At 53.3% G+C, this 57,671-nt stretch carries 52 protein-coding genes (2 of these 52 only partly in view); 27 read left to right on the top strand and 25 right to left on the bottom strand.

Translation table 11 applies throughout. From position 1 onward, the window contains the following. The 15 genes from atpH to ACI2J2_RS19400 form a co-directional block, all read left to right on the top strand. Positions 1-315 carry the 3' portion of a F0F1 ATP synthase subunit delta gene (atpH, locus tag ACI2J2_RS19470; RefSeq protein WP_209638095.1) on the top strand. 219 nt of this gene lie to the left of the window's left edge, so 315 of the gene's 534 nt are visible here — the last part of the coding sequence; its start codon lies beyond the left edge, outside the window; the stop codon is at positions 313-315. A gap of 12 nt (positions 316-327) precedes the next feature. Then, the gene (gene atpA, locus ACI2J2_RS19465; protein ID WP_209638093.1) at positions 328-1,869 is read left to right on the top strand and encodes a F0F1 ATP synthase subunit alpha; all 1,542 of its coding nucleotides are present in this window, start codon (positions 328-330) and stop codon (positions 1,867-1,869) included. Between the two features lie 58 nt (positions 1,870-1,927). Next, positions 1,928-2,791 (top strand): F0F1 ATP synthase subunit gamma, encoded by an 864-nt coding sequence (atpG, locus tag ACI2J2_RS19460; RefSeq protein WP_209638091.1) that lies wholly within the window; start codon positions 1,928-1,930, stop codon positions 2,789-2,791. Positions 2,792-2,946: 155 nt separating this feature from the next. Beyond that, positions 2,947-4,329, top strand: a complete 1,383-nt coding sequence (gene atpD, locus ACI2J2_RS19455) for a F0F1 ATP synthase subunit beta (protein ID WP_020837712.1) — start codon at positions 2,947-2,949, stop codon at positions 4,327-4,329. Positions 4,330-4,349: 20 nt separating this feature from the next. After that, positions 4,350-4,769 carry a F0F1 ATP synthase subunit epsilon gene (locus tag ACI2J2_RS19450; RefSeq protein ID WP_209638090.1) on the top strand — a complete coding sequence of 140 codons (420 nt, stop codon included), beginning with the start codon at positions 4,350-4,352 and terminating at the stop codon, positions 4,767-4,769. A gap of 297 nt (positions 4,770-5,066) precedes the next feature. Then, positions 5,067-6,437 (top strand): bifunctional UDP-N-acetylglucosamine diphosphorylase/glucosamine-1-phosphate N-acetyltransferase GlmU, encoded by a 1,371-nt coding sequence (gene glmU, locus ACI2J2_RS19445; protein ID WP_404760652.1) that lies wholly within the window; start codon positions 5,067-5,069, stop codon positions 6,435-6,437. Between the two features lie 280 nt (positions 6,438-6,717). After that, positions 6,718-8,547 carry a glutamine--fructose-6-phosphate transaminase (isomerizing) gene (gene glmS / locus ACI2J2_RS19440; RefSeq protein ID WP_404760651.1) on the top strand — a complete coding sequence of 610 codons (1,830 nt, stop codon included), beginning with the start codon at positions 6,718-6,720 and terminating at the stop codon, positions 8,545-8,547. A gap of 336 nt (positions 8,548-8,883) precedes the next feature. Then, positions 8,884-9,924 (top strand): phosphate ABC transporter substrate-binding protein PstS, encoded by a 1,041-nt coding sequence (pstS, locus tag ACI2J2_RS19435; protein WP_265556633.1) that lies wholly within the window; start codon positions 8,884-8,886, stop codon positions 9,922-9,924. Between the two features lie 91 nt (positions 9,925-10,015). Continuing rightward, positions 10,016-10,972 carry a phosphate ABC transporter permease PstC gene (gene pstC, locus ACI2J2_RS19430; protein WP_037421236.1) on the top strand — a complete coding sequence of 319 codons (957 nt, stop codon included), beginning with the start codon at positions 10,016-10,018 and terminating at the stop codon, positions 10,970-10,972. Between the two features lie 10 nt (positions 10,973-10,982). Continuing rightward, positions 10,983-11,864: a phosphate ABC transporter permease PstA gene (gene pstA / locus ACI2J2_RS19425; protein WP_404760662.1), complete on the top strand. Its 882-nt coding sequence runs from the start codon at positions 10,983-10,985 to the stop codon at positions 11,862-11,864. Between the two features lie 54 nt (positions 11,865-11,918). Then, positions 11,919-12,689, top strand: coding sequence for a phosphate ABC transporter ATP-binding protein PstB (gene pstB / locus ACI2J2_RS19420; RefSeq protein ID WP_369804765.1), 771 nt, complete (start codon positions 11,919-11,921; stop codon positions 12,687-12,689). Between the two features lie 11 nt (positions 12,690-12,700). Continuing rightward, positions 12,701-13,435 carry a phosphate signaling complex protein PhoU gene (phoU, locus tag ACI2J2_RS19415; protein WP_209638080.1) on the top strand — a complete coding sequence of 245 codons (735 nt, stop codon included), beginning with the start codon at positions 12,701-12,703 and terminating at the stop codon, positions 13,433-13,435. A 168-nt stretch (positions 13,436-13,603) separates the two neighbouring features. Next, the gene (locus ACI2J2_RS19410) at positions 13,604-14,443 is read left to right on the top strand and encodes an ABC transporter substrate-binding protein (protein ID WP_209638078.1); all 840 of its coding nucleotides are present in this window, start codon (positions 13,604-13,606) and stop codon (positions 14,441-14,443) included. A gap of 79 nt (positions 14,444-14,522) precedes the next feature. Beyond that, complete coding sequence (locus ACI2J2_RS19405; protein WP_209638076.1) at positions 14,523-15,236, top strand: amino acid ABC transporter permease; 714 nt, start codon at positions 14,523-14,525, stop codon at positions 15,234-15,236. A gap of 1 nt (position 15,237) precedes the next feature. Beyond that, positions 15,238-15,978 (top strand): amino acid ABC transporter permease, encoded by a 741-nt coding sequence (locus ACI2J2_RS19400; RefSeq protein WP_404760650.1) that lies wholly within the window; start codon positions 15,238-15,240, stop codon positions 15,976-15,978. Here ACI2J2_RS19400 and yieH read toward each other — a convergent pair. Then, entirely contained in the window at positions 15,975-16,643 is a 669-nt protein-coding gene (gene yieH, locus ACI2J2_RS19395) for a 6-phosphogluconate phosphatase (RefSeq protein ID WP_265556639.1), read from the bottom strand. The two genes, ACI2J2_RS19400 and yieH, sit on opposite strands and share 4 nt — an antisense overlap. 223 nt (positions 16,644-16,866) lie before the next feature. On the opposite strand from yieH, the gene ACI2J2_RS19390 reads away from it, so the two are divergent. Continuing rightward, positions 16,867-18,204 carry an NCS2 family permease gene (locus ACI2J2_RS19390; RefSeq protein WP_037421216.1) on the top strand — a complete coding sequence of 446 codons (1,338 nt, stop codon included), beginning with the start codon at positions 16,867-16,869 and terminating at the stop codon, positions 18,202-18,204. A 35-nt stretch (positions 18,205-18,239) separates the two neighbouring features. Here the strand turns inward: ACI2J2_RS19390 and ACI2J2_RS19385 are convergent, their stop codons facing one another. From ACI2J2_RS19385 to rpmH, 9 genes are all read right to left on the bottom strand, one after another. Next, positions 18,240-19,292 carry a hypothetical protein gene (locus ACI2J2_RS19385; protein WP_404760649.1) on the bottom strand — a complete coding sequence of 351 codons (1,053 nt, stop codon included), beginning with the start codon at positions 19,290-19,292 and terminating at the stop codon, positions 18,240-18,242. 93 nt (positions 19,293-19,385) lie between these two features. Next, complete coding sequence (locus ACI2J2_RS19380) at positions 19,386-19,952, bottom strand: NADPH-dependent FMN reductase (protein ID WP_404760648.1); 567 nt, start codon at positions 19,950-19,952, stop codon at positions 19,386-19,388. Between the two features lie 174 nt (positions 19,953-20,126). After that, positions 20,127-20,852: a 4'-phosphopantetheinyl transferase superfamily protein gene (locus ACI2J2_RS19375; RefSeq protein WP_209638066.1), complete on the bottom strand. Its 726-nt coding sequence runs from the start codon at positions 20,850-20,852 to the stop codon at positions 20,127-20,129. Positions 20,853-21,028: 176 nt separating this feature from the next. Continuing rightward, positions 21,029-21,829, bottom strand: coding sequence for an MBL fold metallo-hydrolase (locus tag ACI2J2_RS19370; protein WP_404760647.1), 801 nt, complete (start codon positions 21,827-21,829; stop codon positions 21,029-21,031). 154 nt (positions 21,830-21,983) lie between these two features. Continuing rightward, positions 21,984-23,348 (bottom strand): tRNA uridine-5-carboxymethylaminomethyl(34) synthesis GTPase MnmE, encoded by a 1,365-nt coding sequence (gene mnmE, locus ACI2J2_RS19365; protein ID WP_265556642.1) that lies wholly within the window; start codon positions 23,346-23,348, stop codon positions 21,984-21,986. Between the two features lie 222 nt (positions 23,349-23,570). Beyond that, positions 23,571-25,208 carry a membrane protein insertase YidC gene (gene yidC / locus ACI2J2_RS19360; protein ID WP_037421197.1) on the bottom strand — a complete coding sequence of 546 codons (1,638 nt, stop codon included), beginning with the start codon at positions 25,206-25,208 and terminating at the stop codon, positions 23,571-23,573. Between the two features lie 2 nt (positions 25,209-25,210). After that, positions 25,211-25,468: a membrane protein insertion efficiency factor YidD gene (gene yidD / locus ACI2J2_RS19355; protein ID WP_012004505.1), complete on the bottom strand. Its 258-nt coding sequence runs from the start codon at positions 25,466-25,468 to the stop codon at positions 25,211-25,213. Continuing rightward, a complete protein-coding gene (rnpA, locus tag ACI2J2_RS19350) occupies positions 25,432-25,791 on the bottom strand; it encodes a ribonuclease P protein component (protein WP_004950547.1) in 360 nt (119 codons plus the stop codon). Before rnpA ends, yidD begins: the two co-directional genes overlap by 37 nt. An 18-nt stretch (positions 25,792-25,809) precedes the next feature. Next, positions 25,810-25,950: a 50S ribosomal protein L34 gene (gene rpmH, locus ACI2J2_RS19345; protein WP_003849659.1), complete on the bottom strand. Its 141-nt coding sequence runs from the start codon at positions 25,948-25,950 to the stop codon at positions 25,810-25,812. Positions 25,951-26,632: 682 nt separating this feature from the next. Here rpmH and dnaA point away from each other — a divergent pair. The 5 genes from dnaA (at position 26,633) to yidA (ending at position 33,867) form a co-directional block, all read left to right on the top strand. Continuing rightward, positions 26,633-28,024 carry a chromosomal replication initiator protein DnaA gene (dnaA, locus tag ACI2J2_RS19340; RefSeq protein ID WP_037421193.1) on the top strand — a complete coding sequence of 464 codons (1,392 nt, stop codon included), beginning with the start codon at positions 26,633-26,635 and terminating at the stop codon, positions 28,022-28,024. 4 nt (positions 28,025-28,028) lie between these two features. Beyond that, positions 28,029-29,129: a DNA polymerase III subunit beta gene (dnaN, locus tag ACI2J2_RS19335; protein WP_012004507.1), complete on the top strand. Its 1,101-nt coding sequence runs from the start codon at positions 28,029-28,031 to the stop codon at positions 29,127-29,129. Between the two features lie 161 nt (positions 29,130-29,290). Next, complete coding sequence (recF, locus tag ACI2J2_RS19330; RefSeq protein WP_209638060.1) at positions 29,291-30,376, top strand: DNA replication/repair protein RecF; 1,086 nt, start codon at positions 29,291-29,293, stop codon at positions 30,374-30,376. An 18-nt stretch (positions 30,377-30,394) separates the two neighbouring features. Continuing rightward, positions 30,395-32,809: a DNA topoisomerase (ATP-hydrolyzing) subunit B gene (gene gyrB / locus ACI2J2_RS19325; RefSeq protein WP_209638058.1), complete on the top strand. Its 2,415-nt coding sequence runs from the start codon at positions 30,395-30,397 to the stop codon at positions 32,807-32,809. A gap of 242 nt (positions 32,810-33,051) precedes the next feature. Continuing rightward, positions 33,052-33,867, top strand: a complete 816-nt coding sequence (gene yidA, locus ACI2J2_RS19320; protein WP_209638056.1) for a sugar-phosphatase — start codon at positions 33,052-33,054, stop codon at positions 33,865-33,867. 41 nt (positions 33,868-33,908) lie between these two features. Here yidA and ACI2J2_RS19315 read toward each other — a convergent pair whose 3' ends face one another. Beyond that, the gene (locus ACI2J2_RS19315) at positions 33,909-34,850 is read right to left on the bottom strand and encodes an ornithine cyclodeaminase family protein (RefSeq protein ID WP_404760646.1); all 942 of its coding nucleotides are present in this window, start codon (positions 34,848-34,850) and stop codon (positions 33,909-33,911) included. Then, the gene (locus tag ACI2J2_RS19310; protein WP_404760645.1) at positions 34,837-35,805 is read right to left on the bottom strand and encodes a threonine/serine dehydratase; all 969 of its coding nucleotides are present in this window, start codon (positions 35,803-35,805) and stop codon (positions 34,837-34,839) included. The genes ACI2J2_RS19315 and ACI2J2_RS19310 overlap by 14 nt, the downstream gene beginning before the upstream one ends. Before the next feature lie 172 nt (positions 35,806-35,977). On the opposite strand from ACI2J2_RS19310, the gene ACI2J2_RS19305 reads away from it, so the two are divergent. After that, positions 35,978-37,258 carry a DUF3748 domain-containing protein gene (locus ACI2J2_RS19305; RefSeq protein WP_404760644.1) on the top strand — a complete coding sequence of 427 codons (1,281 nt, stop codon included), beginning with the start codon at positions 35,978-35,980 and terminating at the stop codon, positions 37,256-37,258. Positions 37,259-37,291: 33 nt separating this feature from the next. Here ACI2J2_RS19305 and ACI2J2_RS19300 read toward each other — a convergent pair whose 3' ends face one another. Beyond that, entirely contained in the window at positions 37,292-37,636 is a 345-nt protein-coding gene (locus tag ACI2J2_RS19300) for a YceK/YidQ family lipoprotein (RefSeq protein WP_209638047.1), read from the bottom strand. Positions 37,637-37,943: 307 nt separating this feature from the next. Between ACI2J2_RS19300 and ibpA the strand changes: the two genes are divergently transcribed. The 3 genes from ibpA to ACI2J2_RS19285 all read left to right on the top strand — a co-directional run bounded on the left by ibpA (position 37,944) and on the right by ACI2J2_RS19285 (position 40,718). After that, complete coding sequence (gene ibpA, locus ACI2J2_RS19295) at positions 37,944-38,357, top strand: small heat shock chaperone IbpA (RefSeq protein WP_209638045.1); 414 nt, start codon at positions 37,944-37,946, stop codon at positions 38,355-38,357. A 106-nt stretch (positions 38,358-38,463) separates the two neighbouring features. Next, positions 38,464-38,892 (top strand): small heat shock chaperone IbpB, encoded by a 429-nt coding sequence (gene ibpB, locus ACI2J2_RS19290; protein WP_037421171.1) that lies wholly within the window; start codon positions 38,464-38,466, stop codon positions 38,890-38,892. Positions 38,893-39,059: 167 nt separating this feature from the next. Next, on the top strand, positions 39,060-40,718 hold the full coding sequence (locus ACI2J2_RS19285; protein WP_209638043.1) for a putative transporter: 1,659 nt from the start codon (positions 39,060-39,062) through the stop codon (positions 40,716-40,718). Positions 40,719-40,760: 42 nt separating this feature from the next. On the opposite strand, the gene ACI2J2_RS19280 is transcribed toward ACI2J2_RS19285, so the two are convergent. The 10 genes from ACI2J2_RS19280 to ACI2J2_RS19235 form a co-directional block, all read right to left on the bottom strand. Next, entirely contained in the window at positions 40,761-42,014 is a 1,254-nt protein-coding gene (locus tag ACI2J2_RS19280) for a valine--pyruvate transaminase (RefSeq protein ID WP_209638041.1), read from the bottom strand. Between the two features lie 134 nt (positions 42,015-42,148). Next, positions 42,149-44,215: an alpha-amylase gene (locus ACI2J2_RS19275; protein ID WP_404760643.1), complete on the bottom strand. Its 2,067-nt coding sequence runs from the start codon at positions 44,213-44,215 to the stop codon at positions 42,149-42,151. 160 nt (positions 44,216-44,375) lie between these two features. Beyond that, entirely contained in the window at positions 44,376-45,353 is a 978-nt protein-coding gene (ghrB, locus tag ACI2J2_RS19270) for a glyoxylate/hydroxypyruvate reductase GhrB (RefSeq protein WP_209638038.1), read from the bottom strand. 114 nt (positions 45,354-45,467) lie between these two features. Further along, positions 45,468-46,736 carry an MFS transporter gene (locus ACI2J2_RS19265; protein WP_209638036.1) on the bottom strand — a complete coding sequence of 423 codons (1,269 nt, stop codon included), beginning with the start codon at positions 46,734-46,736 and terminating at the stop codon, positions 45,468-45,470. Positions 46,737-47,025: 289 nt separating this feature from the next. After that, positions 47,026-47,985 (bottom strand): sugar kinase, encoded by a 960-nt coding sequence (locus tag ACI2J2_RS19260; protein ID WP_404760642.1) that lies wholly within the window; start codon positions 47,983-47,985, stop codon positions 47,026-47,028. Between the two features lie 5 nt (positions 47,986-47,990). Continuing rightward, complete coding sequence (locus tag ACI2J2_RS19255) at positions 47,991-48,743, bottom strand: sugar phosphate isomerase/epimerase (protein ID WP_209638032.1); 753 nt, start codon at positions 48,741-48,743, stop codon at positions 47,991-47,993. Between the two features lie 183 nt (positions 48,744-48,926). Next, positions 48,927-49,943, bottom strand: coding sequence for a LacI family DNA-binding transcriptional regulator (locus ACI2J2_RS19250; RefSeq protein WP_404760661.1), 1,017 nt, complete (start codon positions 49,941-49,943; stop codon positions 48,927-48,929). Between the two features lie 145 nt (positions 49,944-50,088). Further along, on the bottom strand, positions 50,089-50,751 hold the full coding sequence (locus ACI2J2_RS19245; RefSeq protein WP_209638030.1) for an OmpA family lipoprotein: 663 nt from the start codon (positions 50,749-50,751) through the stop codon (positions 50,089-50,091). Between the two features lie 267 nt (positions 50,752-51,018). Then, the gene (locus ACI2J2_RS19240; protein ID WP_209638136.1) at positions 51,019-51,453 is read right to left on the bottom strand and encodes an N-acetyltransferase; all 435 of its coding nucleotides are present in this window, start codon (positions 51,451-51,453) and stop codon (positions 51,019-51,021) included. Further along, the gene (locus ACI2J2_RS19235) at positions 51,450-52,016 is read right to left on the bottom strand and encodes a DNA-3-methyladenine glycosylase I (protein WP_209638028.1); all 567 of its coding nucleotides are present in this window, start codon (positions 52,014-52,016) and stop codon (positions 51,450-51,452) included. Before ACI2J2_RS19235 ends, ACI2J2_RS19240 begins: the two co-directional genes overlap by 4 nt. Before the next feature lie 197 nt (positions 52,017-52,213). Here ACI2J2_RS19235 and ACI2J2_RS19230 point away from each other — a divergent pair, with 197 nt between their 5' ends. After that, entirely contained in the window at positions 52,214-54,205 is a 1,992-nt protein-coding gene (locus tag ACI2J2_RS19230; RefSeq protein ID WP_209638026.1) for an autotransporter outer membrane beta-barrel domain-containing protein, read from the top strand. A 1,038-nt stretch (positions 54,206-55,243) separates the two neighbouring features. Beyond that, positions 55,244-55,990, top strand: coding sequence for an autoinducer binding domain-containing protein (locus tag ACI2J2_RS19225; protein ID WP_404760641.1), 747 nt, complete (start codon positions 55,244-55,246; stop codon positions 55,988-55,990). Here the strand turns inward: ACI2J2_RS19225 and ACI2J2_RS19220 are convergent. Together ACI2J2_RS19220 and ACI2J2_RS19215 are read right to left on the bottom strand one after the other, a co-directional pair. Beyond that, positions 55,904-56,608 (bottom strand): acyl-homoserine-lactone synthase, encoded by a 705-nt coding sequence (locus ACI2J2_RS19220; protein ID WP_404760640.1) that lies wholly within the window; start codon positions 56,606-56,608, stop codon positions 55,904-55,906. The two genes, ACI2J2_RS19225 and ACI2J2_RS19220, sit on opposite strands and share 87 nt — an antisense overlap. Positions 56,609-56,944: 336 nt before the next feature. Continuing rightward, positions 56,945-57,671, bottom strand: the 3' portion of a protein-coding gene (locus ACI2J2_RS19215) for an MFS transporter (protein ID WP_404760639.1). The gene runs 608 nt beyond the window's last position; the window shows 727 of its 1,335 coding nt (coding positions 609-1,335); its start codon lies off the right edge, out of view; the stop codon is at positions 56,945-56,947.

The raw sequence follows: 57,671 nt of genomic DNA, 5'->3' as shown, positions 1-57,671 counted from the left end.
CAGAACTTTATCCGTGTAATGGCCGAAAATGGACGTTTACTGGTTCTTCCTGCCGTGCTGCAGCAGTTCACCGAACTGCGCGCCTTGCTGGAATCCACCGTCGAAGTCGACGTGCTCTCTGCGAGCGCACTGAGCGACAAACAGCAGGCAAATATTGTCGCTGCGATGGAAAAACGTCTGTCACGCAAAGTTAAGCTGAATTGCAAAATTGACAAGTCTGTACTGGCCGGCGTAATTATCCGTGCTGGCGATATGGTGATTGATGGCAGCGTTCGCGGTCGTCTTGAACGCCTGACAGACGTCTTGCAGTCTTAAGGGGACTGGAGCATGCAACTGAATTCCACCGAAATCAGCGAACTGATCAAGCAGCGCATTGCTCAGTTCAATGTGGTGAGCGAAGCTCACAATGAAGGTACTATTGTTTCCGTCAGTGACGGGATCATCCGCGTACACGGTCTGGCCGAAGTTATGCAGGGCGAAATGATCGCACTGCCAGGTAACCGTTACGCAATCGCATTGAACCTGGAGCGCGACTCCGTAGGTGCCGTGGTTATGGGTCCGTACGCGGATCTGGCCGAGGGCATGAAGGTAAAATGTACTGGCCGTATTCTGGAAGTTCCGGTTGGCCGTGGCCTGCTGGGCCGTGTAGTTAACACCCTGGGCGCACCTATTGACGGTAAAGGCCCGGTTGATAACGACGGTTTCTCCCCGGTTGAAGCTATTGCCCCTGGTGTTATCGAGCGTCAGTCTGTAGATCAACCAGTTCAAACTGGCTACAAATCTGTTGACGCCATGATCCCAATCGGCCGTGGCCAGCGTGAGCTGGTGATCGGTGACCGTCAGACAGGTAAAACTGCTCTGGCAATCGATGCGATCATCAACCAGCGCGATTCAGGCATCAAATGTGTCTACGTGGCTATCGGCCAGAAAGCGTCTACCATCGCTAACGTGGTGCGCAAACTGGAAGAGCACGGTGCACTGGCAAACACCATCGTTGTGGTTGCTACCGCGTCTGAATCTGCTGCATTGCAATACCTGGCACCGTATGCCGGTTGTGCGATGGGCGAATACTTCCGTGACCGCGGTGAAGACGCGCTGATCGTTTATGATGACCTGTCCAAACAGGCCGTTGCTTACCGTCAGATTTCCCTGCTGCTTCGTCGTCCACCAGGTCGTGAAGCTTACCCAGGCGACGTATTCTACCTCCACTCCCGTTTGCTGGAGCGTGCTGCGCGTGTTAACGCCGAGTATGTTGAAGCCTTCACTAAAGGTGAAGTCAAAGGCCAAACCGGTTCACTGACTGCTCTGCCAATCATTGAAACCCAGGCGGGTGACGTTTCCGCGTTCGTTCCGACCAACGTAATCTCGATTACCGATGGTCAGATCTTCCTGGAATCCAACCTGTTTAACTCCGGTATTCGTCCGGCAGTTAACCCGGGTATCTCTGTATCCCGTGTGGGCGGTGCAGCGCAAACCAAGATCATGAAAAAACTGTCCGGTGGTATTCGTACCGCATTGGCACAGTATCGTGAACTGGCTGCGTTCTCTCAGTTCGCTTCCGATCTGGATGATGCGACCCGCAAACAGCTGAGCCACGGTCAGAAAGTGACCGAGCTGCTGAAACAGAAACAGTATGCGCCGATGTCCGTCGCACAACAGTCTCTGGTCCTGTTTGCCGCAGAACGTGGCTACCTAAACGACGTTGAAGTCGCGAAAGTCGTGAGCTTCGAAGCCGCGCTGGTTGCTTACGCAGACCGCGAGCATGCCGAGTTGCTGAACCACATCAACCAAACTGGCAATTTCAATGATGAGATCGAGGGCAAGCTGAAAGGCATCCTCGAGACCTTCAAGAAAACCCAGTCCTGGTAACGCTCAGCGGCCTGCAGTTGAAAGACAGCAGGCCGTCTGGCAATGAGGAGAAGCAGAGATGGCCGGCGCAAAAGAGATACGTAGTAAGATCGCGAGCGTGCAAAACACGCAAAAGATCACTAAAGCGATGGAAATGGTCGCCGCCTCCAAAATGCGTAAATCGCAGGAACGCATGGCGGCCAGCCGTCCTTATGCAGAGACCATGCGCAAAGTGATTGGTCACCTTGCTCTGGGTAATCTGGAATATAAGCACCCGTACCTGGATGAGCGTGACGTTAAGCGCGTCGGGTATCTGGTGGTGTCGACTGACCGTGGTCTCTGTGGCGGCTTGAACATCAACCTGTTCAAGCGTCTGTTGGCAGAGATGAAAGGCTGGTCCGAAAAAGGCGTTGAAGTTGATTTGGCGCTGATTGGCTCTAAAGCGGCCTCTTTCTTTGGTTCCGTTGGCGGTAACGTTGTTGCCCAGGTCACCGGCATGGGGGATAAACCTTCCCTGTCAGACCTGATCGGACCGGTGAAAGTGATGCTGCAAGCCTACGACGAAGGTCGTTTGGACAAGCTGTACATTGTCAGCAACAAATTTATCAATACGATGTCCCAGGAACCGCAGATCGTTCAGCTGCTGCCGTTGCCGCCTTCCGATGACGGTGAGCTGAAGAAAAAATCTTGGGATTACCTGTATGAACCCGATCCAAAAGTGCTGCTTGATACCTTGCTGCGCCGCTATGTGGAATCGCAGGTTTATCAGGGCGTCGTGGAAAACCTGGCCAGCGAGCAGGCCGCACGAATGGTAGCGATGAAAGCCGCAACCGATAACGGCGGTAGCCTGATCAAAGAGCTGCAGTTGGTATACAACAAGGCTCGTCAGGCCAGCATCACTCAGGAACTCACCGAGATCGTTTCGGGAGCCTCCGCGGTTTAACCAGGTTATTACCCTAAATCGTTCAGATTGCGGGAAGGCGACAACTGGCACGTCCCTAGGCGCTTACTAAAGTAAGCCACTGGGGTGAGATAAGACAGTCAACGCACCAGCAGTTTGAACTAGGCCGGGTAAACGAATTACGTAGAGGATTCAAGATGGCTACTGGAAAGATTATCCAGGTAATCGGCGCCGTAGTGGACGTCGAGTTCCCTCAGGATGCCGTACCAAAAGTGTACAATGCTCTTGAGGTAGAAAACGGTACCGAGAAGTTGGTGCTGGAAGTTCAGCAGCAGTTGGGCGGTGGCGTAGTTCGCTGTATCGCGATGGGGACCTCAGATGGTCTGCGCCGCGGTCTGAAAGTGAACGATCTGGAACACCCAATTGAAGTACCGGTAGGTAAAGCTACCCTGGGCCGTATCATGAACGTATTGGGTGAACCAATCGACATGAAAGGCGACATCGGCGAAGAAGAACGTTGGGCGATTCACCGTCCGGCGCCAAGCTACGAAGATCTGTCCAACTCCCAGGACCTGCTGGAAACCGGTATCAAGGTTATGGACCTGATTTGTCCGTTCGCTAAGGGCGGTAAAGTCGGTCTGTTCGGTGGTGCGGGTGTGGGTAAAACTGTAAACATGATGGAGCTGATCCGTAACATCGCGATCGAGCACTCCGGTTATTCCGTGTTTGCAGGCGTGGGTGAGCGTACTCGTGAGGGTAACGACTTCTACCACGAAATGAACGACTCCAACGTACTGGACAAAGTATCCCTGGTTTACGGCCAAATGAACGAGCCACCGGGTAACCGTCTGCGCGTTGCTCTGACCGGTCTGACCATGGCGGAGAAATTCCGTGATGAAGGCCGCGACGTTCTGCTGTTCGTTGACAACATTTACCGTTATACCCTGGCCGGTACCGAAGTGTCCGCACTTCTGGGCCGTATGCCATCTGCGGTAGGTTATCAGCCAACGCTGGCGGAAGAGATGGGCGTTCTGCAAGAACGTATCACCTCTACCAAGACCGGTTCTATCACCTCCGTACAGGCCGTTTATGTTCCTGCGGATGACTTGACTGACCCGTCACCAGCCACCACCTTTGCTCACTTGGATGCAACCGTGGTACTGAGCCGTAATATCGCTTCTCTGGGTATCTACCCGGCCGTTGACCCGCTGGATTCCACCAGCCGTCAGTTGGATCCGCTGGTAGTTGGCCAGGAGCACTACGATGTAGCGCGTGGCGTGCAGTCCATTCTGCAACGCTACCAGGAACTGAAAGATATCATCGCAATCCTGGGTATGGACGAGCTGTCAGAAGATGACAAACTGGTCGTATCCCGTGCGCGTAAAATCCAACGCTTCCTGTCTCAGCCGTTCTTCGTGGCAGAAGTCTTCACCGGTTCTCCGGGCAAGTTCGTATCGCTGAAAGACACCATCCGTGGTTTCAAAGGCATTATGGACGGCGACTATGACCACCTGCCTGAACAAGCGTTCTACATGGTTGGCGCCATTGAAGAAGCGGTGGAAAAAGCCAAGAAACTGTAACGCCTTGAGAGGAGGGTGATATGGCTATGACTTACCATCTGGATGTAGTCAGCGCGGAAAAACATATGTTTTCCGGCCTGGTACAAAAGATCCAGGTGACAGGTAGCGAAGGCGAACTGGGGATTTTCCCTGGCCATGCGCCGCTGCTGACTGCCATCAAGCCTGGCATGGTGCGTATTGTTAAACAACACGGTGAAGAAGAGTTCATCTACCTGTCCGGCGGTATCCTTGAGGTACAACCGAGCGTGGTCACCGTGCTGGCTGACACTGCTATCCGTGGAACGGACCTCGACGAAGCGAGAGCGTTGGAAGCTAAGCGTAAAGCTGAAGAACATATCAACAGCTCTCATGGCGATGTCGACTATGCTCAGGCATCTGCAGAACTGGCGAAAGCGATCGCAAAATTGCGCGTTATCGAGCTCACCAGAAGAACGATGTAATATTTTGGCTCGTTTATAACGCAGTCAAAATTAAGAAAGCGGCCTATTTGGTCGCTTTTTTTTTGCTTTAAAATAAGCATTTCAGCCAGGTTGGCACAGTGGTGTTATAACCGGTTATAGAGGCTAAAAATGTCTCCGATCGCCGACAGTTCTGCCAATCTCTGGGCTGTGAGCGTCTTAGCGGCGGCGTGCTTAGTGCCCCATGGTCTGGGCCGGGTTCGTGAAGAGAAATATGTAGTAATATCGTCACTAAAAGGTTCTACTTTCGTCTATTAAAATGGAGTTATCAGGTTGCTTATGTCTAACAGCACAATGAGTGTGGTGATCCTCGCCGCGGGCAAGGGAACACGCATGTATTCCGATCTTCCCAAGGTGTTACATCCATTAGCGGGTAAGCCCATGGTGCAGCACGTCATTGATGCCGCAATGAAATTGGGCGCGAAAAATGTCCATCTGGTATATGGCCACGGCGGCGATCTGCTGAAAAGTACGTTGACTGACGGCGCACTGAACTGGGTGTTACAGGCCGAGCAATTGGGTACGGGTCATGCCATGCAACAGGCTGCACCACATTTTGCCGATGACGAAGACGTGCTGATGTTGTACGGCGACGTCCCGCTGATTTCTGTCGATACCTTGCAACGCTTGATGGCCGCGAAGCCACAAGGTGGCATTGGCTTGCTGACGGTGAAACTGGCTGACCCAAGCGGCTACGGCCGTATCGTGCGTGAGAATGATGCAGTGGTGGGGATTGTCGAGCATAAGGACGCCAGCGAAACCCAGCGTCAAATTAATGAAATCAACACCGGTATCCTGGTGGCTAATGGCGGCGATCTAAAACGCTGGCTGGGGATGCTGAACAACGACAACGCGCAGGGTGAGTTTTACATCACCGATATTATTGCGCTGGCTCATGCTGACGGTAAGAAAATTGAAGCGGTGCACCCATCGCGCCTGAGCGAAGTAGAAGGCGTGAATAACCGCCTGCAGTTGTCGCGGCTTGAACGTATTTATCAGGCAGAACAGTCTGAAAAGTTGTTGTTGGCGGGCGTAATGCTGCTGGATCCGGCGCGTTTTGACCTCCGCGGGGAACTTGTGCACGGTCGTGATATCTCTATTGATGCCAACGTTATTATTGAAGGGTCGGTTAAGCTCGGGGATCGCGTGAAAATCGGTGCCGGCTGCGTGTTGAAAAACTGCGTGATCGGCGATGATTGCGAGATAAGTCCGTACAGCGTGTTGGAAGACGCGGTGTTGGCCGCTGAATGTACCGTGGGTCCTTTTGCTCGCCTGCGTCCTGGGGCTGAGCTGGCTGTCGGTGCTCATGTCGGTAACTTCGTAGAAATGAAAAAGGCGCGCTTGGGCAAAGGCTCAAAAGCAGGTCATTTGAGTTACCTTGGCGACGCCGAGATTGGCGATGATGTAAATATCGGTGCTGGAACCATCACCTGTAACTACGATGGCGCCAACAAGCATAAAACCCTTATTGGCGACGGTGTGTTTGTCGGTTCTGACACCCAACTGGTGGCACCGGTCTCTGTGGGTAAAGGCGCAACGATTGCTGCCGGTACTACAGTAACCCGTGATATCGCTGATGACGAACTGGTGCTGAGCCGCGTCAAGCAGGTGCATATTCAGGGCTGGCAGCGCCCGGTGAAGAAGAAATAACGAGTGTGTTTTGCGTTGGGCTCTGCTTACGAGCCCAATACAAAACATAAAAGTCCTCAATAGATTTTGCGTTGCTGCTAGGTGGCAAGAGTGTGAATTCCCTGGAGCTTAGTTCGCTAAGTGACTGGGATGAGCACTCGTAGCCAATAACGCAGCAGCGCGAAAGATGAAGAGGATAATCCCCACCATCTACAGGCTCGGGGAAGCACGGTAAAAACCGGCAAAATCAGGTCAAGACATCGAAAGCGCCCCGAAAGGCGTTTAATTAGGAATACAACTGATGTGTGGAATTGTAGGCGCAGTAGCGCAACGTGATATTGCAGAGATTCTGTTGGAAGGGTTACGCCGCCTTGAATACCGTGGCTACGACTCAGCGGGTTTGGCTGTGGTGGATGCTGAAGGGAACGTCAACCGCTTACGCCGTGTAGGCAAAGTGAATAAACTGGCCGAAGCCGCAGAACAACATGAATTGCATGGGGGCACCGGTATTGCTCACACCCGCTGGGCAACGCACGGTGAACCTACCGAAGCTAACGCGCACCCGCATGTTTCTGATTACATTACGGTAGTGCATAACGGCATTATCGAAAACCACGAACCGCTGCGTGAACTGCTGATCGAACGCGGTTATCACTTTAGCTCCGAGACCGACACCGAGGTTATTGCTCACCTGGTGCATTGGGAGCAGCGCCAGGGTGGCACTTTGCTGGAAGTCGTTCAGCGTGTGATCCCTCAGCTGCGCGGCGCTTATGGTACCGTGGTGATGGACAGCCGTGACCCAAGCGTGCTGGTGGCCGCACGTTCCGGAAGCCCGTTGGTTATCGGTCGTGGCGTGGGTGAAAACTTCCTGGCATCCGATCAGTTGGCACTGTTGCCGGTTACCCGCCGCTTTATCTTCCTTGAGGAAGGTGACGTGGTAGAAATGACCCGCCGCAGCGTGAGCATTTTCGATAAGCAGGGCAACGCCGTTGAGCGTCCTGAGATTGAATCCCAGGTGCAGTACGATGCGGGTGATAAAGGCGCTTACCGCCATTACATGCAAAAAGAGATCTATGAACAGCCGCTGGCGTTGAAGAATACCCTTGAAGGGCGTTTCAGCCATGGCCAAATCAACCTGAGCGAGCTGGGCCCGCGTGCCGACGAACTGCTGTCGAAGGTTCAGCACGTGCAAATTATCGCCTGTGGGACGTCTTATCACTCCGGGATGGTTGCGCGTTATTGGTTCGAATCCCTGGCTGGCGTCCCTTGCGACGTCGAAATTGCATCCGAATTCCGTTACCGCAAGTCTGCCGTGCGTCCAGGTAGCCTGATCATTACGCTGTCGCAGTCCGGTGAAACCGCCGATACGCTGGCGGCGCTACGCCTGTCGAAAGAACTGGGGTATCTGGGGTCGCTGGCGGTGTGCAACGTGGCCGGTTCTTCACTGGTGCGTGAGTCCGATTTGGCGCTGATGACCAAAGCCGGTACAGAGATCGGCGTTGCTTCGACCAAAGCCTTCACCACCCAGCTTGCGGTATTGCTGATGTTGGTGGCGCGTTTGGGCCGTCTGAAAGGCATGGCAGAAAGCGTTGAGCATGACATTGTGCATGGCCTGCAGGCGTTGCCGGCACGTATCGAACAGATGCTGTCAATGGATAAGAGCATCGAGGCGCTGGCGGAAGGTTTCTCCGACAAGCATCACGCATTGTTCCTGGGCCGTGGCGATCAGTACCCGATCGCGATGGAAGGGGCGCTGAAGCTGAAAGAGATCTCCTATATTCACGCGGAAGCCTATGCTGCCGGTGAATTGAAACACGGTCCGCTGGCGTTGATCGACGCCGATATGCCGGTGATCGTGGTTGCGCCAAACAACGAACTGCTGGAAAAGCTGAAGTCCAACATTGAAGAAGTGCGCGCGCGCGGCGGCCAGCTGTATGTGTTTGCCGATCAGGACGCCGGTTTCGTCAGCAGCGAAGGCATGACCATCATCCCGTTGCCGCATGTCGAAGAGATCGTGGCTCCTATCTTCTACACCGTGCCGTTGCAGTTGCTCTCTTACCACGTTGCGCTGATCAAAGGCACCGACGTTGACCAGCCGCGTAACCTGGCGAAGTCTGTCACAGTAGAGTAATCCCTCTTTGTTAGACTCTGGAAGCCGGCCACTGCGCCGGCTTTTTTCATGGCCTAATCAAATATGACAATGATGCGACAGCCGGGATAAAAGTTGTCATATTCAAGCGGATAGATGAGATGTAATGTGTTTTTTTATTGATTAATTATTGCGTGTTTTTGTCTTTAACTGCATGATTTTTATTTGATTACTGTGTTTCTTTTTGCGTTGTAATATAACTGTCATATTTCGTACATTTTACTGTCACCAAACTGTCCTATTTTCCCTCCTGCAGCAATACTTACTCTGATGAAAACGACTCGAAGTCGATTTTTAAATATCCCATTAGGAGGGATTATGAAACTGATGCGTACCACCGTCGCCAGTATTGTGGCAGCGACTTTCTCCCTGACCGCCGTGTCCGCGTTCGCTGCTGCTAGCCTGACCGGTGCAGGTGCGACATTCCCCGCTCCGGTATATGCCAAGTGGGCAGATTCTTATCAGAAAGAAACCGGCAACAAAGTTAACTATCAGGGCATCGGCTCTTCTGGCGGCGTGAAGCAAATCGTTGCCAACACCGTTGACTTTGGTGCTTCTGATGCGCCTTTGACTGACGAAAAACTGGCTGCTGATGGCCTGTTCCAGTTCCCTACCGTGATCGGTGGCGTCGTACTGGCGGTGAATATCCCGGGTATCAAATCCGGCGAACTGATCCTGGACGGCAAAACCCTGGGCGATATCTACCTGGGTAACGTGAAGAAATGGAACGACCCGGCGATCACCAAACTGAACCCAGGCGTTAAGCTGCCGGATCAGAACATTGCCGTTGTCCGCCGCGCTGACGGTTCAGGCACTTCGTTCGTGTTCACCAGCTACCTGTCAAAAGCCAACGCACAGTGGAAAGAGAAAATCGGTGCAGGCTCTACCGTTAACTGGCCAACCGGTCTGGGCGGCAAGGGTAACGACGGCATCGCAGCCTTCGTACAACGTCTGCCAGGCTCTATCGGTTACGTTGAATACGCTTACGCCAAGCAAAATAACCTGGCTTACACCAAGCTGATTTCTGCCGACGGCAAAGCCGTTAGCCCAACAGAAGAGAGCTTCAGCGCTGCCGCCAAAGGCGTGGATTGGAGCAAAACCTTCGCTCAGGATCTGACTGACCAGAAAGGCGACAATGTGTGGCCAATCACGTCCACCACCTTCATTCTGGTGCACAAAGAGCAGAAAAATCCAGCTCAGGGCACTGAAGTCCTGAAGTTCTTTGACTGGGCATACAAAACGGGTGCCAAACAGGCTAATGACCTGGATTACGCCACTCTGCCGAACGAAGTTATCGAGCAGGTGCGTGCAGCATGGAAATCCAACGTAAAAGACAGTTCAGGTAAAGCGCTGTACTAACAACGCAGGGGCGCGTGTTTCAGCGCGCCCCACTCAGTTTTCAGGGTCTAACCCATGTTGGGCCTGCCAGGGTTAAAATAGAGAGTGATCTATGGCTGAGTACAAGCCGACCATTAAAGCACCGAGTAAAAATGGTGACGTTATCTTCAGCGCGCTGGTAAAACTGGCAGCGCTGATTACCCTATTGTTGCTGGGCGGCATTATTGTTTCACTGATCTTTGCCTCCTGGCCGAGCATGCAGAAATTCGGCTTCTCCTTCCTGTGGACAAAAGAGTGGGACGCACCTGCTGAGCAATTCGGCGCATTGGTACCCATCTACGGCACCGTTGTCACCTCGCTGATTGCTCTGATTATCGCCGTGCCTGTCAGCTTTGGTATTGCGTTGTTCCTGACCGAGCTGGCACCTAACTGGTTGAGACGCCCGCTGGGTATCGCCATTGAATTGCTGGCAGCAATCCCGAGTATTGTGTACGGCATGTGGGGCCTATTCGTGTTTGCCCCGCTGTTTGCCAAATATTTCCAGACCCCGGTCGGCGACGTTTTGTCGGGTATCCCTATTGTCGGTGAGCTGTTCTCTGGCCCGGCATTCGGTATCGGTATTCTGGCTGCTGGGGTGATCCTGGCGATTATGATTATTCCTTACATCGCCGCGGTAATGCGCGACGTGTTCGAACAAACCCCAGTGATGATGAAAGAGTCGGCCTACGGCATCGGCTGCACCACCTGGGAAGTGATTTGGCGTATCGTGCTGCCATTTACCAAGAATGGTGTGATCGGGGGCGTGATGCTCGGCTTGGGCCGCGCGCTGGGCGAAACGATGGCCGTGACCTTCATCATCGGTAACACCTATCAGCTCGACAGTGCTTCACTGTATATGCCGGGTAACAGCATCACATCGGCACTGGCCAACGAATTCGCTGAAGCAGAATCAGGGGTGCACACCGCAGCGCTGATGGAGCTGGGGCTGATTCTGTTTGTTATCACCTTTATCGTCCTGGCGCTGTCGAAGTTGATGGTTATGCGTCTGGCCAAGAATGAGGGACGCTAACGTGGCGACTATGGAAATGCAAAACGACCTGGCGCTGTTAGAAAGCCGCCGCAAAATGCAGGCATGGCGCCGTCAGAAGAACCGATTGGCGCTGTTTTTGTCGATGGCGACCATGGTCTTTGGCCTGTTCTGGCTGGTGTGGATCCTGTTCTCTACCGTGACCAAAGGCATTGATGGCATGTCGCTGGCGTTGTTCACCGAAATGACGCCACCACCGAACACCGCAGGCGGCGGTCTGGCGAACGCCATCGCCGGCAGCGGTCTGCTGATCCTGTGGGCTACCGTGTTCGGTACGCCGCTGGGCATCATGGCTGGCATTTACCTGGCGGAATATGGCCGTAAATCCTGGCTGGCAGAGGTGATCCGTTTTATTAACGACATTCTGCTATCAGCCCCGTCGATCGTCGTGGGCCTGTTCGTGTACACCATCGTGGTGGCGAAGATGCAGCACTTCTCCGGCTGGGCTGGGATCATCGCGCTGGCGCTGTTGCAGGTGCCGATCGTTATCCGAACTACCGAGAATATGCTGAAGCTGGTACCGGATACGCTGCGTGAGGCCGCCTACGCGCTGGGTACGCCGAAATGGCGCATGATTTCTGCCATCACGTTGAAAGCGTCGGTTTCCGGCATTATCACCGGTGTGTTGCTGGCGATTGCGCGTATTGCAGGGGAAACAGCACCGCTGCTGTTTACCTCGCTGTCGAATCAGTTCTGGAGCACAGACCTGATGCAGCCGATCGCCAACTTACCGGTGACTATTTTCAAATTCGCCATGAGCCCGTTTGCCGAATGGCAAGAGCTGGCCTGGGCAGGGGTGCTGTTGATTACCCTGTGCGTACTGCTACTGAATATCTTGGCGCGTGTGGTTTTCGCCAAGCAAAAGCATTCATAAAATTTTGAGCGCTGCCATGGCGGCGCTGATGAAAAGAGAGAAGTCTTGATGAGTATGGTTACTGACGCTTCCAGCAGCAAAATTCAGGTACGCGATCTGAACTTCTACTATGGCAAATTCCATGCGCTGAAAAACATCACGCTGGATATCGCCAAAAACAAGGTCACCGCGTTTATCGGTCCGTCCGGCTGCGGCAAATCTACACTGCTGCGCACCTTCAACAAGATGTATCAGTTATACCCCGAGCAGCGTGCTGAAGGCGGCATCTTGCTGGATGGGCAAAATATTCTGACGGACAACTCGGATATCGCCCTGCTACGTGCCAAGGTTGGCATGGTGTTCCAGAAACCGACACCGTTCCCAATGTCGATTTACGACAATATCGCCTTCGGTGTACGTCTGTTTGAAAAGCTCTCGCGTGCCGATATGGATGAGCGCGTGCAATGGGCTCTGACCAAGGCAGCGCTGTGGAACGAGACCAAAGACAAGCTGCACCAGAGCGGTTATAGCCTGTCTGGTGGCCAGCAACAGCGTTTGTGCATCGCCCGCGGGATTGCTATTCGCCCTGACGTCTTATTGCTGGACGAACCCTGCTCGGCGCTGGATCCGATTTCCACCGGTAAAATTGAAGAGCTGATCAGCGAGCTGAAGTCTGACTACACCGTGGTGATCGTCACTCACAACATGCAGCAGGCCGCGCGTTGTTCTGATTCCACGGCATTTATGTATCTGGGCGAACTGATCGAGTTCAGTGATACTGATACCCTGTTCACCGCGCCACAGAAAAAACAGACCGAAGACTACATCACTGGCCGTTATGGTTGATAGGATGCATCATGGATAACCTGAATTTAAATAAACACATTTCCGGCCAGTTCAACGCAGAACTTGAGCACATCCGTACCCAGGTGTTGACCATGGGTGGGCTGGTGGAACAGCAACTGACTGACGCCATTACCGCGATGCATAACCAGGACGGTGAGTTGGCCAAGCGGGTGATCGAAGGCGATGCCAAGGTCAATATGATGGAAGTGGCAATCGATGAGGCCTGTGTGCGCATCATTGCCAAACGCCAGCCGACTGCCAGCGACCTGCGTTTGGTGATGGCGATCATCAAAACTATCTCTGAGCTGGAGCGTATCGGCGATGTGGCAGACAAAATCTGTCGCACGGCACTGGAGAAATTCTCGCACCAGCACCAGCCTCTGCTGGTCAGTCTGGAGTCTCTTGGCCGCCATACCGTGCAGATGTTGCATGATGTGCTGGATGCCTTTGCGCGTATGGATCTGGACGAAGCGATCCGAATTTATCGCGAAGACAGAAAAGTCGATCAGGAATATGAAGGCATTGTACGCCAGTTAATGACTTATATGATGGAAGACACACGCACCATTCCAAGCGTGCTGACTGCATTGTTCTGCGCACGTTCTATTGAGCGTATCGGTGACCGTTGCCAGAATATTTGCGAATTCATCTTCTACTTCGTGAAAGGCCAGGACTTCCGCCATATTGGTGGTGATGCCTTGGAAAAACTGTTGTCTTCCGACGGTACAGACGAGAAAAAAGAGTAATTCTCTTCGCGAGTTACCCTATAAAGGCGCAGAAAACTGCGCCTTTATGCCGTTTAAAACCCTTAAATACAAAATGGTTATAAATATAGCTTTTTATATTATTTCCTGACCTAAGTGGGTCTTGCTAGCGTAGCAGCCAGCAGGACATCAACCCCTTAGGAGCTTCCCATGAAACATCGCGTTTTGGCCTTAACGCTATTAGCCAGCTTGACCAGCCTCGCTACCGGTGCCGCGCATGCGGACAAACTCGACGACATCAAGAAAGCTGGCGTAGTGCGTATCGCGGTATTCGACAGTAACCCGCCGTTCGGTTATATCGATCCGCAAACTAAAAAGCTGGTGGGTTATGACGTTGATGTGGCCGATGCGATTGGTAAAGCGCTGGGTGTAAAGGTGGAGTTGCGTGCCACCAATCCAGCTAACCGTATTCCTTTATTGGTCTCGAAAAAGGTCGATCTGATCGCCGCCAACTTCACCATTACCGATGAGCGCGCCAAGGAAGTGAACTTCAGCGTGCCCTATTTTGCTACCGGCCAGAAATTTATTGCCCATAAAGGCGTGCTGAAATCCCCGGAAGATATCAAAAAGCTGCGTATCGGTGCGGACAAGGGGACAGTGCAGGAAATCACGCTGCGTGAGCATTATCCAACGGCGAAAGTGATCTCCTACGATGACACCCCGCTGGCGTTCGTTGCGTTGCGTAACGGCAACGTGCAGGCAATCACCCAGGATGACGCCAAGCTGGTGGGCCTGTTAGGCAACCTGCCGGCCGCGCAGAAAGCGGACTTCGAAATCTCCCCGTTCAGCATTACCAAAGAGTACCAGGGCGTCGGTATTCCAAAAGGGGAAGATCGCCTGACGGCCACGGTTAACGACACGCTGATCGCGCTGGAAAAAGACGGCGAAGCGGTGAAGATCTACGATCGCTGGTTCGGCCCGGAAACCAAAACCGCACAGCCGCGCGGCGATTTCAAAATCGCGCCGTTGGATCAACAGCCGAAGGCCTGATTTTTTGCGGGGCTGAGATCTGTTTGTAGGGGCGCAGCTTGCTGCGCCCCTGACGCATTTTGTAAGACAAGGATTGACCATGAATCTGGACTGGTTGCTGGCGCCGCAATACCTAAACTGGCTGTGGCAGGGTTTTCTGTTGACGCTGTGGCTTTCTGCCTGTGCGAGCCTGGCCGCCACGTTGTTGGGTTTTTTACTGACGACGATGCGTGACAGCCACCTGCGCCCATTGCGATGGCTGGCGATGGGCTACAGTTCGTTGTTTCGCAATACGCCGCTTCTGGTGCAGCTGTTCTTCTGGTATTTCGCCGCCGGGCAGATCCTGCCTTCAGCCACGATGCAATGGCTTAACACCTCACATCACATTGGCCCGCTTGAATGGCCGTCGTTTGAATTTCTTGCCGGTTTCTTTGGCCTGACGTTGTACTCCAGCGCCTTTATCGCCGAAGAGATCCGAGCCGGTATTCGTGGCGTTGCCAGTGGGCAAAAATATGCGGCCAATGCGCTGGGATTAACCGGCTGGCAGGCTATGCGTTATGTGGTGTTGCCGCAGGCGCTAAACATCGCCATGCCGCCGCTGCTGGGTCAGTATATGAATGTGATAAAGAACTCCTCGTTGACGATGGCGATCGGCGTGGCCGAACTGTCTTATGCTTCGCGTCAGGTGGAAACCGAGACACTACGCACCTTCCAGGCATTTGGTGTGGCGACGGTGTTGTACATCGCCATCATTGCGTTGCTGGAAGGCTGGGGAATGTGGCGACAGCAGCGCAAGCCGCTGAGGGGGCATTAAGATGGATTTCAGCATTATTCATGACAACCTGGGCTATCTGCTGTGGGGAACCTGGCCAGACGGGCCATTGGGCGGTGCGGCGCTGACGCTGGCGATCAGTCTGATGGCCGGTGTGGCCTCGGCCATTCTCGGCACGCTGCTGGGGGTGGCATTGGCAATGTCGCGCGGTGTGGCGGCTGGCTTGCTGGCGGCGGTGTTGGGTTTCTTCCGCGCCATCCCGGTGATCATGCTGATTTTCTGGACCTATTTCTTATTGCCGATGGTGTTTGGCGTCGATATCCCGGAAATCACCACCGTGGTATGCGCGCTGGCGCTGATCGCCTCCGCGTATTTGGCCCATGCGGTGAAGGCCGGCATTGTCGCTATCGGCGTTGGGCAGTGGCAAGCCGGCTTGTCACTGGGGCTGACCCGTTGGCAAACACTGCGCATGATCGTGCTGCCGCAGGCGCTGCGTATGATGGTGCCGTCGTTTATCAACCAATGGATTTCGCTGATCAAAGACACCTCCCTGGCTTATATCGTTGGCGTCGGAGAGCTGACCTTCCTGGCGACTCAGGTCAATAACCGCAGCATGGTGTACCCGATGGAAGTGTTCCTGTTTGTCGCATGGGTGTACTTCGTGTTTTGTCTGGCGCTGGATTTGCTGGCCAATGCGGCCAACCGCCGTTTCAGCCCACAGACTCGAGCGCTGAAACGGTCATGGCGCTGGTGGCGTAATAAGCCACCGCTACCGGCCAGTTAATCTGCCGTTAGCTGCCACCCCCGCTCGCGCCACAGCGCGGGCAGCTGCGCCAGATCGTCGAATACGGTAACCAGCGGGTGGTTGATCGGTTTATTGTGCGGATCGGCGCAGAAGTAAAATACCGGGATCCCCGCAGCGATCCCGGCCTGGGCGCCAGCGGCGGAATCGTCGATCAGAATGCAACGCTCGACCGGTACCTGCATTTTTTCTGCCGCGTGGAATACGATGGCTGGGTCTGGTTTCCAGCGTTGAATATCATAGCCGCTGAACAACCGGTCATCAAAATAGTGCAACATATCGGTCAGACCGAGCGAGTGCTGCATTTTACTGACCGGGCCATTGGATACGGTGCAGATAGGCACTGTTACTTGTGCCAGCAGTTCACGAGCCCCGGCAATCTGCTGCAGTTCACTGTCGAATAGACGGGCCACTTCTTGGCGGTATAAGGGTTCCAGCTCTTCCTTTGCCAGATTGATGCCATGTTCTGCATTAACCTGTTCGATAATTTCGTACAGCTTCACCCCTTTGAATTTTCTGAACACCTCGTCCAGCGACAGATGTATACCGTAGTGAGCAAACATGTGCACATAGGCTTTGCTGCATAGCACTTCACTGTCTACCAGCGTGCCGTCACAATCAAACAAAATACAGTCAACCTGGTTCATCAGCGTCATGTCCTTTAATTAAGCAGCGATAGTGCCACTTTACCCAGATCGGGTGCGATTGCGACATCAGAATCCTGGTTTGCCTATCAATTTCAGTAAATACAATCTGTTGAGGGTTATAGCCGTAAAGACGGCGAAAAAAATCTGTGAGCGGCGTCAAAACCCCTACTTTTTGTTATAGGATAGCCGGCGACTCTCCATTCCCTTCTTCGGAATTCTGATAATGAGCAAACCAGTATCTGGCCTTGACGTTGAGCAAGGCTTGCTTGGGCGCGTGTTTAAACTCAAGCAACATGGAACTACGGCGCGTACGGAAACGATTGCCGGTATTACGACCTTTTTGACTATGGTGTATATCGTGTTCGTTAACCCCCAAATTCTGGGCGCGGCGGGCATGGATACGCAGGCCGTGTTTGTCACAACCTGTCTGATTGCCGCTTTCGGCAGTATTTTGATGGGCTTGCTGGCAAACCTGCCGGTTGCGCTGGCACCCGCGATGGGCCTCAATGCGTTCTTCGCCTTTGTGGTCGTGGGTGCTATGGGCATTTCATGGCAGGTTGGCATGGGAGCCATTTTCTGGGGCGCGGTCGGTTTACTGTTGCTGACTATTTTCCGTATCCGCTATTGGATGATTGCCAATATTCCCATGAGCCTGCGGGTGGGGATTACCAGTGGTATCGGCCTGTTTATCGGCATGATGGGGCTGAAAAATGCCGGTATCGTGGTGGCTAATCCGGACACGCTGGTGACCATAGGCAGCCTGACCTCGCACAACGTGCTGTTAGGTGCGCTGGGCTTCTTTATCATCGCTGTGCTGTCTTCGCGTAACTTCCACGCGGCGGTGCTGGTTTCTATCGTGGTGACAACCCTGATCGGTTGGGCATTGGGTGATGTGAAATACGGCGGTCTGTTCTCCATGCCACCGAACATAACTTCGGTCGTGGGTCAGGTTGATCTGGCAGGCGCGCTGAACATTGGTCTGGCAGGGGTCATTTTCTCCTTCATGCTGGTAAACCTGTTCGACTCCTCCGGTACTCTGATCGGGGTGACTGACAAGGCTGGGCTGACCGATGACAAAGGCAAGTTCCCGCGCATGAAGCAGGCACTGTATGTTGATAGTATCAGCTCGGTAGCAGGTTCGTTTGTCGGCACGTCTTCCGTTACAGCCTACATTGAAAGTTCCGCCGGGGTTTCTGTCGGTGGCCGTACCGGCCTGACCGCAGTGGTGACCGGTATCTTGTTCCTGTTGGTGATTTTCCTGTCACCGCTGGCGGGTATGGTTCCGGCTTATGCCGCTGCCGGTGCGCTGATCTACGTTGGCGTACTGATGACATCCAGCCTGGCACGGGTGAAGTGGGATGACCTGACCGAAGCCGTACCGGCGTTTGTTACTGCGGTGATGATGCCGTTCAGTTTCTCTATTACCGAAGGTATCGCACTCGGTTTTATTTCGTACTGTGTGATGAAATTGGGTACCGGCCGCTGGCGTGAAATCAGCCCATGCGTGGTCGTTGTCGCGCTGTTGTTTGTGCTGAAGATTGTCTTTGTCGACGGACATTGATGCCACCGGGGCCGACAAGCGTCGGCCCCGGTGTTCTATGCGTCAGGCGTTGCATCCGGCGCCTGATTCAGTAGCCACTGTAATGGCCGTTTGAAGCGTGCCTGCCAGCCCGCATCTGGGTTCTCTCCCTGCGCAAAATGCAGTGCCTCAACCTGATTATCTTCGCTGAACAGATTGGCAAAGTGCATTGCCAGCGCTTGATCGCTAAATTTTTGCCGATCGTAATACGCCACCACCATCCGTTTATTTTTCGCCAGAGATTGCTGTGCCTGTTTGATCTCGCCCTGAGGCGCAATTAACAGTGCGCCAGCATAATGCTGTGGGTACTTGGCTAACAGATTGGCGGCATGCAGCGCTCCCTGGCCACGTGCGCTCAGATAGACCTGTTGTGGGTTGAGTTTTAATTCCGCTATTAACGGTTGCAGCGCCCGCTGAATGGCGCTTTGGGTGCTCTCGTCACTGTAATTCGACCAGCGGAAACTGTTTTCCGACAGCATCTGGGTGCCGTTGATTTCAATATAGGCGACGCCCATCTCACTAAACAGCACGCGCTCCTCGGGAGATATACCGGCACTTTTGCCATAGGCATGCAGATATACCACCGTTGGCCAGCCTTCGGGGGGCGGTGTGCCAGCCGGAATGGCGTAGCTGGCTTTACCTTCAAACCAATGCGCATGCTGCAGATAGCGGGCCTTGGTAACGGCCAAGATCGACTGATAGGTGCTGCTGTGTTGAATACTATTGAAGGCGTCGTCTTCCAGCAGATTGTAGTAATACCATAATCCGCGATCGGCGCTCAACTGCAGGTACCGCTCTGCCAGTTCGGTTTGGCCTTTTTCCGCTGACGAAGCCGCCAGCTGGTAGGGGGCCCAGATGTTGCGACCGTCTTCTCGCATGAGCGTCAGATATAACGACATGGCTGCGATCTTTTTATCTTCCTGATTCTGAGCCGTGCGTGACAGTTGAGCATTGAGTGGGCTATGTACCGGCAGCGCGATGGGCTCTTCTCCGGCGGGGTAGCGCATTTCTGTGGCTAATAATGGTCTGGTGATGAAAGCCAGTAATATGGCTAAAATGAAAAAATACATAATGTAATGACTTTATTTTTAATGGGTTGGCAATGGTTCTCTCATTAGCGTGACGCCCCCATTCGGCTTTCTGCTGAGGGCGTCAAAAAACATTTACTCCACGCGGCGGATATAATCGCTGAACGCGGAGAGCTGCCCGGTCAGGAAGTCCAGCGTACCTTGGTCTATCAATTCACCTGCCTGAGCATCCACTTTATTTTGGATCACGCCACCCATAAATTCCGGCTTATTCATCACCATGGCATCAAGGAATACCAGAATCTGGCGCAGGTGATACTGGCATCGTGCGCCGCCAATAGGCCCCATGGAACTGGTCTGAATGGCCACTGGTTTACCGGCTAAGGGTTGATTTGGCAGACGAGAAAGCCAGTCGATAGCGTTTTTTAATCCGCCTGGCACAGAGTAGTTATATTCCGGGGTTACGATGATAACGCCGTCAGCCTGACGAATTTGCTCGGCAATGGCTTCCACCGTAGCAGGGAAACCCTCTTCCTGTTGCATATCGGCATCATATAACGGGATATCACGGATTGAAGGAAGCGCTTCAATGGTGACGCCTTGTGGCGCAAGGCTTGGCAGCGCGTGCGCAACCATCGCGTTGTACGAACCTTTGCGCAAACTACCGAGCAGAGTGACGATTTTTAATGCTTGGTCTGACATGGTGATTCTCCCTTTCGAATGAACAGATTCAGCTTAGAACACCTGAAGATAGTAGGGCAAAGCGTGCGGAGAGAATAGACGATTTCTGAATATTTAGCTGACTTTACATTTTTATTAAGAAATTTATATGGTAAAGAAAGTTTTATCTTGGTTTTTGCGCTATTTCCGCCCTTTTTAACCAGGCGTCGCCAGGCTGGTCAGTTTGACGAAGCGCGTTGAAACGGCTGGGTTGCGCGGTGATATCTCGCCGTCTTTTTGCAGGCCCTGCTGTTCTGCATATTGCCAACACACCAAGCGTTCCAAGCCGGGAGTGTGGGCACAGGCCCAGCTCAGGTACTCATCGGCGTCGCTCATCACATGGACATCTGGTGTGGTGCTGGAACGCAGGTGGCCGGAAAAAGGATGCAGACGTAGGGTTGATTGGCCGCTGTTGCCCTGGCCGGAAAGTTTCAGCACGCTCTGGCGGATGCTCCACAGTTGCGTTTCTGCCTCCAGTCTATCGTACTGCGCGCTTATCCAGGCACTTTCAGCCGGTGTAAGATATTGGTGCTGAAGCTCTTTATGTTGCCCGCCGCGTGCGCGCATCACTTCAATATCCAGGCCAACCTTGCCTTCTTCGCTGAGTAAAACTCCCACCGTATTGCTGGCATAGGCCAGACTGAAATCGGGCAGATGATTGTCGATAAAACAAGGACGTCCGGTGGGGGTAGTGGCAATAGGAGGGAGTGTCGGTAGCCCGTAAAGATAAAACATCATTTCTGCGAGCAGAACACGCCCTTGCAGGAATCTCTGGCGGCGTTTAACGGAAAAAGCAGTAGCTGCAGCAATCACGTCGGTGGGGAGTCTACGGGTATCCAATACGGTGGATGTGGGGATCCATCGGGCAAAATGACACGCCATTATTCACTCCATGACAGAGGGTTCACTGAAAATGCTGGGGGATTAGATTAAGCATAACCCTAGGATTTATCATCAAAAAACAGTATGCGTTTTATCCTATTTATTGGTTTTTGCTATGTATTTTCCCGTGAGGAAAGAGGGCTGAGGCCATGAGGGGCCGCCGCCGGAGACGGTATTTATTCCAGAACGAAAGTCTCTCCCGTTGCTGGCGCAATCACTTTCGGCAGCCATAGCCGGCCCCATGCACCGGTACAATGGCATCCCATTAATTTTTCCGGTTTTTGCTGTTTTAGAAACCGTCTGACCTGCCATATTGTGTGCGGTGACGCACAGCGCAGATGAAAACCGCCGATCAGCGCATGGATCTGATTTATCCCGGTGATTTTTTGGCAGTGACGAACGATGTTAACGATCCCCCGATGTCCGCAGCCTGTAATGATCACCAATCCGCGGTCAGATTTATAAATCAGTACACCTTCGTCTATCACGTAATCCACAGACTCCGTTTTGCCACTGAGCACACCATAGGCCTGCGGTTGGGTAACCGAGATTTCCCCTGACCATATAAAGCGCTCGCTGATATGCAGAGGTTCACTGCTGTATTCCATGTGATGGCGTGAGTAATCAATATTCAGTGATAATTTTTTGATTTTCCTGGTATATCCAAGAAATGTTACCGCTGAGTGGCGTTCATTAGCTATGTGCGGGTGGCAGATGATGCGACTGTTATCGGGTAACCAGGGTACGCCACCGCAGTGGTCGTAGTGGCCGTGTGAAAGCACCGTTGCGGTCATTCGGGAGAGGTCGACGCCCATTTGCGTTGCGTTATGCAGAAAACTGCCATCGGGGCCGGTATCGAACAAAACCGCGTCTGTTTCATCCTGGATCCACAGGCTCAACCCGGCTTTCGCTTTTAGCGATTTGTCTACGCCAGCGGCACGCCGGTTTTCCAGTAATACCTTGATGGTTAACGGCATGTTCGCTCTTTCCTGAGAGGGGATCCCTTATTGCTCAGTATATAGCGCTTATTCTGAAGGGGCTGTGACATATCGCGCAGACATTATGCGATAAGCCAACGGTGGAACAGGCGACAGTGCGTCGCCTGCTCCGATCGTTAATACCTGCGGTTTTTTACTTACCGATACAGAAGCTGGAGAAAATGCGTCCCAGCAGATCATCAGAGGTAAATTCACCGGTGATTTCACTTAACGCCTGCTGTGCCAGGCGCAGTTCTTCGGCCAACAGCTCCCCCGCGTAAGCGCTCACTAACTGTTCTTTACCCTCTACCAGATGCTGTGCCGCTTGCTCTAGCGCCTGCAGATGGCGACGGCGCGCCAGGAAGCCACCTTCCATATTGCTGGTGAAGCCCATGCTTTGCTTCAGGTGATCACGTAGCAGATCGATACCTTCACCGGTACGCGCCGACAGGCGAATAAGCGAATGGCCGTTTACTTCGGTCATACCCAAGGTTTCACCCGTGATGTCGGCTTTATTGCGCACAACGGTAATGGGCAGGCGGTGTGGCAGACGCGCCATAAATTCAGGCCAGATCTCTACCGGCTCGGTAGCGGTGGTGGTCGTACCATCGACCATAAACAAGACGCGGTCTGCCTGTTCGATCTCGTTCCATGCACGTTCGATACCGATACGCTCAACTTCGTCACTGGCTTCACGCAGACCGGCGGTATCTATGATATGCAGCGGCATGCCGTCGATGTGAATATGTTCGCGCAGTACATCGCGTGTGGTACCGGCGATATCGGTGACGATCGCGGCTTCACGGCCAGCTAATGCGTTCAGCAGGCTGGATTTGCCCGCGTTTGGTCGCCCGGCAATGACCACTTTCATGCCTTCACGCAGCAGACTGCCTTGGCGCGCCTCGGCACGTACGCTGTCCAGGTCGGCCATGACGCCGTTGAGTTGCGCTTCGATCTTACCGTCAGACAGGAAGTCGATTTCTTCATCAGGGAAGTCGATTGCAGCTTCCACATAGATTCGCAGGTGAGTGAGTGCTTCCACAAGCTGGTGGATACGGGTAGAAAATGCCCCTTGCAACGAGTTCATTGCTGAACGTGCTGCTTGCTCTGAGCTGGCGTCGATCAGGTCGGCAATTGCCTCTGCCTGTGCCAGATCGAGTTTGTCGTTGAGGAATGCGCGCTCGGAGAACTCCCCGGGCCGTGCGATACGCACGTCAGGCAACGCCAGTACACGTTTTAGCAGCAGATCGAGAATAACCGGTCCACCGTGGCCTTGCAGTTCCAGCACGTCTTCACCGGTAAACGAATGGGGGCCAGGGAACCACAATGCAATGCCCTGATCCAACGTCGCTCCATCGGCATCACGGAATGGCAGATAATCGGCGTAACGCGGCTTGGGCAGTTTGCCGAGCAGCGCTTGGGCGACATCTTTGGCGCCACGGCCGGAAATGCGCAAAATGCCGACGCCGCCGCGTCCCGGCGGGGTGGCTTGGGCTACGATGGTATCGGTAGTGCTCATATACCCTTTATCCTTCAAGTTGCAGCGGTGTTGGCTGCCTTCTCTTACCCCGGTCACCTGGCTTACCAGGCTCTCGGGGACGCGTTCCGTTGCCGCCACCCTGCAAGCTTTAACGCTGTCGGGTAACGCGGCTCTGACAATTCAATATGCAAAAAGGCGGTCTTAATGACCGCCTCTTGGTGTTACTGCAAGGGTTCGGCATGCCGAACCCCTACAATACGCTTAGGTTTTTTTCTTGTCGCGGCTGTGTAAGCCACGTTTTTCCAGACCGCGGTAAATCAACTGCTGCTGGAGGATGGTCACCAGGTTACTGACGATGTAGTACAGCACCAGACCAGACGGGAACCACAGGAAGAACACTGTGAAGATTACCGGCATAAAGGTCATGATTTTTTGCTGCATCGGGTCAGTCACGGTGGTCGGCGACATCTTCTGGATGAAGAACATCGTCACGCCCATCAGGATTGGCAAGATGTAGTACGGGTCTTGCGCCGACAGGTCATGGATCCACAGGGCGAACGGCGCATGACGCAGCTCAACGGAACCCATCAACATGTAGTACAGCGCCAGGAAGATTGGCATCTGGATAACCAGCGGCAGACAACCCCCCAACGGGTTCACTTTCTCAGACTTGTACAGCGCCATCATTTCTTGGCTCATGCGCTGTTTGTCATCACCAATACGCTCACGCATCGCCTGCAATTTTGGCTGCAGCATGCGCATTTTTGCCATCGAGGTGTACTGCGCTTTGGTCAGCGGGTACATGATGCCACGCACGATGAAGGTGATGATGATAATTGAGAAGCCCCAGTTACCGATAAAGCCGTGGATGAACTTCAACAGTTTGAACAGCGGCTGGGAGATGAACCACAACCAACCGTAATCTACGGTCAGATCCAGATGCGGTGCCAGCTGGGCCATCTGATCTTGCAGTTCTGGGCCAACCCACAGGGTCGCATTCAGTTGCTGCTGCGCACCAGGCTGTACCACTACCGGCGTAGATTTGAAGCCGATGGTAGACAGGTTATCGCCAGGCTTGGCGGTATAGAAGGTGTTGCTACCCTGCGTTGCCGGTACCCAAGCCGTGGCGAAGTACTGTTGCAGCATCGCAACCCAACCGCCTTGCGTGGTGACACTCAGGTTCTCGTCCTTATCGAACGCGTACTTCTGGTATTTGTCATCGCTGGATGAATACGCCGCACCACGGAAGGTGTGCAGAGCGAAGTTGTTGCTGCCGGTGTCACGGTGCTTAGGCAGCTCAGTCGTCTGCTTCAGTTGGCCGAACAGGGTCAGTTCCAGCGGAGTTGTGCCTTTGTTGTCAACGTTGTAGTCAACGCCAACTGCGTAATGGTTACGCTTGAGCACGAAAGTCTTGGTGTAGATCGCACCGTCTTTACCGGTAAAGGTCAGCGGAATGCGCAGCTCATCCTGGCCTTCTGGCAGGGTGTAGCTGTCCTGCGCCGCCTGGAACAGAGGACGTTCGCCGTTTGCCGGGTTATCCGGACCGTTTCTGCCAGTCAGGCCGCTTTGCGCCTGGTAAACAAATGACGGTGTGGTTTCCAGCAGCTGGAATGGCGTCGATGAACCCAGAGTGTCCGGGTAGGCCAACAGTTTAGCCTGCTCGATATCACCACCACGGGTGTTGATGGTCAGCGACAGCACGTCAGTGTTAACGGTAATCAGTTTACCCTGGCCACTGGCTGGAACTGCTGAGCTTGCGGCATCACCGGTAGCAGTGTTCGAAGTCTGTTGCGTGGTCTGAGCGACTGGTTGCGGAGCATTGTCCGTTTGCCAGGCTTGCCAGATCATGAAAGACACGAACAGCAGAGCGATGAGGAGAAGATTGCGTTGCGAATCCATCGTTAGTGTTCTCTGTTATCGTCGGGTTTCGGCGGCACGGGATCATCGCCACCTGGGTTCAAAGGGTGGCATTTTAATACGCGTTTCAATGCTAACCAACTGCCTTTTATCATGCCAAACCTGCTTAATGCCTCAATTGCGTAATGAGAGCATGTCGGCTGGAAGCGACAACGAGGCCCAAGCAGCGGACTGATGACGAGCTGGTAAGCTCGCACCAGCCCGATCAGGATGCGGGAGCCTGGCGACAGTGGCGACGCCATAATTTTTCCAAAGCTTCCGTCAGCGCGCGGTTATCCAAATCCGCTATCCCTTTTTTGGCCACTACGACAAAATCCATCGCCGGTAACTCGTGCTGACGTAAACGGAAGCTTTCGCGGGTTAGGCGTTTTATCCGATTGCGTTCATGCGCGCGTTTGACGTGTTTTTTGGCGACAGTAAGACCGATGCGGGGATGCCCCAGCTGGTTCAGGCGGCCGAGGATGGTGATTTGCGGCGTGCCAGCCCGTTGTGGCTGCTGGAAGACGAAAGTGAAGTGAGTGGGAGTTAACAAACGTAACTCCCTGGGAAAAGCGAGCTTAACCACTCAGCGGGTTAGCTTTTATTACTTAGAAACAGTCAGACGAGAACGGCCTTTCGCACGACGGCGGGCCAGAACTTGACGACCATTTTTGGTGGCCATACGAGCACGGAAACCGTGGCTACGGTTACGCTTCAATACGGACGGTTGGAAAGTGCGTTTCATGGCGATTTCTACCTAAACTTAAAATAATTACTGATCAGTAAACGCGTTTGGCTACTCGGCGTGAAGACGACCGACGCCTCAATCGCAATATATAAAGAGGCGGGATTGTAATAATTGTACAGTCCTGAGTCAATTCACATTGCGCTAGCCTACCTGGTTGTCTGCCAATTCGGAGTAAAATCCGGTCTTGGCCCGTGGTCACCGCAGAATCCTGTCCGGTTAATGACTCACCATTAAGGAACCAGGTACACACGTAGGGCGAAGATTATACGGACTCAGGGGTAAATCGCAAGGATCCCGATGCGATCCTTAGCGTGAAAACCCAGGATCCTGCGTGGATAACAGGGTATAACCGGTTGACAATGTAAAAAATACCGTTACTCACACGGTATTTTGCCTGCAATTTAGCGCGACTGGCGAAAAGATCGCCGCAGGCCGGGGCCTGTGGATAAAATGGATCTAATCTGTGATGAAGGGGAGGATCTCTTGCGCGGATTGCGCTATGATCCGTCATTCCGATCGCGATCTCTCAAGCGGGGATCGTGAGGGACATAAACCGTGAAAGGCGGTTCGCATCCCCCACAGGCAAACTGCCGATGCCGGGTATGTGTCAAAAATCATGAGTTATAAAAAAGTAGCCTGATTCTTTTCTTTTATTGATCTTGTTCGAGTGGAGTCCGCCGTGTCACTTTCGCTTTGGCAGCAGTGTCTTGCCCGATTGCAGGATGAGTTACCTGCCACAGAATTTAGTATGTGGATACGCCCATTGCAGGCGGAACTGAGTGACAACACCCTGGCGCTTTATGCGCCAAATCGTTTTGTGCTGGATTGGGTTCGCGATAAGTACTTAAACAATATCAATGGCCTGTTAAATGATTTCTGCGGTACGGATGCGCCATTGCTGCGTTTTGAAGTGGGCAGCAAACCGCTTTCCCAAATCATCAGCCAAACCGTCACCGCCAGTGTTAGCGCCCCGAGTGCACCCGTGGTGCGCGTTGCTGCGCCTACCCGCCCAAGCTGGGACAACGCGGCACCGCAGCCGGAGCTTTCTTACCGTTCCAACGTTAACCCAAAGCATACCTTTGATAACTTTGTTGAAGGTAAATCCAACCAGTTGGCGCGCGCGGCGGCTCGCCAGGTTGCGGATAACCCAGGCGGCGCCTATAACCCGTTGTTCCTTTATGGTGGCACCGGTCTGGGTAAAACCCACCTGTTGCATGCGGTTGGCAACGGCATCATGGCGCGCAAAGCTAACGCCAAAGTGGTCTACATGCACTCTGAACGCTTTGTGCAAGACATGGTCAAAGCGTTGCAGAACAATGCCATTGAAGAATTTAAGCGTTATTACCGTTCGGTCGATGCGCTGCTGATCGATGACATACAATTTTTTGCCAATAAAGAGCGTTCGCAGGAAGAGTTCTTCCATACCTTTAACGCGCTGTTAGAAGGCAATCAGCAGATTATCCTGACGTCGGACCGTTATCCTAAAGAGATTAACGGGGTGGAAGACCGTCTGAAATCCCGCTTCGGTTGGGGATTAACGGTAGCCATCGAACCGCCGGAGCTGGAAACCCGCGTAGCGATCCTGATGAAAAAGGCTGACGAAAACAATATCCGTCTGCCAGGAGAAGTGGCGTTCTTTATCGCCAAGCGCCTGCGTTCCAACGTGCGTGAGCTCGAAGGGGCGTTGAACCGCGTGATCGCCAACGCAAACTTTACCGGACGTGCCATTACCATTGATTTCGTGCGTGAAGCGCTGCGCGATCTACTGGCACTGCAAGAAAAGTTGGTCACCATCGATAATATTCAAAAGACGGTGGCGGAATACTATAAAATTAAAATCGCAGATTTGTTGTCCAAGCGGCGCTCGCGTTCCGTTGCCCGTCCACGTCAAATGGCGATGGCGTTAGCGAAAGAACTCACCAACCACAGCCTGCCAGAAATCGGCGATGCGTTTGGTGGCCGCGACCATACCACGGTGTTGCACGCCTGCCGGAAGATCGAGCAGTTGCGTGAGGAAAGTCACGACATCAAAGAAGATTTCTCCAATTTAATCAGAACATTATCTTCCTAGCGCTATGAAATTTATCGTTGAACGTGAGCATCTGCTAAAACCGCTGCAACAGGTGAGCAGCCCGCTGGGCGGCCGCCCAACGCTGCCTATTCTGGGTAACCTGCTGTTGCAGGTCACAGAAGGCTGCCTGCTGTTGACCGGCACCGATCTGGAGATGGAGATGGTGGCGCGCGTTGCCCTGTCCCAACCTCATGAAGCGGGCGCGACTACCGTCCCCGCGCGTAAATTATTTGATATCTGCCGTGGTTTGCCTGAAGGGGCTGAGATCACTGTGACGTTGGAAGGCGAGCGTATGCTGGTGCGTTCTGGCCGCAGTCGCTTCTCCCTTTCTACGTTGCCGGCGGTAGATTTCCCGAACCTGGACGATTGGCAGAGCGAAGTTGAATTCTCTCTGCCGCAGGCGACCCTTAAGCGCCTGATCGAAGCCACGCAGTTCTCGATGGCTCATCAGGACGTGCGCTACTACTTAAACGGCATGCTGTTCGAAACCGAAGGTGAAGAACTGCGTACCGTGGCGACCGATGGTCACCGCCTTGCTGTGTGTTCGATGCCTATTGGCCAGCAATTACCGTCGCATTCGGTGATCGTGCCGCGTAAAGGGGTGATGGAACTGGTGCGTCTGCTGGACGGTGGCGATACGCTGCTGCAATTGCAGATCGGCAGTAACAACATCCGTGCGCACGTGGGTGATTTTATCTTCACTTCCAAGCTGGTTGACGGCCGTTTCCCTGATTATCGTCGCGTATTGCCGAAGAACCCGGACAAAACGCTGGAAGCCGGTTGTGACTTGCTTAAGCAGGCTTTTGCCCGTGCGGCCATTTTGTCGAACGAAAAGTTCCGCGGTGTGCGCCTGTACGTCAGCCAAAACCAACTCAAGATCACCGCCAATAACCCTGAGCAGGAAGAAGCGGAAGAGATCCTCGACGTCAGCTACGACGGCACCGAGATGGAAATTGGGTTCAACGTCAGTTATGTGCTGGACGTATTGAATGCACTCAAGTGTGAAGATGTGCGCTTGTTGCTGACCGACTCGGTCTCTAGCGTGCAGATCGAAGACGGTGCCAGTAAGTCTGCCGCCTATGTCGTCATGCCAATGCGGTTGTGATCGATATCCGGGCTATCTTGCTTGCCATTTTACGCTTGGGCAGTGCTCGCAATCCTCACGTACTCTGTGTACGCTCCGGTTGCTGTGCGCTGCCTGCACGTAAACTGCCAGCGCCGATAACGCCCTCACATTGAGTGTAATTTCCCGGTGATGGAATTGGCATGGCATTAACGCGTTTACTGATTAAAGATTTCCGCAATATAGAAGCTGCGGATTTGGCGCTGGCGCCGGGGTTCAATTTCCTGGTGGGTGCCAATGGCAGCGGCAAGACCAGCGTGCTTGAGGCGGTGTATACCCTCGGTCACGGGCGGGCATTTCGCAGCCTGCAGGCGGGGCGCGTGATTCGTCACGACCAGCCGGAGTTCATTTTGCACGGCCGCATTGACGGTGCAGAGCGTGAAATATCCGTAGGATTAAGCAAGAGCCGTCAGGGGGACAGCAAGGTACGTGTCGATGGCAGCGACGGCCACAAAGTGGCTGAACTGGCGCAGCTACTGCCGATGCAACTGATTACCCCCGAAGGTTTTACCCTGCTAAACGGCGGGCCGAAATTCCGGCGCGCCTTCCTGGACTGGGGTTGTTTTCATAACGAACCCGGTTTTTTCACCGCCTGGAGCAACCTGAAACGGTTACTGAAGCAGCGCAATGCCGCGCTGCGCCAGGTCAGTCGCTATGCGCAGATCCGCGCGTGGGATCAGGAACTGATCCCCTTGGCCGAGCGCATCAGCGAATGGCGGGCAGCTTACAGCGACGCGATTGCCGCGGATATTACCGCGACATGCGCGCAGTTTTTGCCCGAATTTGCCCTGAGTTTCTCTTTCCAGCGTGGCTGGGACAAAGAGAGCGACTACGGAGAGCTCCTGGAGCGCCAGTTTGAGCGCGACAGGGCGTTAACCTATACCGCGGTGGGGCCGCATAAAGCGGACTTTCGCATTCGTGCCGACGGCACGCCGGTAGAGGATTTGTTATCGCGCGGTCAGCTTAAGCTGCTGATGTGCGCGTTGCGCTTAGCGCAGGGTGAGTTTCTCACCCGGCAGAGCGGGCGGCGTTGCCTGTATCTGATTGATGATTTTGCCTCCGAGCTGGACACCGGCCGTCGCCGGTTGCTGGCCGATCGCCTGAAAGCCACCCAGGCCCAGGTCTTTGTCAGTGCTGTTAGCGCTGAACAAGTGACCGACATGGCCGGTGAAAAGGGCAAGATGTTCCGCGTGGAACAGGGTAAAATAGAGGTTCAACCACAGGACTAAAATGAGCGAGAAACGTTGATGTCGAATTCTTATGACTCCTCAAGTATCAAGGTATTAAAAGGGCTGGACGCGGTGCGTAAGCGCCCGGGCATGTATATCGGCGACACCGATGATGGCACCGGTCTGCACCACATGGTATTCGAGGTTGTGGACAACGCTATCGACGAAGCACTCGCTGGCCACTGTAGTGACATTCAGGTGACCATCCATGCCGACAACTCCGTTTCGGTACAGGATGACGGCCGTGGTATCCCGACCGGTATTCACGAAGAGGAAGGGGTTTCTGCGGCACAGGTGATCATGACTGTGTTGCATGCCGGCGGCAAATTTGATGACAACTCCTACAAGGTTTCCGGCGGTCTGCACGGTGTAGGCGTATCGGTTGTTAACGCCTTGTCCGAGAAGCTGGAATTGGTTATCCGCCGTGAAGGCAAGGTTCACGAACAAACCTATGCGATGGGCGAGCCACTGTCACCCCTGAAAGTGGTCGGTGAAACCGATCTGACCGGTACCACAGTGCGTTTCTGGCCGAGCTACGAAACCTTCACCAACAATACCGAATTTGAGTACGACATTCTGGCCAAGCGCCTGCGCGAACTCTCATTCCTGAACTCTGGCGTGTCTATCCGCCTGAAAGACAAACGTACGGACAAAGAAGACCACTTCCACTACGAAGGCGGTATCAAGGCGTTTGTTGAGTACCTGAACAAAAACAAAACCCCAATCCACCCGAACGTCTTCTATTTCTCTACCGTGAAAGACGACATCGGTGTGGAAGTGGCGTTGCAGTGGAACGACGGTTTCCAGGAAAACATTTACTGCTTTACCAACAACATTCCGCAGCGTGATGGCGGTACCCATCTGGTCGGTTTCCGTACCGCGATGACGCGTACCCTGAACAGCTACATGGATAAAGAAGGTTACAGCAAAAAGGCCAAGATCAGCGCTACCGGTGACGATGCGCGTGAAGGTTTGATTGCCGTTGTGTCAGTAAAAGTACCGGATCCTAAGTTCTCTTCTCAGACTAAAGACAAGCTGGTTTCTTCCGAAGTGAAAACCGCTGTTGAAACCCTGATGAACGAGAAGCTGGTCGATTACCTGATGGAAAACCCGGGCGATGCGAAAATCGTCGTCGGTAAAATTATCGATGCAGCGCGTGCCCGTGAAGCCGCACGTAAAGCGCGTGAAATGACTCGTCGTAAAGGCGCGTTGGATCTGGCCGGCTTGCCGGGCAAACTGGCGGACTGCCAGGAACGCGACCCGGCACTGTCCGAACTGTACCTGGTGGAAGGGGACTCAGCGGGCGGCTCTGCCAAGCAGGGGCGTAACCGTAAGAACCAGGCGATCTTGCCGTTGAAAGGTAAAATCCTCAACGTTGAGAAAGCCCGCTTCGACAAGATGCTGTCTTCACAGGAAGTTGCCACGCTGATCACTGCACTTGGCTGCGGTATCGGCCGGGATGAGTACAACCCGGACAAGCTGCGTTATCACAGCATCATCATCATGACCGATGCCGACGTCGATGGCTCGCACATCCGTACGCTGCTGCTGACCTTCTTCTATCGTCAGATGCCGGAAATCATTGAGCGCGGTCACGTGTTCATTGCCCAACCGCCGTTGTACAAGGTGAAAAAAGGCAAGCAGGAACAGTACATCAAAGATGACGAGGCGATGGATCAATACCAAATCGCCATCGCGATGGACGGCGCCACTCTGCATACCAACGCCAGTGCACCGGCGCTTGCGGGCGAGCAGTTGGAAAGACTGGTTGCTGAGCATTACAGCGTGCAGAAGTTGATCGGCCGTATGGAACGCCGCTACCCGCGCGCGTTGCTGAACAACCTGATCTACCAGCCAACTCTGGCAGAGGGCGATCTGAGCGATCAGGCCAAGGTTAAGACCTGGATTGATTCGTTGGTGAAACTGCTGAACGACAAAGAACAGCACGGCAGCAGCTATGATTCGGTGATCTTTGAGAACCGTGAGCGCCAGATGTTTGAGCCTGTACTGCGCATTCGTACTCACGGTGTGGATACCGATTACGCGCTGGACTTTGACTTCATCCACGGCGGCGAATACCGCAAAATCTGTGTCCTGGGTGAGAAGCTGCGCGGTTTGATCGAAGAAGATGCCTTCATTGAACGTGGTGAGCGTCGTCAGCCGGTTGAAAGCTTCGAACAGGCATTGGAGTGGCTGGTGAAAGAGTCGCGCCGTGGTCTGTCAGTACAGCGTTATAAAGGTCTGGGTGAAATGAACCCAGAGCAGCTGTGGGAAACCACGATGGATCCGGAAAGCCGCCGCATGCTGCGCGTGACCGTGAAGGACGCCATTGCTGCTGACCAACTGTTCACCACCCTGATGGGTGATGCGGTTGAACCTCGTCGTGCCTTTATCGAAGAAAATGCCCTGAAAGCGGCAAACATCGATATCTGACGTCCTTATCCCCCAAAATAATTCGAGTTGCATCAAGGCGGCAACTGAGCGAATCCCCGGGAGCTTAGATAACTAAGTGACTGGGGTGAGTAAAGGCAGCCAATAAGAAGCGACTTGAAGTATGAAGGGGATCGTTGAAAATCCGCGCCGGGTGACTTGCGCGGATTTTTTTACGCTTTTTTGGCGCTGACATTACCGGCTGAAACGCGTTAGCATGGAAAAAACCACTGGGAGAGGCTCGAATGGCTATTGAACTGATTGCAATTGATATGGACGGCACGCTGCTCAACCCGCAGCACCAGATTACGCCGGCGGTAAAGCAGGCGATCACCGAGGCACGCCGCAAAGGGGTGCATGTCGTGCTGGCTACCGGGCGACCTTACGTCGGCGTGCAGGATTATCTGCGTCAGTTGGACATTCAGGGTCCCGGTGATTTCTGTATTACCTATAACGGCGCGCTGGTTTTGAAGGCGGTTGACGGTGACTGCATCCTGCAGGAAACGCTGGGCTTTGAGGATTATCTCTACTTCGAGCAGATGGCGCGTGAATTCGGCGTCCACTATCAGGCATTTGATTTCGATACGCTGTATACGCCGAACAAAGATATCGGCAAATATACCGTGCACGAGTCGGAAATGACCGGTATCCCGCTCAAATACCGCAGTGTGGAAGAGATGGATCGTTCGATTCGTTTCCCGAAATTGATGATGGTTGACGAGCCTGAGTTGCTGGATCGCGCTATCGCCCGTATTCCGGCCGAAACGCATGAGCGCTACACCATCCTGAAAAGCGCGCCTTATTTCCTGGAGCTCCTGCATAAAAATGTGGATAAAGGTGCCGGCGTGAAAATGCTGGCCGATCATCTTGGCATTGCGCGTGAAAACGTGATGACGTTGGGCGACCAGGCTAACGACACCGCGATGATCGAGTATGCCGGTGTCGGCGTTGCAATGGGTAACGCTATTCCGGAACTGAAGGCGGTGGCACAGTTTGTTACCACCACCAACACGGAAGACGGCGTAGCGCGCGCCATTGAGAAGTTTGTGCTCAATGCCTAATGCTGTTTGGCATTACAGGGGCGCAACTGCGCCCTTGTACGTTATAGCCGTGCCAAAATGCCTTTCACAATTTGCACATCCTGAATCGCCAGCCCGGTGAGATCGGCGAGGGTGATTTGCCGAGGATCACTGCGCACTTTTATCCCCTGAGCCAATGCCGTACCGAATTCGACGATTGGCGTCGATTGAAGTAAACCCTGCCGATAAGCCGTGGCGATCTCGCCGTATTCTGTGCACTGGGACACCGCGTCGACCAGCAACACATCCGCGCTGGCAACCAGGCTGCTCTCCAGTTCCTGCTTACCCTGAGCATCGGCGCCGACGGCGGTGATGTGGGTACCGGGTTGAATATCTGCTGCCCGCAGAATGGGTTCACGGCTGGGTGTTGTGGTGACAATCAACCGGCAGTGTCCCGCCAATTCTGCGGCATCCTGCGTGGTCTGTACCCGAAATCCTTCCGCCTCCGCTTCGCGACGGAAAGCGTCTAATGCCGGTTCGTTACGGCCCCACACCCAAAGGTTGCGGCAGGTCGTCTGCGGTTTGAGGTGTTGCAATTGCAGCCTGGCCTGCATGCCACAACCGATGAGGCCAATCGCCGGGATATCCGCTGGTGCGCACAGTTCGGCGGCAATACGTCCGGCCAGCGCGGTGCGTAACGCGGTCAGCCAACCTTCGTCCAACAATAATGCCTGCGGTACGCCGGTCTGCGCCGAGAAGGCCATCATCAGCCCTTGATTGCTGGCCAGGCCCTGCAACGCGTTGTGATAAAAGCCGGAAGAAACCTTGATGACAAATTGTTCGTCCCCTTCCAGCCACGCTGATTTAATGCAGCAGTCACCCGACGCCTGCTCGAAGAGGAAGTGCTGAACTGGCGGCTGTTGCACCCGTTGCTGTGAATAGGCAATAAACCCCTGTTTAAGCAACAAAGTGACTGCATCAGCATCGAAAGCGTCAAGAATCTGCCGTTTATTAATGATTCTCATCGGAGATGGCCTTGAGGTATTTTTCCAGAACGATGTTTTTGCCACACAGCACTACCGCCACTTTCTTCCCCTGAAATTCCGGCGCGAGTTTGATGGCGGCAGCTAAGGCTACTCCGGCTGCGCCCTCAATAATCCAGCGATCGCTGGCGGCAATCTGGCGCATGGCCTGCTTGATTTCCGCTTCACTGACCAATATTTTTCGGTCAATCACCTGCTGGCACAGCGGGAAGGTGATTGCGTTCGGCTCGACACCGCCAGCGGTGCCATCGGACAGCGTGTCCCGTTCTTCCACCGGATAAATATGGCCGGCTTCCAGTGCGCTATACATGCTGGTGGCATTTTCTGGCCAGCAGGCGATAAGCTGTGTTTTGGGAGACAATCGCTGCAGAACGGTACCAATTCCTGAAATATAGCCGCCACCTCCCACCGCGACAAACACCGCATCCAAATCCGCTTGCTGCTCCACGAGCTCCATGCCGCAGGTGCCCTGACCGGCAACCACCTGTGGGTCGTTATAGGGTGAGATATAGACTTTACCTTGCTCAATGGCCGCCTTTTCTCCCGCCTGTTCGGCATTCAGTGCATCGCCCGGTATCAATTCCACCTTACCGCCGAGCGCACGGATGGTCTCCAGTTTGATCGCTGCCGCCGTTTCTGGGGCATACACCGTCACGCTGACACCCATCAGTTTGCCTGCCAACGCGACGGCTTGGCCATGATTCCCGGTAGAAGCGGCGATCACCCCGCAGCTGCGCTGTTGGTCATTGAGCAACCGCAGTTTGTTGCTGGCACCACGAAACTTGAAGGAGCCGGTATGTTGCAGATGGTCGCATTTCAGATACAGCTCGCAGCCCAACTGCTGTGACAGCAATACGCTGCGGTCCAGCGGGGTCACGCGAACCTGCGGGCGCAATTGCTGATGGGCGGAAACAATGGCATCGAATAGATTGCTCATACGGGCTCCTGTAGAAAAGATTAATGTAGACTTTAAAATCCAGTGTGTACTTTTTAGTATTGTCTGTAAACCTTCATTTGTGCGTGGACACAGTGTGCCAATGGGCAATGTGAACCCACAGCCCATTCCGGTAAGATGGCTGTTCAGTACCAGCCTATGCAGGAGAGCCGCCATGAGCCATCGGGAACAACAACTGACTTTTGATCCACGTGGACATCAGTTAACCAATATTAACGTCTGGACGCCGGACAGCCAGTGGTTGGCTTACGATGTACGCCCGAATGGGGCTTCCTTCACTGGCTTGAGTATCGAGCGGGTGAACGTCGATAGCGGCGTGGTAGAGGTGGTCTATCGCGCGCAGCAGGGGGCCCACGTTGGCGTGGTAACCGTCAGCCCGGATACACCGGCTCGCTATGCCTTTATTCACGGGCCAGAGTATCCGGACAGCGTTTGGCATTATGATTTTCATCACCGGCGTGGGGTGATCGTCAGCGAGCCGGATCGTGAATTGGCCATAACGCTCGATGCGATGGATATCACCGCCCCCTTTACCCCTGGTGCGCTACGTGGCGGCACTCACGTGCATGTCTTTAGCCCGGACGGTAGCCGCCTGAGCTTCACCTACAATGACCACGTAATGCACGAGTTGGACCCGGCGCAGGATTTGCGCAACGTGGGTGTGGCTGTGCCATTGCAGGGAGTGAACCCGCCGAAGCAACATCCGCGTGAATATGACGGTAGCCATTACTGTGTATTGGTGAGCGAGACGACATCGCAGCCACAGCCAGGCAGCGACCAAATTAACCGCGCCTATGAAGAAGGTTGGGTCGGTCAGCGTGGTTATACCCGGCCTGATGGGCGGCAACAGCGTTGGGCGCTGGCATTTATCGGCGATACGCTTTCCAGCAGCGGTGAGAAGCTACCAGAGGTTTTTATTGTAGACCTGCCACAGGATGATACCGATTATGCCAAAGCCGGAGCCAGGCCGTTACAGGGCACCGCACGCCATTTGCCTGCACCGCCGTTGGGAGTGCGCCAACGCCGGTTGACGTTTACCGGCCAACGCTGTTATCCCGGTGTTGTGACCACGCCCCGCCACTGGCTGCGCAGTTCGCCCGACGGTAGCATGATCGCCTTTCTAATGAAGGATGATAGAGGGGTTGTGCAATTGTGGACAATCTCACCCAATGGCGGTGACCCGCGGCAGATCACCCATGGTGAACACGGGATTCAGTCGGCATTTAGCTGGCATCCACAGGGGGGCAGGATCGCGTTGGTGTGTGATAACAGCCTCATGGTGTGTGAGGTCGCAAGTGGCCGAATGCAGCGCCTGACACAGCGTACTGCGCTACCGCCGTCGGGGGACGCTATCGTATTCTCACCGGACGGCAATAAAGTGGCGTTTATGCGTGAGATTGGCGGATTCAGCCAGATTTTTGTGGTCGTGCTGTAATCAACCGCGGGCAAGTGGCCCGCGTCTGATACGTTAATGTGGGGTTGTGGTGGCTGCGTGGGCAGGATCGCCGCTGGCGGCCAGATTCTGCTCTTCGCCGCGGAGAATGCGCGCCTTAGGTGAGTCTGAGGTCGCGTCACTGCCAGATCGCATATAGTCGTAAGGCAGCAATACCGTGTCCATGACGGCTGATAACGGCAGATCCAACGCAACCAGTGGCATCATTGCCCAACTGGTGTTGTCATCCTTCAGAATATCCACGCTGGCGCGAGTGCCGGGGTAATAGCCCTGATTTGGGCCAGTGTGGCTCATCACGCTTGAGCAGCCGTTAGTCGCTAACAGCATGCAACTGGTTGCTATCACTCTCATCGTTTTCATTATTATTCCATCCTGCAGGGTGCTGTTCCCCAAAATCTGCTGATCTATAACATCTTGTGGATGTTTTAAAAGGAGCAAGGACCCGCTCTGTGGCAGTAGTCTCAGTTTATTGTAAGGGATAAAAAAAATTTCGCCGAACTGATTGTCATTTTTTTGATCGTCGCCAGTTGAAATGCTGAAAGCAATCCCCATTTTCTTATCAGTACCCAATTAAGAATTCGCCGTAAGGGAATTCCGATTATTTAGTCTGTCCCGTGTGGAAGGCTTAATTATTAAACCTCGCTGAAGTGTCTTAGGAGGCTGTTTTATGCGCAATTTTGATCTTTCCCCACTCTATCGTTCCGCGATTGGTTTTGATCGTTTGTTTAACACGTTAGAGGCAAGCCAAAGCCAGAGTAATGGCGGTTATCCTCCTTATAACGTTGAACTGGTAGATGAAAATCATTACCGCATTGCGATAGCGGTAGCCGGGTTTGCCGAGCAGGAGCTGGAAATAACCAGCCAGGATAATCTGCTGATTGTTCGCGGCGCTCATAATAATGAACCGGCGGAAAGAACCTACTTATATCAAGGTATTGCCGAGCGGAACTTTGAACGTAAATTCCAGTTGGCCGAGCATATCCAAATTAAAGGCGCCAAGCTGGAAAATGGTTTGTTGTATATAGATATGGAAAGAATTGTTCCAGAAACATTAAAACCGCGCCGGATCGAAATTAAATAATTCCTATTTCATCGGTGGAATGAATCGCCGGTGGGACGTTAGTTAACTTGCCTGCCGTCAGGGGGCAAATTAAACATAATCTCGCTTCATAGAAGGAGTTTACACTATGCGTAATTACGATTTATCCCCACTGCTGCGTCAGTGGATTGGTTTTGACAAACTGGCCAGTTCAATGGGCGGTCAGGAGCCGCAAGGGTTCCCGCCTTACAATATCGAGAAAAGCGACGACAACCATTACCGCATTTCTCTGGCGTTGGCCGGGTTTAAGCAAAGCGAGCTGGATATTGAGGTTGAAGGCCCACGGCTGACTGTGCGGGGCAAACCGACGCCACCAGAAAAACAGGTGGAATATCTGCATCAAGGGCTGGTGTGTAAAGAGTTCACGTTGACCTTCACGTTGGCTGAGCATCTGCAGGTGTCAGAAGCCCAGTTTGAAAACGGCCTTCTGCATATCGATCTGGTGCGTCAGGTTCCGGAAGCCCTGCAGCCGCAGCGTATTGCCATCGGCACCACGCCGGGGTTGGAATCAAAATAACCGACTGAAAAACGGCAAAATTATACGGGGGAAGTCCAAACGGGCTTCCCCCGTTGCATTCTGTGGCGCACCCCACAGTCGTACCTTCCCGCTTATGCCAAAATCCTTGTTAATTGTGCGTATTTAACCGCAAACCGGTTGTTAAACTTCTGGCAAGGATGTGACCAATGAGCGAAATCGCCCTGACCGTCAGTATGTTGGCGTTGGTGGCCGTTCTCGGGCTGTGGATGGGTAACTGGAAGGTCTACGGAGTTGGGCTGGGTATTGGTGGGGTGTTGTTCGGTGGCATCATCGTTGGGCATTTCGCCCAGAGCTGGCAGCTCAATCTTAATGGCGACATGCTGCACTTTATTCAGGAGTTTGGCCTGATCCTGTTTGTTTATACCATTGGTATTCAGGTTGGTCCTGGTTTCTTCTCTTCGTTGCGGGTATCCGGGCTGCGGCTCAACGGCTTTGCCATTTTACTGGTGTTGCTCGGTGGGGGCGTGGCGGCGGTGGTTCACAAATTGTTTGCCGTGCCACTGCCAATCATTCTGGGCGTGTTCTCCGGCGCGGTCACTAATACGCCAGCGCTCGGGGCCGGGCAGCAAATTCTTACCGATTTAGGATCAGATCCTGCACTGGTCGATCGCATGGGGATGGGATACGCCATGGCGTACCCGTTCGGCATTTGCGGCATTTTATTGGTGATGTGGCTGATACGCCTGTTTTTCCGCATCAATATCGAGCGAGAGGCGCAGATCTTTGAAAGCAGCCTGGGCAACCAGCGCGAGCTGCTGCATACCATGAACGTCGCGGTGCGTAACCCCAACCTGCAGGGGATGGCAATCAAAAATGTGCCGCTATTGAACGGTGAAGACATCATCTGTTCACGCCTGAAACGCGGCGAGCTGCTGATGGTACCGGCACCGCTCGAGAAGCTGGAGCTGGGCGACTACCTGCATCTGGTGGGCAAGCGTGAAAATTTGGAAAATGCCCGGTTGGTGATTGGCGAAGAAGTAGACGTTTCACTGTCGACACGCGGTACGGAGCTGCAGGTGGTGAGAGCGGTGGTGACCAATGAAAAAGTCTTGGGCAGCAAAATCCGCGATCTGAACCTGAAGCAAAAATACGACGTGGTGATTTCACGTCTCAACCGTTCTGGGGTGGAATTGGTTGCCGGCAGCAATGTCACGCTGCAATTTGGCGATATCCTCAACCTGGTTGGGCGGCCGGAGTCCATCGAGGCGGTGGCGGCCATTGTCGGCAACGCTCAACAGAAGCTGCAGCAGGTGCAAATGCTGCCGGTATTTATTGGCATTGGTTTGGGTGTGCTGCTGGGGTCTATTCCACTGTTTGTACCGGGTTTCCCGGCGGCATTGCGATTGGGGCTTGCCGGTGGGCCGTTGGTGGCGGCCTTGATCCTCGGGCGTATTGGCAGCATCGGTAAGCTGTATTGGTTTATGCCACCGAGCGCCAACCTCGCGTTGCGCGAACTGGGCATTGTGCTGTTTCTGGCGGTGGTGGGGTTGAAGTCAGGGGGGAACTTTGTCGATACCTTGATTAATGGCGAAGGATTGGAGTGGATCGGTTATGGCGCGCTGATTACGGCTATCCCACTGCTCAGTGTGGGCGTGTTGGCGCGGTGGGTGGGTAAGATGAATTATCTGACACTGTCCGGCATGCTGGCAGGTTCAATGACGGATCCACCGGCGCTGGCCTTCGCCAACGGCCTGCACCCGACCAGCGGCGCTGCTGCGTTGTCTTATGCCACGGTTTATCCGTTAGCGATGTTCCTGCGTATCATGTCACCGCAGTTGCTGGCGGTGCTGTTCTGGGCGATGTAAGACGATGGGGCACAGGTGTTGAACGGTGCCCCATCGTTATGATCAGTTCGCCTCTTGGTGAGCGCGTTCGATCTCTTCCGCCAGTATGGCTACGCCGCGCTCAATCTTCTCTGGGTCAGGCACGTAGTTCATGCGCATACACTGATGGGTGTGTGGCCATTCATGCTCCAACCCCGGGAAGAAGTAGTGCCCTGGCACCATCAGCACACCACGCTTTTTCAGGCGTTGATACAGCAATTCGGTGGTGATCGGCAGGTCCTTAAACCACAGCCAGAGGAAAATTGCCCCTTCCGGTTTGTGGATCAGGCAGCGTTCTGGTGACAGGTAGCGGCGAATGATCTCGATCGTGTGCTCAACGCGCTGTTTGTAGAACGGACGGATCACCTCGTTGGACAAGCGCAGCAAATCACCACGTTCGATCATTTCTGTCGCCATTGCCGGGCCCATGCTGCCCGGTGACAGGCTGATGATACCGTTCATGTTGGTCAGCGCACTGATCACCTTCTCGTCAGCGATCACAATACCGCAGCGTGAACCCGGCAGGCCGAGTTTCGACAGACTCATACATAAGATGATGTTGGGGTTCCACAGCGGTGTTGCGTCGCTGAAGATGATGCCTGGGAAGGGTACGCCATAGGCGTTATCGATCACCAGCGGGATATTACGTTGTTGCGCCAGCAGGTCGAGCTTCATCAGCTCTTCGTCGGTGATCACGTTACCGGTTGGGTTCGTGGGGCGTGACACACAGATCATGCCGATATCATCGCCAATATTCAGATGTTCGAAATCAACGTGATACTTGAACTGGCCCTCTGGCAGCAATTCGATATTAGGCTTGGCCGACACAAACAGGCCTTCGTCCAACCCTGCATCGGCATAGCCGATATATTCCGGGGCCAGCGGGAACAGCACGCGGCGGCGGCTGCCGTCGGCGTAACGCCCGGCAAACAGGTTAAACAAGTAGAAAAACGCACTCTGACTGCCGTTTGTCAGTGCAATATTCTGTGGTGAGATCTGCCAGCCGAGTTCATCGTGCAGCAAATTGGCCAGCGCTTTCAGTAAAGCGTCTTTGCCCTGCGGGCCGTCATAGTTACACAGAGCCTCAGTCAGTTTGCCTTGATCGAGCATGTCCTGGCACAGCTGTTTGAAGTAGCTTTCCATCTCTGGAATCTGTGCCGGATTGCCGCCGCCGAGCATGATGGCACCGGGGGTGCGCAGGCCTTCGTTCAGGTCATCCATTAAACGGGTAATGCCCGCATAACGGGTAAATTTGTCGCCGAAAAGTGAAAAAGTCATAGGTGCAGCTGTATTGTTTTTAGCAGGTAATCGCCCACCATACCGCCAGACAATTTCTGGTGCAATGCAGTTCATAAATCAACCACCAGGAGTAAATTTTACCTGGTGGTATTAATTAAGCATATTACGCTAAATTATTGTGACCGATCGCCGACCCACACCACCATGACCTTATCGCCATTGAGCTGGCGGCTAAAAGCGTAGTAGCGTGCAGTATGCTGCGATTGCTGTGTACCGGAGCCAATCGCCGGGTGGCGGGTGCGGAATTGCCCCAGTCGTTGCCAGTGCGTCAGTAACGGGGCTTTGTCGCCTTTGAGCTCGTTCCAGTTCATATCGGAACGGGTGCCCTGCAGCGGATCTGAGCCTGTGGGCCCAAGTTGGCGGCCACTTTCATCTCCGTAGTAAATCTGGACCGCGCCGGGGGCCAACAGCAGCAGGTCGGCAGCACGTTGCTGCAGCGCCAATGACCCTTTGGCATCGCTGGCGAAGAACAATCGCGTATCGTGTGAGGATATATAGCTCAGCACGTTGAAATCTTGCAACTTGTCCGCCATCTGCTGGTAGGTGTCATCGATGCTGGAGAAACAGCTCAGTGCCTGTGACGCCTGGTCCTGGAAATCAAAATTGATCATCGCGTCGAAGCCATTCTGGTAATAGTCGCTTTTCATCACGCCATGGCCCCAGGCTTCTCCGGTCATCCAAAATGGGCTGTTATCCAAAGCCTGTTGCGGATGGGCGGCTTTCCACTCAGCCAGCGCTGCCGCGGCGCGTTGTTTCAGCAGCGCCAGCGTGGGTTTCTCCACGTGCTTGGCCGTATCGACGCGAAAGCCGTCGATGCCGTAGTCACGTACCCATTGGCTAAGCCAAATGGTCAAGTAGTCGCGGGGGGTGGCACCGGGAATATCCCGTGCGGCAGTATCCGGTTTATGGCGATAAAACAGCGGTAAACCGCTGGCTCCGGGCGCTTCAGTTTTGATGTCCGGGAGGAAGGCCAGCGACAGGGTAAGATCGTCGTAACCCGGCGAGTCATAGTCGCCGATATCGGTACGGATCCAATTTTTGCCCCACCATTGGCTCCAGCCGGCCTTGTCGCTGAAGTTGATATAATCGTTGAAACTGTGCCAGTTCTGCCCTGCACCGGGTCGCCAGTCCCCCCAATTCTTGCCCAGCGTTTTTTCAATCTCTGTCCCCTTCAGATACAGCGAACCGAACTGGAAGGTTTGCATGTCCGTTAACGTGGCATAACCGACATGATTCACCACCACATCAAACAGGATACGAATACCCCGTTGGTGAGCCTGCTCAACGAGAGTACGCAGGTCTTGTTCGCTGCCCATGTTGGCATCGAGTCGTGTCCAATCCAGCGCATAGTAGCCGTGATAGGCGTAATGCGGGAAGTCGCCCTTGGTGCCGCCGCCAACCCAACCGTGGATCTGCTCTAACGGCGAACTGATCCACAGCGCGTTGACGCCGAGTTGTTGCAGGTAATCCAGTTTTTGCGTCAGGCCAGCCAGATCGCCGCCGTGAAAGGTGCCGATTTCCTGCATGCCGTCACTGCGACGGCCGTAGCTGTGGTCGTTGGCAGGGTTGCCGTTGTTAAAGCGATCGGTGAGGGCGAAATAGACCGTGGCGTTGTGCCAGTTGAAAGGTGCAGGCTTCTCGCTGCCGGCAGATTCCAGCAACAGCAATCCCCCGCTGTTGGCGGCGGGCAGCAGGGTGATTTTGCCTTGGCTGACCTTTGCCGTTTGGCCTGAATAGAAATCACGCACCGACTCGCCTTCGGCAAAGGTTGCCGTTACGTCAAGGGTGACGGGTTTGCCGTCCCAACGTTGACAGGTACGCGCGATTGCAGCGGTCGTGGTTTCCTGTGCGGTTTTTAGACTGAGTTGTAGCGTCGGAGTGCCGCTGCGGGTGTCGACACGCACCTGGTATTCCCCGGCGCGGAACAACCGCCAGGTGGCCGGTGGGTTATCGCTGCAAGGCTGAAGCGACAGGGTTTGATTCAGTTTCACCGGCTCGGTGGGTTGCCAGCACTGCTGATCCTGATAAATCTTCAGCGGCAGCTCGCCTTTGGCCAGCGTGGCGTAGCTGGTGAATAAGCCACTGGTGGATTCATCAAACGTCGGGAAGCTTTGCAGCGTCCAGCTTGCCATTGCGGGCGGTGACAGCAGCATCAACAGGGGCAGGGTTAAATTTTTCATAGCTCTCCGTACGCGTGGCAGGAAGCGTTTTTTTGTAGGGTAATGCCCAGTGTGACAAGTGACGAATAAATCGCCTCATCCCAGCGAGAGATTTTCGGGGAGGAGAAGGTGGGGGGATATAAGAAAAAGAGAGGGGCGGGAAAACGCCCGCCCGTTAACACTATTTTTTCAACAGCTGCGGGTTAACGCAGTTTTCAGTTACCGTGCCGGTTAATGCGGCGATCAGGTTGTCCACGGCGCAGGCGGCCATGCCGTAGCGGGTTTCATGGGTCGCGGACCCAATATGCGGCAGTGCCACCACGTTTGGCAGCGTCAGCAGCGGTGATGACACCGGCAATGGCTCTTTTTCGAATACATCCAAACCGGCTGCGTGGATGGTGCCGTTTTGCAGCGCTTCGATCAGCGCGGCTTCATCCACGACGGGGCCACGGCCAGCATTGATCAGAATGCCGCTTTTTTTCATCTTCGCTAATTGATCACGGCTGATCATATGGAAGGTTTCATCGGTCAGCGGCAGTGTAATACAGATGAAATCAGATTCGGCCAACAGCGTATCGAGATCGCAACGGCGGGCGTTAAAGCGTTGCTCCGCTTCCTCATGCGTGCGGCGCGCGTTATACAGCACCGGCATACCAAAACCGAAGTGTGCACGTTGTGCCAGCGCCAGGCCGATACGGCCCATGCCAAGGATGCCGATAGTTTTATGGTGTACGTCGACACCAAACCAATCTGTACCGATGCTGCCTTGCCATTCGCCGGCTTTTACTCGCTCTGCCACTTCCACGACTCGGCGTGCTGTCGCCAGTACCAAGCTCATGATGGTGTCGGCGACGGTTTCGGTGAGTACGGTAGGGGTATGCATCAGCAAGACGTGATGGGCGTTCAGTGCATCAACGTCAAAGTTATCGTAACCGACGGAAATGGTTGAGGCCGCACGCAGTTTGGGTGCCTGCTGCAGGAAGGCCTCATCAATTTTGCCGCCGGAACCGATAATCCCTTCCGCTTGTTGCAATGCTTGGCGCAGTGCATCGCGGTTATCCGGGTTCAGGCCATCAAAGGCATGCACAGTGAAGTGCTGTTCCAGTCGTTCACGCAGATCGGTGGGAATGCTTTTGTACAACACGATAGAAGGCTTCATCACGAACTCCAGCAGTACCCTCCGTCTTTCAGGCTGCAGCGTTGTTGGCTTTAAACACCGGCTGCAGCCTGAAATCCATTGGGTTTGTTCAACAGAAAGTAAATTATAACGAGACTACGCCAATTGCGGTTGGGCCTCGTTACGAGCCGGCTTGACGACCAGCGTCAGCACGACCGCCACCAACAGGGCAATGGCCATAAACATATAGGAGGCCGCCGGGCTGCCGGTCGCACCGTTCAGGTAACCGACGAACCAGGAACCGAAGAAAGAACCCAGTGCCCCCATGCTGTTGATCAGCGCCATAGCGCCACCGGCAACGTTTTTCGGCAACATCTCAGGAATGATAGCGAAGAACGGCCCGTAAGGGGCGTACATGGCCGCACCGGCAATGACCAGCAAGGTATAAGAGATCCAGAAATGGTTGGCACCGACGGCGTAAGAGCCGAAGAAAGCCAGCGCACCAATCAACAGCAGCGGCCAGACGAACAGCTTACGGTTTTGCATTTTGTCGGAAGCCCAGGACACCAGGATCATGGCGATAGTCGCTGCCAGATAAGGTACCGCGGATAGCCAGCCGGCCTCCACCATTCCCATCTGCATGCCACTGCGCAGGATGGAGGGCAGCCACAGCACAAAGCCGTATACGCCGATACTCCAGGCAAAATATTGAACGCACAGCAAGATCACGTTGCGTGAGCGGAAGGCTTCGCTGTAATTACGCACCGCTTTAATGCCTTTTTGTTCTTCTGCCAATTGTTGCTGCAAGGCCAGCTTTTCGTCATCACTCAGCCAATTGGCCTGCGCTGGTTTGTCTTTGGCCAACACCCACCAGCAGAAGGCCCAAATAACCGCAGGAATGCCTTCGAAGATGAACATTTCACGCCAGCCGTAGGCGTGGATCAGGTAGCCGGAAACGACGGACATCCACAGCACGGTCACTGGGTTGCCGAGGATCAGGAAGGTATTGGCACGTGAACGTTCTGATTTAGTGAACCAGTTACTGATATAAATCAGCATCGCCGGCATCACGGCGGCTTCTACCACGCCGAGAATAAAGCGGATCGCAGCCAGCATTGGGATATTGCTGACCATGCCGGTCAGGGAGGCACAAGCTCCCCACAGGATCAGACACCAGAAGATCAGTTTTTTAACGCTACGGCGTTCGGCATAAATTGCGCCAGGGATCTGGAAAAAGAAATAGCCGAGGAAAAACAAGGCGCCCAGCAATGACGACATGCCTTTGGTGATACCCAGATCGTCATTGATGCCGGCAGCGGAGGCAAAGCTAAAATTGGCTCGGTCGAGATAGGCCAGGCTGTAGGTGATAAACACGATGGGCATGATGTACCACCAGCGTTTAGCCGCGATAGTCGCTTTGTTCATGTTCAGATTCCTTCAGTGGTGTCGTATTCCCGTCGTCTTCCACGCTGCAGCGCTGCTGACTGCGTTTGCCCATCCCTGTGACTTAATTCAGCGTCTGGGGTAAGCGAACGGGTTGCAGCATGAAAGTCACTGGGTATCGTTATCTCCCAACGCAATCTGGTTGTAGGGCCAGAGGTACACGTCATAAGGAGAAGTCTGTTTACCGGTTATGTTTGTTATTACCCTAAATCATTCGAGTTGCAGGCAGGGCAAGAGCACTCACCTGCAGCTTGAAGCATGACGGGTATATTTATTCGGCCAATGCCGCGCGGGTCGGTAGCCCTTCGCTGTCGCCGATGGCCTGGATCGCCAGCGAGCCGATTTTATTGCCGCGTTGTACCGCTTGTTTCAGCGTTTTGCCTTCCAGCAGGGCGCTGATCGTGCCGACGGCAAAACCGTCTCCCGCCCCCACGGTATCCACCACGTTATTGACTTTGATTGCGGCGACCGCCGCCTGATCGCCTGCTGCAGTTTTAAACCAGGCACCCTCTGGACCGGTTTTGATGATCACTGCCTGTACACCACGCTCCAGGTAAAAATCGGCGATGCCCTCTGGTGTTGATTGGCCCGTGAGGATTTGTCCTTCTTTCAGCCCCGGCAACACCCAGTCGGCGGCAAACGCCAGTTTATTCAATTGCTCGATCATCACCTGCTGGCTGGACCACAGCACCGGGCGCAGATTCGGGTCAAATGAAATGGTTTTTCCCATGGCGCGCATTTCACGGGCCGCATGGTGACACAGCGCCAACGATTGGCCGGACAGGGCTGCTGCAACGCCGCTCAGGTGCAGGTGGCGTGCGGAACCGAAATAATCGCGGTTGAAATCGTCGACTGATAGGTGGCTGGCTGCCGAGCCTTTGCGGAAATATTCCACATTGGGATCGGTACCATCCGTGGTTTTAGATTTGATCTGAAAACCGGTCGGGTAATTGCCATCTACCGTGACCTGTTGCGCGTTAATGCCTTCTTTTTTGAGCTGTTGCAGGGTGAAACGACCGAAAGTATCGTTGCCCACCCGGCTGACCCAACCGACGTTCAACCCCAGGCGTGCAAGGCCGATCGCCACATTCAGCTCGGCCCCTGCAATGCGTTTGGTGAAGGTTTCTACATCCGCCAGATCCCCGGTTTGTGTTGCCACGAACATCGCCATGGCTTCACCCAACGTGACGACATCCAATGGCCCGTTATGTGCAGTTGCTAGCATGGTCATGATGTTTACTCCGCACGCAGAAGGTTAACGTAGTAGCGGGTGACCTCTTCCAGGTTGTCGCCTTGCAACGGGAATTCAATGCCGCGGGGTGCATCCAGCGGCAAGCGGGTCAGCAGATCGCGCCAACTCCCATCGCTGTCGTCCAGCGCGACGGCTCGCCAACCGCGTTGGCCATGGGTTGCAGCCTTAACGTGGACATAGCTGACGTGGCGCGCCAGGCGTTCGGCAGCGGCGAAGGCGTCTTGCCCCACCCAGAGCCAGTTGGCCATATCGAACGTCATGCTGACAGGCAGACGGTTATCTTCCGCAGCGTGGAAAAAGGCATTGAGCTGCGACAAAATGCCGCAGTCAGGGGTTTGGTCATTTTCTACCACCAGGCTGACCGGATGCTGTTCCAGCGCCACTTTCAGTTCAGTAAAATCGAAGCCCGGCTGGTAGTGGCCCAACGATAATTTTAACTGACGCGCATTCAGGATTTGGGCTTCTGCCAGCAGTGCCGGCAAGTTAGGATTCAGCTGGTGCTGCGGAGTAAACAGGGCTTCAGGTGCGGAATAAACGGCGAACAGCTGGTGTTGTTCGATGGCCTTGGCCAGCGCTGGCAGGCTTTGCAATTCCTGTTCAGAAAACAGTTCACGGCGGATCTCGACGCCGTCGGCATCGGCATCGGCAATAATGGGCAATAAAGCGCTTTGGCCGCCGAGCTGCCGGACGGTATCGGTGCCGTAGGCACCGGTCACCACGATAATTTCTCTTGTCATCTTTTGTGCTCCTGAGGTGGCGTTATTCCCACCGCTGCTGTTAACTACACGTTAAATGGTACCGGTTCCATTCGAAAGCGACAGAATGTAAAAATATGATCGCAATCACGAACATGAGCAAAAAATAATCTGTGTAGTGTGGTGAGGGCGCCACAAACCGCGCCCTGACAGGAAAGAAGAGAGTTATCGGGTGGTGGAGCCGCGCACGATCAGTTCGCCGGGGAACATCTGTTCGCTGATGGGGGTATCCAGCCCTTGAATACGTTGCACCAATTGTTCAAGTGCGGCATGGCCCATTTGATAGGTGGGTTGTTTCAGCGTGGTGATGCCGACACCGGCCAGTTCGGCCCACTCCAGCTCGTCAAAACCCAGCAGGCCAATATCGCTACCCCATTGGATACCCAGGCGGCGCATGGCACGTGCCACCTGAAGCGTCAGGGCGCCGTTGGCGGAAATCACCGCTTTGCGCATGCCACGATGGCGGGTATTGAAGTTGCTGAGTACGTTTTCCAGTTGCTTCACGTCGTTAAGCGGGGTTTCTGCCTGCTCAGCCAATAATCCGGCATGTTGCGCCATGGTTTGATTAAAAGCGTGCAGCCGCTCCAGCCGGGTATTCACCGTGCCGATCGGTTCGCTGAGGAACAAAATGGCTTCGAACCCCTGTTGCAGCAGGTGTTCCGTGGCGACAGTTGCCGCTTCGTGATTATTGAGGCCCACGACGTCACAGGCGAAATCATGAATTTTGCGGTCGATCAGCACCATAGGCAGCATGGATTGTTGCAGTGTCGACAGTGCCTCTTCGCGCATACCAACGGCATTAACCACAATGCCTTCTACCCGATAGCTGCTGAGCAGTTGCAGATAGTGCTGTTCTTGGTTGACCTCATTGTTGGTGTTACATACCAACAGGGTAAAACCGTGCTGGCGGCAGGCCGCTTCGATGCCGCGCATGACGTCTACTGAATAGGGATTGGTGATATCGGCGATGATGAGCCCAATCAACCGGGTTTGTCCGCCCTTCAGGCTACGCGCCATCTGGCTGGGCCGATAGTCGAGCTGGTGGATCGCCTGTTCAATACGCTGTTTGAGATCGTCAGAAAGCAGGTGCTGCTCACCATTCAGATAGCGCGACACGCTGGTTTTACCTGTCTTGGCGGTTTTCGCCACATCGCTAATGGTGGCTCGCCCCGAGGCGCGTATTGCCTTAACACTGCTCACAGCCGATCTCCCCTGTGGTTAATTGCCAAGGAGACTAACACACCCGATGCGGAGCCGGGAATGTTCAATGGGAGACAGTCAGGAATGCGGGGATAAGAAGCGGCGGGGCATAACACCCCGCACGAGATTACTGCAGTGGGCTGAGCGTGATCTCAACGCGACGGTTTTGCGCTTTGCCTTCTGCCGTGCTGTTGGAGGCGATCGGGTTATCCGGACCGGCACCTGACGTACGGATACGGTTTGCCGCCACACCCTGAGTGATCAGCGCACTGCCAACGCCGTCGGCGCGTTGCTGCGACAGGGTCATATTCAGTGAACGGGAGCCGGTGCTGTCGGTATAACCGATCACGTTAACTGCCGTTTTCGGATATTCCTTCAGAACCATGGCAACGCCGGTCAGGGTGTTGGCGCCTGCCGGTTTGAGGGTGGCGCTGCTGCTGTCGAAGGTGACATTGTTCGGCATGTTCAGCACGATATTGTCGCCCTGACGGGTGACGCTAACGCCAGTGCCTTTCATTTTGTCGCGCAGTTTGGCTTCCTGCACGTCCATATAATACCCTGCGCCGCCGCCAAGGGCTGCACCGGCCGCCGCGCCGATCAGCGCGCCTTTGCCGCGATCTTTCTTCGATGAGGACAGCATGCCTACGCCTGCGCCCAATGCCGCGCCGATCCCTGCGCCAATACCGGATTTGCCGGCTTCAGATTCCCCGGTATACGGGTTAGTGGTACAGGCAGACAGCGTGAGCGCAACGCTCACCGCGCCGGCAATAATCGCAATGCGTTTTTTCATGTTTTTTCCTTTGTGGCATCAGAATCTGTGTGCGTCAGTCCAATTTGGGGGACGCTAAAAAAACCATTGGCAACCCGGCATACCGAGCTGCGGCGCTACTATGACGCGTATCCTCTCCAGCAGTTCCGGAAAGAAACGTGACAAATTATAAGTAGCTACAGGCTGCGGCAGTTATCCGGGAAAAAGCAGGGGAATACTATGCAGCGGATTCTGAATTGAGCGCACTTCGGAGCGGAGTGCGCCATTTTTAGCCAAAAGTGACAGGGTTTAACGCGTGGATGCCCAGTTCATGATCAACGTATAGGCCTGAGTTTCTTCATTAAACAGGCGTTGCGTGACCTGGAAACCTTGCTTGTGGTAGAACGCGCAGGCCCGCAGATTTTGCTGGTACACTTCCAGGCTTAGCTGAGGGTAACGTTGTTGTACGTGCGCCATTAGCGCCTGAGCGACGCCATGCCCGTGAAACGCCTGTTCAACAAATAACGCACCAATGAAGCGTTGATCCAACACGCTGATAAACCCGACGATCTCCCCCGCATGCCAATATGCCCAGCTATGTGCTCGCGGCAGGTAGTTTTCCCGCACCAGGGTTTCGCTTTCCTGCCAGTAGCTTTCTTTTACAAATGGATGGGCTGCGACAGTGCTGGGCAACCACAGGGCCATCAACCGTTCAATATCGGACGGCTGACAAGGGTGGATCAATGCGGCTTTGGGTAGCAGAGGCACCCTGTTAGATGATCGTTCACCAGCCCGCTAGCTTGCATAAAGGCATAGCAGGTGGTGGAACCAATAAATTTAAAGCCACGCTTTTTCAGCGCTTTGGACAAGGCGTCCGAACGTTCGGTTTTCGCTGGCACCTGAGCGAGTTCTTGCCAGCGATTGAGTTGAGGTTCGCCATCGACAAATGCCCAAATAAAGGTGACAAAATCCTCACCGGCCGCTTCCATCGCCAGATAGGCCCGGGCGTTGGCAATGATGGCTTCAAGTTTGCCCCGGTGGCGGATGATACCGCTATTTTGCATCAGCGCTTCCACCTCTTGTTCGCCCATGGCGGCTATCCGGTGCGGATCGAAATTGTGGAAGGCACGTCGGTAATTTTCACGTTTTTTAAGCACGGTGATCCAGGACAGCCCAGCCTGTTGCCCTTCCAGGCACAGCATTTCAAACAGTTCGTGCGCATCCGTGGTCGGCGCCCCCCATTCCTTGTCGTGATACTCGAGGTATAACGGATCTGCCGTCACCCAACCGCAACGTTCGCTGGTCATACTGACTGTCCTTATGCTGTGTTTATCTACAGTAATCATCGCCCGAAGCGGTGAACTTGGCAAGCCCCTGATTGTTTTATCATCAGCCAGCTTGACGTGACGAAAAAGCCAGCAATATTTACTACATGGCCGGCAATTAAAAAGGCCAATGATAAGACCGTATTTTCCTTCATTTGCTGGCTCTCAGGAGTCTATTCATGCCTCTAAAAATAACGTGCATGTCCCGCCCAGCGGCGCTTGCAGTGGCGATATTATGCAGTATGACTACCCCGGCGCAGGCCTATGACCAACTTTATGTGTTTGGCGACAGCCTGAGCGACACGGGCAACAATGGCCGTTTTACCTACGACAGCAATAAGCATCCGTTATATGACGAAGTGTTGGCGCAGCGCATTGGTGCTGCATTAGTGGCTTCAGATGATGGGGGCTATAACTACGCTGCGGGTGGTGGCGTCGCGGTACCGGCACTCAACCCGGCGGACAACACTCAGGATCAGGTACAGAGCTACCTCAACCGGGTCAATGGCCGGGCAGATGGCGAGGGTCTGTATATTCACTGGATTGGCGGTAACGATCTGGCAGCGGCGGCGTTAAATCCGGCAACCGCGCCGGGGGTTGCCTATAACAGCGCGGCGGCAGCGGCGGCGCAGGTTCACTCGTTGCTGAATGCTGGCGCCGGAACGGTGATCGTACCGACGGTACCGAATATTGGATCTACGCCACAGTTGATGGAGCTGATTATCCAGCAGGCGCTAACCCCGGTGCAAAACGCGGCGGTACAGGCTGCCTATGCCACGCTTAATTCATTGGCCACGCCAGATAATGCCTCGCGGACTCAGGCTATCCACCAAGCCCTGACGGCCGCAGCGGCGCAGGGCAGCACAATCCCACAGGTACAGCAGGCAATTGCCGCACAGTTGATTGCCGCTTTTGACAGCCTAAGTGCGCAAGCCGGGCAACTGACCGATTTTTATAATCAGAACGAAGATCGCCTGCTGGCGCAGGGGGGCGGTAATATCGTTCGGGTTGACGTGAACAAACTGTTTAGTGAGGCGATCGCCAATCCGGCGCAGTTCGGTTTCACCAATACCGCAGGCATGGCGTGCCCGCCGGGTGTTTCTTCAGCAGTGTGCAGTTCGGCCATGCCTGGTTTCGACAGTAGCCAGTCCTATCTGTTTGCTGACCATTTCCACCCCAGCCCGCAGGCTCATCTGCTGATCGCCGATTACATTCAGGCGGTGCTGGACGGCCCGGCACAGGTTGTGGCGCTGAATCAGGCGACAGCGGCTATGGCGCGTGACAGCCGCGCGACCCTCGACAGCCGGTTCCAACAGTTGCGCAGTAACGATAATAACCCGCAAGGGGCGTTGGGCGTGTTCGGTGGTTACGCCGGGCAACACTATGATTACTCTTCCAATCTTGCAGCGGGTGACGGCAACGCCACCACCCATAACTTGACGGTTGGGGTGGATTACCAACTGACGGATGCCTGGCTGGTCGGCGCGCTGATCTCGGGCTCCAATGATGACCAACAACCCTCTAGTCGCTATGAATACAAAGCGCGTGGCCTGCTGTTTTCGGCTTTTACCTCTCTCAGCGTGTTTGAGCACGGTTGGGTGAATGCCGATGTGCACTATGCGACGATGAATTACGATGATATTCGCCGCAGCATGCAGCTTGGATCGCTAACCCGTACTGAAACCGGCAGTACCGATGGTAAGCAATGGGGGGCTCGCGTGACGACCGGTTACGATTTCCCCATTACCTCTTACCTGACTACGGGGCCTATGGCGCAGTTTGCCTGGGATTACAGTAATGTCTCTGGCTACAGCGAGGACGGCAACGACAGCACGGCGATGCGATTTAATGACCAGACCTACCATTCGCAGATCGGTGCCTTGGGTTGGCGGCTGGACACGAAATTTGGCCTGTTCAACCCGTACGCTGAGGTGAGCTACCAACATCAGTTTGGTGATGATGTTTATCGCGCTGGCGGCGGGCTAAAATCCACGCAGACTTCGTTTACCCGCGACAGTGCCAACCAGGATAAGAATTGGGTGGACGTGACGTTGGGAGCGAACATGCCACTGACCGATCAGGTCGCGGCATTCGCCACCGTTTCACAAACCGGCGGCCTGAGCAGCGGCGAACAGTTTATGTATAACGTTGGTGTTAGCGCGCGGTTTTGAGTCTTAGATATATTATTCTCCATGGGCCCAGAGATGAACTGGGCCCAGTAATTGTAACCTGCTGCTGTGTTGGTTGCAGATATAACAAGAAGCATCAAAGGTAGGTATAACATCATCATTCCTCTACTACCGCCGATAGCGAGGCGCTTTCCAAAATTTTCAATAAATAGCCTTTACGGAAAATATTCACGACCGGCTCTTCAGACTGAGCGATAGAAGAAAACATCGCGGGCACACAAACCTGTGGGCGATCAAGTTCGGAATCATTGTTGATTACCACATGCGCCAGCATGCTGGTTGATGTTGTTTGACTGAAAGTGTGGGGTTATTTATAAGAGGGGCGTCGATTTTTGACGACTTGTTCGTAGGCTTGGTCGATTGAAACTAACGCTACAAAGCGGTAATTACTGCTCTCCGCATCATGAAATGCCGACTATGACTGTACTTTAGTACAACTATCATTAGAGTCTAAAAAACTTTATTGTTACCTCACAAAAAAAAACACACATTAAAAAAAACTGATCCTGAATCAGGATCAGATAGCCAATTTAGCCAACACCAGGGAAACAATTTTAAATATTATTGTTTTCAATATTTTTATTGTCAATTTCTTTCTTTCATCCTGTCATTTGATGGGGTGAGAAAGTTATTGATTTCTTCACGTTAGATCTCAACGTAGTCGTGTGTTCCCTCTGTGTTTATCTACAATAGCCAATAGCCATCCGAATATGTTGTATTATTGTTTATTTTTTTATTAAAATTAACATTTATAGCGTCGAGGGATCCCTAAGCTAATCATCGCCATTTTTTACCGTTGGCTTATCCCGACGATTGCCTTAGAGAGAGTTACTTGAATTTATTATTCTAATTATGTTTTATCACAGTTAGAAACTTTCTTTATTAGATAAATCTTAGGTTCTTTTTTTGTAACTTGCGTTAATGATTTAATTTGTATTTTTCTTGGTTATCCTTACAGGTTTTTTTATGTTATAATTTTTCTTTCCAATGGATTTTTTGATTTTTTAAGGAGACGGTTTAGTGTCAAATTCATTCTTCAATAATGAAGCCATTAATACCACCATAAAAAATATTTTGGAAGAAAAACTAAGCGAGTACAGTAATGTAAAGTATGCTTATGCCATAATGAACAAAAGAAATCCGGCTAACTTTGCAATTATTTCAAACAGAACAGAGTGGTTTGAATTTTATACTAAAAACAACTATCAATTTATCGATCCTGTACTTATTACCGCGTCGCATCGTATTACTCCATTCTCTTGGGATGAGAACCTGATGATTGATCCAGGATTAAAACTTCCAAGAATTTTTGATATGGCGAAAAACTATAACATAGTTAATGGATATACATTTGTGTTGCACGATCATAACCATAATTTAGTCGTGCTTTCCATCATGATTGATAAACATTGTGATGATAATATAGAAGAGAGAATAGCGGGTAACCAAGACAAATTACAAATGCTTCTAATTATCACTCATGATAAACTTACTGCACTTTACAAGGAGATGAACAGTCCAAATTACTTTGATAAAATGAATAATAAGGAGATATTCTCGAAGCGTGAGAATGAGATAATTTACTGGGCAAGCATGGGTAAATCTTATCAGGAAATTGCGCTTATCCTGGGTATTAAGCTCACCACAATAAAATACCATATTGGTAATGTTGTCAAAAAACTAGGCGTTACCAATGCCAAACACGCTATTAGGCTCGGCGTTGAGCTGCAACTTATCAGACCCATACTCCCTGACACGGAAGGTTAGCGGCCAGCTATTATGATCTTGGTTTAAGCCTGAGTGAGTCAGGTTGATACGATTGACCAATATCTGCTGGTTACGATCGTCAACTGGCATGTAAATCAGATAGATTCTTTGCTTTTTCTCTGATAGTCCTTGTTCAACCACTGAAATATCCCAACCTGATCTTTGAAAAATAATTAGCATAGGATGGCTAATGATGGCATAAATACCTTCGTAATCGTAGTTTCTTGCGTAATTAATCATGGATAAGAACAAAATTGAACTGATAGGTTCTTTTTGTAGTTGCATTGCCTTCACACGTTCTTTATCGATAAAAAGTCTGCTAGCCTCTACGAACTTACCTTCTGGAAGTTCTATTTTATTAAAATAAGATTTAAACGTACCAGTTATCATATTGGGATATTTTGTTTCTATAAACCTCAGGCTACAGATGACCATGTTGTCATACAGGCCAAAAAGATATGTCGTATGACTATTATCATACTCATCAAATTCCATGTTATTTTCGCAGTTAACAATCCAGTCGAGACGATCCTTAAATGTTTTCTTTCTTAAAGAGAATAATTCTTTAGATCGGTTATCCGAAAGTAAATTATAGTTAACATCAAATAATTCTATCATTTTTACATATTCCATAATTTAAACTTAATTAAGCGTTGAAATGTTGTCGATTTTAACCTGGTAATCCTACCAGAGTTAAATCGGCAAGTAAATTATTAGCCTTTGATACGATTTTTTGGTTTTCGAACGTTATTTTAAGTTGGGGGTTATTTTCATAAATTATCTTTGATGTGCTTACTTGGGGAAGTTTTTAATAATATTTATTAAAGATATGTTATCAATAGTGAAGGTAATAGAAATATCATTGTTGTGGCTTTCTAAATTAATTGAGTTAAGAATACATCAACCTGATGAGCATCCTTGCTACAGGTTTAAAGATAATGGTGGCGGCTGTGTTCAGGGTACTGTGTACCCAAAGCGTCTCGGCTGTGTGCCCCCGGCGCCTATCTTTCTTTCTGGCTGTAACAGCGTCATGCACAACATGCTGCAAAAAGACACCACGGCAGTGGCGAAGAACATCGCGCTATAGCCGTGGTGTTGCGCCAACCAACCGCTCAACATCGGCGCGGTGATCGCGGCAATATTGGCGATCGCCAGCGTCATGCCACTGAAAGTTCCTACTGATGCCTTTGGCGTAACGTCGATCACTACCGACCAATACACATTATTCACCAGCGCATTTAGCGCATTGCCCAACGTCATCAGCAGGATAATCTCGGTCGGGGTGCTCATAAAGGGGATGAGCAGGAAGCAGGTGGCGGTCAACAGCAGTGTGATTGCCGCAAACAGGTTGCGTGCCAGCCGCAGGTTACCAAAACGACGTAGTAATGCATCGGCGATACGGCCGCCGAGCAGTACGGTGAAGCAGGCACCGCTCCACGGGATCATCGCGACATACCACAGAGAGTGCAAATCGTAGCTAAAGGTATCCTGCAGGTATTTGGGCCCCCAAGTGACCAGCACGAAGGTGACGTAGAGGAAAGAGAAGTAGCCCAGAGCGTTAAACACCAGCGTACGGTTAGTGAAGAAAACCCACCACGGCAGGCGCTGCTGGTGGCTATCCGCTTCCTGATCGGCACTGATGGCCGCCAGTTCGGCGGCGTTGACGTCAGGGTGCTCTTGC

The organism is Serratia sp. NPDC087055, from assembly GCF_044900985.1.
GTDB lineage: Bacteria > Pseudomonadota > Gammaproteobacteria > Enterobacterales > Enterobacteriaceae > Serratia.
This window is presented reverse-complemented; position numbering and strand designations above follow the sequence as displayed.

Bases quoted from the DNA above. Each gene is read 5' to 3' on its own strand.
- atpA (WP_209638093.1), top strand. From the start codon at position 328: ATGCAACTGAATTCCACCGAAATCAGCGAACTGATCAAGCAGCGCATT.
- atpG (WP_209638091.1), top strand. From the start codon at position 1,928: ATGGCCGGCGCAAAAGAGATACGTAGTAAGATCGCGAGCGTGCAAAAC.
- atpD (WP_020837712.1), top strand. From the start codon at position 2,947: ATGGCTACTGGAAAGATTATCCAGGTAATCGGCGCCGTAGTGGACGTC.
- ACI2J2_RS19450 (WP_209638090.1), top strand. From the start codon at position 4,350: ATGGCTATGACTTACCATCTGGATGTAGTCAGCGCGGAAAAACATATG.
- glmU (WP_404760652.1), top strand. From the start codon at position 5,067: ATGTCTAACAGCACAATGAGTGTGGTGATCCTCGCCGCGGGCAAGGGA.
- glmS (WP_404760651.1), top strand. From the start codon at position 6,718: ATGTGTGGAATTGTAGGCGCAGTAGCGCAACGTGATATTGCAGAGATT.
- pstS (WP_265556633.1), top strand. From the start codon at position 8,884: ATGAAACTGATGCGTACCACCGTCGCCAGTATTGTGGCAGCGACTTTC.
- pstC (WP_037421236.1), top strand. From the start codon at position 10,016: ATGGCTGAGTACAAGCCGACCATTAAAGCACCGAGTAAAAATGGTGAC.
- pstA (WP_404760662.1), top strand. From the start codon at position 10,983: ATGGAAATGCAAAACGACCTGGCGCTGTTAGAAAGCCGCCGCAAAATG.
- pstB (WP_369804765.1), top strand. From the start codon at position 11,919: ATGGTTACTGACGCTTCCAGCAGCAAAATTCAGGTACGCGATCTGAAC.
- phoU (WP_209638080.1), top strand. From the start codon at position 12,701: ATGGATAACCTGAATTTAAATAAACACATTTCCGGCCAGTTCAACGCA.
- ACI2J2_RS19410 (WP_209638078.1), top strand. From the start codon at position 13,604: ATGAAACATCGCGTTTTGGCCTTAACGCTATTAGCCAGCTTGACCAGC.
- ACI2J2_RS19405 (WP_209638076.1), top strand. From the start codon at position 14,523: ATGAATCTGGACTGGTTGCTGGCGCCGCAATACCTAAACTGGCTGTGG.
- ACI2J2_RS19400 (WP_404760650.1), top strand. From the start codon at position 15,238: ATGGATTTCAGCATTATTCATGACAACCTGGGCTATCTGCTGTGGGGA.
- yieH (WP_265556639.1), bottom strand. From the start codon at position 16,643: ATGAACCAGGTTGACTGTATTTTGTTTGATTGTGACGGCACGCTGGTA.
- ACI2J2_RS19390 (WP_037421216.1), top strand. From the start codon at position 16,867: ATGAGCAAACCAGTATCTGGCCTTGACGTTGAGCAAGGCTTGCTTGGG.
- ACI2J2_RS19385 (WP_404760649.1), bottom strand. From the start codon at position 19,292: ATGTATTTTTTCATTTTAGCCATATTACTGGCTTTCATCACCAGACCA.
- ACI2J2_RS19380 (WP_404760648.1), bottom strand. From the start codon at position 19,952: ATGTCAGACCAAGCATTAAAAATCGTCACTCTGCTCGGTAGTTTGCGC.
- ACI2J2_RS19375 (WP_209638066.1), bottom strand. From the start codon at position 20,852: ATGGCGTGTCATTTTGCCCGATGGATCCCCACATCCACCGTATTGGAT.
- ACI2J2_RS19370 (WP_404760647.1), bottom strand. From the start codon at position 21,829: ATGCCGTTAACCATCAAGGTATTACTGGAAAACCGGCGTGCCGCTGGC.
- mnmE (WP_265556642.1), bottom strand. From the start codon at position 23,348: ATGAGCACTACCGATACCATCGTAGCCCAAGCCACCCCGCCGGGACGC.
- yidC (WP_037421197.1), bottom strand. From the start codon at position 25,208: ATGGATTCGCAACGCAATCTTCTCCTCATCGCTCTGCTGTTCGTGTCT.
- yidD (WP_012004505.1), bottom strand. From the start codon at position 25,468: ATGGCGTCGCCACTGTCGCCAGGCTCCCGCATCCTGATCGGGCTGGTG.
- rpmH (WP_003849659.1), bottom strand. From the start codon at position 25,950: ATGAAACGCACTTTCCAACCGTCCGTATTGAAGCGTAACCGTAGCCAC.
- dnaN (WP_012004507.1), top strand. From the start codon at position 28,029: ATGAAATTTATCGTTGAACGTGAGCATCTGCTAAAACCGCTGCAACAG.
- recF (WP_209638060.1), top strand. From the start codon at position 29,291: ATGGCATTAACGCGTTTACTGATTAAAGATTTCCGCAATATAGAAGCT.
- gyrB (WP_209638058.1), top strand. From the start codon at position 30,395: ATGTCGAATTCTTATGACTCCTCAAGTATCAAGGTATTAAAAGGGCTG.
- yidA (WP_209638056.1), top strand. From the start codon at position 33,052: ATGGCTATTGAACTGATTGCAATTGATATGGACGGCACGCTGCTCAAC.
- ACI2J2_RS19315 (WP_404760646.1), bottom strand. From the start codon at position 34,850: ATGAGAATCATTAATAAACGGCAGATTCTTGACGCTTTCGATGCTGAT.
- ACI2J2_RS19310 (WP_404760645.1), bottom strand. From the start codon at position 35,805: ATGAGCAATCTATTCGATGCCATTGTTTCCGCCCATCAGCAATTGCGC.
- ACI2J2_RS19305 (WP_404760644.1), top strand. From the start codon at position 35,978: ATGAGCCATCGGGAACAACAACTGACTTTTGATCCACGTGGACATCAG.
- ACI2J2_RS19300 (WP_209638047.1), bottom strand. From the start codon at position 37,636: ATGAAAACGATGAGAGTGATAGCAACCAGTTGCATGCTGTTAGCGACT.
- ibpA (WP_209638045.1), top strand. From the start codon at position 37,944: ATGCGCAATTTTGATCTTTCCCCACTCTATCGTTCCGCGATTGGTTTT.
- ibpB (WP_037421171.1), top strand. From the start codon at position 38,464: ATGCGTAATTACGATTTATCCCCACTGCTGCGTCAGTGGATTGGTTTT.
- ACI2J2_RS19285 (WP_209638043.1), top strand. From the start codon at position 39,060: ATGAGCGAAATCGCCCTGACCGTCAGTATGTTGGCGTTGGTGGCCGTT.
- ACI2J2_RS19280 (WP_209638041.1), bottom strand. From the start codon at position 42,014: ATGACTTTTTCACTTTTCGGCGACAAATTTACCCGTTATGCGGGCATT.
- ACI2J2_RS19275 (WP_404760643.1), bottom strand. From the start codon at position 44,215: ATGAAAAATTTAACCCTGCCCCTGTTGATGCTGCTGTCACCGCCCGCA.
- ghrB (WP_209638038.1), bottom strand. From the start codon at position 45,353: ATGAAGCCTTCTATCGTGTTGTACAAAAGCATTCCCACCGATCTGCGT.
- ACI2J2_RS19265 (WP_209638036.1), bottom strand. From the start codon at position 46,736: ATGAACAAAGCGACTATCGCGGCTAAACGCTGGTGGTACATCATGCCC.
- ACI2J2_RS19260 (WP_404760642.1), bottom strand. From the start codon at position 47,985: ATGACCATGCTAGCAACTGCACATAACGGGCCATTGGATGTCGTCACG.
- ACI2J2_RS19255 (WP_209638032.1), bottom strand. From the start codon at position 48,743: ATGACAAGAGAAATTATCGTGGTGACCGGTGCCTACGGCACCGATACC.
- ACI2J2_RS19245 (WP_209638030.1), bottom strand. From the start codon at position 50,751: ATGAAAAAACGCATTGCGATTATTGCCGGCGCGGTGAGCGTTGCGCTC.
- ACI2J2_RS19235 (WP_209638028.1), bottom strand. From the start codon at position 52,016: ATGACCAGCGAACGTTGCGGTTGGGTGACGGCAGATCCGTTATACCTC.
- ACI2J2_RS19230 (WP_209638026.1), top strand. From the start codon at position 52,214: ATGCCTCTAAAAATAACGTGCATGTCCCGCCCAGCGGCGCTTGCAGTG.
- ACI2J2_RS19220 (WP_404760640.1), bottom strand. From the start codon at position 56,608: ATGATAGAATTATTTGATGTTAACTATAATTTACTTTCGGATAACCGA.